Genomic DNA, 57,671 nt, shown 5'->3' on the forward strand with positions numbered 1-57,671 from the left:
TTAGCTCATAAAATAAAACGTTGGCTCATGTACTTCTATTATAGAAGCCATGATAAATATTGTTTGTTGACGCTTGTTTGTTTAGTTTTCAAAGAACAATTTTTTTCAAAACCGTGTCGCCCGAAGCGACTTTATTAATATAACATGTTGTCGTTATCCTGTCAACACCATTCGATCATTTATTTTAAATATCAACAATTAATTTAAAATAATATCACCAGTTGTTAACGGAGATTTTAATATACCATGAGCATAAAATGATTGCAATATAATTTCGCAAGAAATTCACAGTAATTTTCTTTTTTTCAGGAATACTTTTAAAAATACACTCATAGATTATGGACAAGCTACTATATTTGAAAGGGTGTGACCAATCATCGAAACAATTGCACTTTATCTTTCCTTCTTAATGGCCGTTTTATTATTTGTTTTTTCTTATATAGAAGGAATAAAAATAATGAACTCCGAAGGGAAAGTGTCCGGCGGTACTTTTATTTTTACGGTTACGTCTGCTTTTCTATTTTCAGGATTCACTTATACTTTTATGTGAAGCATCCCCTAGTTTAGGGGATGCTTTCTTTAATGAGATTTTAAATTTGTTTTTAGCTTCTTTAGTGAAACTTTCCGTTCGTCATAAATAAAAAGACTTATCCCTAAAAGAACAACTAGACCACCAATTACCTGTGATGGATTTATTGTTTCCCCAATTACATTGTAAGCAAGAACAGTTGCTCCAACAGGTTCAAACAATATTGCCACAGATATCATCGATGTACTAACCCATTTCACAGCCCAGTTTAATAGCGTATGCCCAAGTAGAGTAGGGATAATTGCTAGGAGAAGGAAAAACAACCAATCATTTTTGGGATAAGGGAAAAGATGTTCCCCTGTAACCATTACGTAAAGAAAAAGAACGAATGTACTCATCACATATACAATAAAAGTATATGTGATTAAGGAAACCCTCTTACGGACAGTTTGACCAAACAAAAGATAAAAGGTAATCAAAGCACAGGCTGCCAAAGCAAGAATATCACCGAAAAGCGCTGAGCCGCTAATTTTAAAATCCCCCCAACTAATAATGACGCTCCCAATAACCGCTATCAGACCAGCAAAGATGGCTTTTAACGACAATCGTTCTTTGAAAAAGAAATACGTGCCTACAAATGCAAATATAGGCTGCAAAGTAACCAGCACAGTTGAACTCGCAACAGAAGTGTAGTTAAGGGACTCAAACCAGAGAATAAAGTGGAAGGCTAAAAAAAATCCTGCAACTGCAGAAAGACCCCAATCGCGTTTGCTAATTAGCTTTAGTTCTGCTCTGTATTTAAAAATAAAGATCGGGAGCATCAATAATACAGAGAAAAACAAACGGTAGAATGCGATGACTCCAGCAGGAGCAGATGATATTTTTACAAAAATAGCCGAAGTGGACACAGCTATTATCCCTATCGCTAATACAAGGTAGGGATTAAACCTTGATTTCTCCATTCATGACTCTCTCCTTAAAATGATTATAATAAAAAGTCTAAACGTATTTACATAAGAAACAAGTCTTTTATCCCTTGCATTAGTTTAAGAACTGCTCTTCATGGTAAAACAGCAGTTCCCTATTGGAGGAAATTAACCCGTAAACCTTGAATATGTCAGTATAAGAATAGAACCACATCAAATCTCTTATCCGTATCTCCAAGTTGGGATAAAATATCAGTACCATAAATATGATTAGGTTAGGAGGGAGCATATGATCATCACAAGTTTAATTGATTCCGAAACTTTGATAAGACTTGGTATATCCGCTTTTCTTGGACTTGTCATCGGTCTTGAACGTGAATTAAAAAGAAAGCCTGTAGGCTTGAAGACTAGCTTAGTCATCTGTATTGTAAGCTGTCTCCTTACCATCGTCTCGATTGAATCAGCTTATATGTTTCCTGGAGATGATGATGTAAATATTACAATGGACCCTCTCCGTTTAGCGGCGCAAATTGTTTCTGGTATTGGTTTTCTTGGCGCTGGGGTTATTTTAAGAAGAGGGAACGACACGATATCCGGTTTAACAACAGCAGCAATGATTTGGGGAGCAGCTGGAATTGGAATTGCTGTCGGAGCTGGATTTTATGTTGAGGCAATTACAGGGGTTGTGTTATTGATATTTAGTGTCGAGTTCATGCCATTCCTAATGGGACTAATCGGACCAAGACAATTAAGGGAAAAAGAGCTTGCATTGGAATTCCATATGCACAACAAAAAGGGGATTTCTGATGTACTAGATAAATTAAAAGCGGGGAAAATGTCCATCAAGAAAGTGCGGATTAAGGATCTCGAAGAGGGAGGTCAACTCGTACAACTCGTGATTACCGTTAACTTCCGGAGGAGGACGACTGATATCTACGCAGACATCTCCTCCATTAATGAAATTAAACGGGTAAAACTCGAAGAATTATAGTAGAATTTTTTGAAAATAGCTCTTGCAAGTCTACGCATAAGCCGATATAATCTTTCTTGTACAGACATGTACGGGGGATTAGCTCAGCTGGGAGAGCGCTTGCATGGCATGCAAGAGGTCAGGGGTTCGAGCCCCCTATTCTCCATCACAGGAACCTTGCTACTATAGCAAGGTTTTTTCTTTTAATCAGGTATAAATCAGCTAATTAATCATAGAAAAAAAACTCCTGAGACTATCAGGAGTTTTTCTATTGGCTTACTTCAACTTTTCTAATTCTTCTTTGATCTCTTCTGCCGTCTTATCAATCTGTTCGCCCCAGAAATCATTGATGGTATTGAACACAAGTGCACCATCTCCATCAATTAAAGCATAGCCTCGGTATGCTGTATCGCCGTTTTTCATATCCATATGTTCAATGAAATCTAAATTCTCATCAGATACAAATGGTAGGCTCTCACCATAGTACTGTTCTAGCTGAGTATAAAGCTCTAACTGATTTTCTGGTTTATCTTTGCTAATAATAAACTTCTGAACGTCGACACCTTCAAGTTTATCTAAATTTTCATGCAACTGAACTAGTTGCTGTTGACAGATACCTCAGGTATAAGAAGTTATAAAGAAGAAAACGACTGGTTCGCCTGTTGGAAACGTGACTTCCTCATTATCTTGATTTAATAAGGTAACCGGTTCATCCAACCCAGACTGTCCACATGCAGATAGGACTAGTACAGTGATTAATAATAGAGCAATGAATTTTATCTTCATATGGACTCCTTTTTATGCAAGTTTTTAAATCTTTTCTTGTATTAGTTTATTACTTACTGCTTAGGAGCGTCAAGTAAATCATTCAATCAAATAAGCTTAGTATCATTCTGGTAAGAGTACAAAGAATAATCCTAAAAATACCCAGTAAAAATGACCGTATTCAACATGGTTGTTGAATTCTGCTCCAGACACGAGGTTTTCGCAACCAGTCTAGAAGCCTCCGCATCGCTTTGCCGTATGGGCTATCCCTTTGACTGCCCTCCTGCAGAAGTTTTCATGGCCAACTTACATTTCACAGTGTCGACAGATCCATTAAACACTTCCTGAAAAAAATAAAAAACAGACCCAAAATGGGTCTGTTTGTGATTGGCAAATTAGTTTTTGCGAACGTTAGCAGCTTGTGGTCCACGAGCTCCTTGCTCAACGTCAAATGTTACATCTTGGCCTTCTTCAAGAGTTTTGAAGCCTTCGCCTTGGATAGCTGAGAAATGAACGAATACGTCATCTCCACCTTCGCGCTCGATGAATCCGAAACCTTTTTCTGCATTAAACCATTTTACTTTACCGTTTTCCATTTTTGTTGCCTCCTAGTGTGTAACCCACACATTTTATTACTATTCTTGCTCATTGTGTATCCAGGCGAAAACCAATATTTGTTCTTCCCTTATATACCGAACAAAAATAATTCTTTTACAATATAACAGATATTGAAAGAATTAGCAAGTCTAGCCCAGAATTGGTTTTCTACCCAGCATGGTACGACATGCAGTCGAAATCCTTTATACTCCTTAGCATTATTGTTAAAATTAAGGTAAATATTTTTGGAAATTCACATAGAAAAAAAACCGAATTTCCATTCAAGTAAGTAGCCGGCTATTTACAAATCGCTAAGGATACCTTTATTATGTCTTCTTTCCGCTATTACTACTCTTTAAAATTTTTACCACCAAATCCATTCCCTTCATTTTAAATCACCTTTTTGTGGCGATATTGTTAGTAAGGAACTTTTATACTTGGAAAGTGAGGAGTGCAATTGAGATTTTTCATCCTATTGCTTATTGGGATCCTGTTTTACAATTTTTGGCCAAATATTGAAGAAAAACTAGGTATTGATTTAGTTGACACTTTAAAAACTGAGTTTAATGCTGTAAAAGACAATACAGATTTATCTACACTACCAGAAAGCTTGGAGGATGACATTAACTCATTGTTCAAAGGTTCATTTATTGAAGAAGATAACCAGGAACAAAGTGTTGAAGCCCCAATTTTAGAAACCCCAGCAAAACAAACATTTTCGATCGCTAATATTGAATTGGGTGAAACGAAGTCAAAAGTTGAAGAGGAGCATGGAGCTCCTATTCGCTCTTCAGTCAATGAATATGGGACTGATTGGTATGCCTATCATCACAATTACCACAACTTTATAATGGTATCTTACAATGAAAAAAATGAGGTCGCAGGAATTTATACCAACCAAGACTTAATCTCTTCTACTACAAGTATCGCACATGGAACCCCAAAAGAGATTGTACTTCAGCAACTTGGCAATCCAGTTGATAAAATTCAAAAAGGTATGGTCTTTTATCAACTTCCTGAAGAAAGAGACTATGACTTATTTCAAATCGACAACAGTTATGTAACCATCTTTTATGATAAGCATAAGACTAACACAGTTACCGCCATACAAATTATTAGCGAGCGTTTGGAAAAACAAAGAAATGATTTCTACTCTGTGGCCAGCGAGGAATTAAAAGCGGGGTTTGAGTATCAAATGTTCGATTTAACCAATGCGACAAGAGTTGAATTTGGTCTTTCCGCTCTCGAGTGGGATGACCAGGTAAGAGAAACTGCAAGAAAGCATAGTTCCGATATGGCCAGCAATAATTATTTTAGTCATACCAATCTTGCTGGGGAATCTCCTTTTGATCGGATGATGAATGATGATATCCATTTTTCCGTAGCTGGTGAAAACCTTGCCTACGGTCAAACAAGCAGCGTTTTTGCTCATGAGGGTTTAATGAATTCTCTAGGTCATCGCGAAAATATCCTAAAATCAGACTTTAAACAACTAGGTGTAGGTGTTGCATTCAACTCAGAGTCACACCCTTATTACACACAGAAGTATTACACAAAAAGATAAACCAAAAACAGGGGACCACGAATTCGTGATCCCCCTGTTTTTTATTATTCGATTTATCCCTTTTCTTATAACTAAAAATAGTCGAAGTCGGTATGTAGCCCTTCTACTGAAGTATCCTGACATGCATCCCTACAAATGCCTGTAAAGAATCCCATCTTGGATGAAATCATCTGAAAGCTTGTAAGAGTAGAATGTAAATACTTGTTCCAGCAGTAAAATGAAAATGCTGCCAACGTCTACAAAAGCTTGTGTAAACCTCTCACTCTACCTTAAATATTAATAAGGTCCTCTAATAGAGCTTTTAACCTCATCGTGGTAAAACTTTTCAATTGCTTCTAGTTCTTCTTTTGTAAATGGTTTTTCATTTAAGGCTTGTAGGTTTTGCATAACCTGCTTTTCATTTTTAAATCCAGGGATGATGCAAGATATTTCTTCTTGGTCTAGTATCCATCTTAAAGCTGCAGTTGCCATTGAGGTTCTACCTTCTGCAATCCACTTCAGCTGCTCAGACAATTCTACGCCTTTTGCAAAACCAAGTCCCGCAAAAGTTTCTCCGACATTAAATGCTTCGCCATTTTCATTGAAAGAACGATGATCATCTTGTTCAAAAACATGATCCTTTGTAAATTTACCAGTGAGTAAACCACTCGCTAAAGGAAGTCTTACAAGAATCCCTACATTCTGCTGCTTTGCTTTTGGTAATAGTTCTTCCAATGGCTTTTGACGGAACATATTGAAAATAACTTGTAGTGCACTAACATTAGGATTTTGTAGACATAATAACCCTTCTTCAACCGTTTCAACACTTACTCCATAATGCCGGATTTTCCCTTCTTGTTTTAACTTATCAAGAACCTCAAACACAGCACCATCTTGTAGTATTTCTAGTGGTGGACAATGGATTTGATAAAGGTCAATTGCTTCACGATTTAAACGCTTTAAGCTAGATTCACAATAGTTACGAACAGTTTCCTCTGAATAATTCTCTTTAGAGAAAATATCCCCTGCACGACAGAACTTAGTAGCAACCGCGATTTCGTCTTCTTTGCCTTTTGTTGCCTTGGCAAGCAACTCTTCACTGTGACCGTCTCCATATACATCAGCAGTGTCAAAAAAGTTGACTCCTTCGCCAATCGCACGGTCTAACGACTTCAATGCTTCCTCATCATTCGTCTTTCCCCATGCACCACCAATTGCCCAAGTGCCAAAACTTACTTCACTTACCTTTATACCGGTTTTGCCTAAGTCACGATAATTCACCTTTATATCCCCCCAACTTTATCTCTTTCAAACTTACTTTCTGAACTCCTGAAGTTGTTCATTCAGAGATTTTGTTTGCTGATAAACTTGTTTATAAACACCAAATAACTTTTGATATCTTTCAACGTTTTCAGGTATTGGCTGGTAGGTTTTTATCGTTTCTACAAACTTCTCTGCACATTCTTGTAGGGATGAGAACCAGCCACAACCATAAGCTGCCAACATAGCCGCACCCATACCAGGTCCCTGTTCACTTGCAAGCTTCACGATATTTGCATTGAAGATATCCGCTTGCATTTGTAACCATGTTTCGTTCTTAGCGCCTCCACCAATTGAAACAACGGTATCAATGTTTTTGCCATTTTCTCTAAATATTTCAATTGTCTCATTTAACGAGAACGTGATTCCTTCTAAAACCGCACGGACAAAATCTTGTCTTTTATGTGCCGCGTCCATCCCGATAAAGCTTCCGCGGATAATAGAATCTGCATACGGAGTTCTTTCACCTGCTAAATAAGGTGTGTAAACTAAACCATTTGCTCCAAGTGGTACTTGATCAACACCTTGCAGGAACGACTCAAATGCTTCTTCTTTCGCAAAAGTATCTTTGAACCAGCTTAAGCTGTAGCCTGCTGCTAGCGTTACACCCATTGTATAGAAGGCGTTTTCTTCACCATGGTTAAAGTAATGTACTTTCCCTTCGAAATCTAAATCATTCTTTTCTTCATAAGATAGGACAACTCCTGATGTTCCAACACTGCACAATGTTCTTCCTTCAGAAAGAATGCCAGAACCAATTGCTCCACATGCATTGTCTGCACCACCAGCAAAAACTTTGGTATCTTCTGACAAACCAGTTTGTTGAGCGAAATCTGCTGTGATGTTTCCAACAAACCCGTGGGATTCAACAAGCGGAGGGCATAGTTCTGGTTTGATATCAAATAAGTCGCAGATTTCTGCGCTCCATGTTTTTTCTGCTACATTTAGTAACAAAGTACCAGCAGCATCAGAATACTCACTGTGAATTTTTCCAGTCAGACGGTATCTTAAATAATCTTTCGGTAGCATAAACACACTAGCTTTCGCAAAGATTTCAGGTTCATTTTGTTTTACCCAGAGAATCTTAGGCAGCGTGAATCCTTCTAGTGCTGGATTTTTTGTAATCGAAAGAAGCTTTTCTTTTCCAACTGTATCGTAAATTTGCTGGCATTGTTCTGTTGTTCTTGTATCATTCCATAGAATTGAATTCCGAAGCACTTGATTATTTTCATCAAGTAAAACAAGACCGTGCATCTGTCCGGAGAAACTAATTCCCTCGATATCCTCAACATTGCCATCAAATTGCTGGATTAGTTCTTTAAGGCCTTCAGTTGTTTTTTCAACCCATTCTTCTGGCTTTTGTTCGCTATATCCTGATTTTTCTTGAATAAGTGGATATGATTTTGATACTTCTTTCGCTACTTCCCCATTACTATTTACAAGCAAAAGCTTAACTGCACTTGTCCCAAGGTCTACCCCAATAACATGTTTCATTTATATCACCCTTATAAATTAGATTGGTCTGAGATTGAAAAAAATGTGCTGAATAGAATACCCAGCACATTTTATTATTGTTTTATTGAAAGTGATTTATTATACAGTTACACCAGCCATAGTTTCTACAAGATACTGGTTGATTACAGCTTTCAAGCGCTCTGTACGTCCAGATTTGTTCTTGATTTCAGTAAGTTCTAATGCATACTTCTCAAGAGATTGTAGGCTAGCTTTTCCTTCAACGATTTCAAGACCAATTCCTTGTGTATAGCTGCTATAGCTATCATCAATGAAGTTATCTAATACTTTATCTTCAATTAGTTTGTTTGCAACTTTTAAACCAATTGCGAATGCATCCATTCCAGCGATATGTGCATGGAATAAATCTTCAGCATCAAATGAAGTTCTTCTTACCTTAGAGTCGAAGTTTAATCCACCTTTTCCAAGGCCATCGTTTTTAAGGATTTCATACATTGCTAATGTAGTAGAATACAAGTCTGTTGGGAATTCGTCTGTATCCCAGCCAAGTAGTGTGTTTCCTTGGTTTGCGTCAACAGATCCAAGCATTCCATTTTCACGTGCAACACGTAGCTCATGCTCAAATGTGTGACCTGCAAGAGTTGCATGGTTCGCTTCGATATTGAATTTGAAATGATCTGCTAAATCATATTTTTGTAGGAATGCTAAGCTTGTAGCTACATCCGTATCATATTGATGTGTAGTTGGCTCTTTTGGTTTTGGCTCGATTAAGAATTGAGCATCGAATCCGATTTCTTTCGCATAATCAATTGCCATATGGTAGAAACGAGCTAGGTTATCAAGCTCAAGCTTCATGTTTGTATTTAGTAGAGTTTCGTAACCTTCACGGCCACCCCAGAATACATAGTTTTCTGCTCCAAGTTCTTTACCAACTTCTAGACCTTTCTTTACACTTGCTGCAGCATAAGCATAAACATCAGCATTTCTAGATGTAGCAGCACCGTGTAGGTATCTAGGGTTTGTGAACGCATTTACTGTGTTCCAAAGTAATTTTGTATTGCTTGTCTTCATATAGTCCTTGATCATTGCAACAATTACATCAAGGTTTTGATTTGTTTCTTTTAAAGTGCTTCCTTCAGGAGCAATGTCCACATCATGGAAAGCAAAGAATGGTGCATTTAGTTTATCAAACATTTCAAATGCAGCTTCAACACGTGCTTTTGAACGATCTAGTCCATCAAAGCGATCCCATCCACGTACCATTGTGCTTGCACCAAATGGATCTGTACCATCTGCATTAAATGTATGCCAGTAAGCAACAGAGAAACGAAGTAGTTCTTCCATTGTTTTTCCGTTAACTAGTTCTTTAGGGTTATAGTACCTGAACGCAAAAGGGTTCGTTGATTTTTGTCCTTCAAATTCAATCTTTTTAATATCTGGAAAATAAGCCATGAGTTATTTCCTCCTAATAATAAAATCTTTGGTGATACCGCTTCCAAGTAGACTATAATGAAGTATATAATTTGCTTCGTTCACCTGTTGTTCGGTATCTTATGAAATGATTATATCACCATAAACTTTGTTTGTCTATTGAATAAACAAAGTTTATAATAAAATTATATTAAGATATTCTTTTTTGCTTTTATTAAATACGTAATTAAAGGAGATAAATATAAATATGCAAATCACATGGAACCAACAATTAGTAAAAAAGGAAAACAAAGCAATCGTTTTGAATCTGATTATGCAAAACTCCCCAATCTCACGAGCAGATGCTGCTCAAATGTCTGGACTAAATAAAGGAACGGTCTCCTCCCTAGTTTCTGAACTATTAGAAGAACAGTTAATTTATGAATCTGGACCTGGAGAATCTAGTGGTGGAAGACGTCCCGTTCTTCTTTTATTTAACCAAAAGGCAGGATATTCAATTGGGATCGACTTGGGTGTAAACTACATCTTTGGAGTATTAACAGACCTTCAAGGAGAAATTGTAGTCGAAAAAAGTGTCGTAAATAACCACCCGGAATATTCCAATACACTCGAGCAAGTGAACAAAGTCATTAACGCATTAATCAAAGCAGCGCCTCCTTCCCCTTATGGAGTAGTTGGGATTGGAATTGGAGCTCCAGGTGTTGTGAATAAAGAAGGTGTTATCTTACTTGCTCCGAACCTTGGCTGGAAAAACGTTTCATTAAAAAAAGATATAGAAAGTACATTTAATATACCTGTTATTGTAGAAAACGAAGCCAATGCTGGTGCGTACGGAGAAAAGCGCTATGGAGTTGGCAAGGAATTTGATAATTTAATTTATGTAAGTGTAGGCATAGGAATTGGTTCCGGAATCATTTTAAATGGGGAACTATATAAAGGAATTAATGGCTACTCAGGAGAGGTCGGCCATATGTCTATTGATGTGAATGGACCAAGATGTCGCTGTGGAAATTTCGGGTGCTGGGAGCTTTACGCTTCAGAAAAGGCACTATTAAATAAAGCAAAAGAAATAGGTTTAGACCTAAAGGAAAATCACACACTGTCAGACATCATTGATCTAGCAAGAAATGAAAATCCTGCTGCCCTTGCATTATTGAAAGAGATTGGCAAAAAGCTTGGACAAGGAATGATCAACATCATCCATACCTTCAACCCACAGCAAATCATCATTGGGAACAAACTGGCTGCGGTACAGACATGGATTGCCCCTTATGTTCAAGAAGTGATTGATGAATATACCCTTCCATATCATCAAATGGATATTCAGGTTAACTTCTCTGACCTAAGTCTCCCCGCCTCTGCCCTAGGGGTTGCAGCTTTTACAACCGAGAACTTTTTAAAGTCGCAATTACAAGTACAATAAAACGCATGAAAAAAGACTGCTCTATTCGGCAGTCTTTTTTCGTGGGTTCATGGACATTTTCGTTATGATCATGATCACCTTTTTCCTTGAGAGAACTTCTCATGGACATTTTGTTATGAACTTAATCACCTTCGTCTTTGAGAGCATCACTCATGGACATTTTCGTTTTGAACTTAACACTTTTGTCCTTGAGAGCACTCCTCATGGACATTTCAACATGAACTTAATCACTTTTGTCCTTGAGAGTACTCCTCATGGACATTTCAACATGAACTTAACCACTTTTGTCCTTGAGAGCACTCCTCATGGACATTTTCGTTTTGAACTTAACACTTTTGTCCTTGAGAGCACTCCTCATGGACATTTCAACATGAACTTAATCACTTTTGTCCTTGAGTGTACTCCTCATGGACATTTCAACATAAACTTAATCACTTTTGTCCTTGAGAGCACTCCTCATGGACATTTCAACATGAACTTAACCACCTTTGTCTTTGAGAGCACTCCTCATGGACATTTCTTAAAAAAATTAATCACTTTTGTACTTGAGAACATACTTAGCCTGAAAAATCACCCATTTGATACTTCCAATTGTGAACCCTTTGGTTCGACAAAGGTTTTGGACAACCAAACTTTTGACCGCCAACGCCGAAGCATCAACAAACCTCTGAGCCACTCATCTGAAATAAAAGCAATCCAAACCCCAATCAGTCCTAGACCAAAATGAATGCCCAAAAGGTATGACAACCCAACAGCTACCCCCCACATCGAGAAGATCCCAACGATAACCGGATATTTAACGTCACCAGCAGCCCTTAATGAACTGATGACCACTAAGTTAAAGGAACGACCAGGCTCTAGGATAATCGTTAACAAGATAAGGATACTTCCTAATTGGATGATTTCCTCATTTGCGGTGAATATCGATAACAACTCTTTTGAGAAAATAGAGGCGAGTATAGCCATTAGGATGCTAATCCCAATTGCCATTTTAAGACTTTTCAAGCACCGAGAGTAGGCCTCTTCGAATTTCTTCGCGCCTACTAAATGTCCAATTAAAATTTGAGTACCTTGAGCAATGGCAATGCCAAAAACAAAAATGAACATCATAATATTTTGTGTGTAAATTTTTGAAGTGATTGCCTCCGTACCTAACATCGCAATAAAGGCAGTTATGACAATTTGTGAACTGTTGTAGGATAATTGTTCCCCTGCGGAAGGAAGACCAATTCTTAATAAATTTTGAATATGTTCTTTCGGAAATTTCCATATATACGAAAAAGGGAATGGGCCGCCTACACGCTTAAATAACAGGATAATCGCAGCAAGTGCAGCAACCGCTCTGCTGATTACAGTTGAAATTGCAACCCCTTCTACTCCTAAAACAGGAAAACCGAATGGGCCAAAGATAAACAAATAGTTCCCAATTACATTTATAATATTAGCTCCAATTGTAATGTACATTGCATCCCGCGTATATCCGTAGCTACGAATGACCGCACCCACTGTCATAAAGAGGGCCTGAAAGAACATGAACCCACCAACAAGTTTTAAATACGTTCCAGCCTCTCCTAGAAGTTCCTCAGGTAGATCCATTAAAAGCAGTAACGGTTTACTTAAGAAAATAACAAGCACACTTAACAATAAACCGAATACCAAATTGGCACCTAAGGAAACCATCGCTACTTCTTTTGCTTCCTTTTCTTTTTTTGCTCCTAAATTTTGTGCAATTAAGATAGAGGTCCCAACTGCAACAAAACCAAACATCACAATAACCAATGACAATATTTGGTTCGAAACCCCAACCGCTGCTACAGAGTCATCAGAGTACTGTGACAACATCAACGTATCGGCATTCCCCATTAACATATGGAGCAATAATTCAATAAAAATAGGCCATGTTAACGCAAATAACGTTAACTTTTTCTTCGTATCACTTTCCATGAATATCTCCTTATTCATACCCGTTAATGAAACGTCTGGGTAAATTGAAAAGAGAGGGAATTCAACAATTGAATTCACCTCTGTCTATAGTACGCTAACATGAAACCTCATCAACTGGCATCCAAATCTTATAGTTGCCACTTAATGCTAGAAAGCTAAACATATGCAGGCAGTTGTTTAATAACGTCTGACACCTGAGCGCACGGATGTGTTCCAGAACAACCCAACCATCTTTTTTGCATCTGCCCCATTAGCAGCTAACGCAGCCATCCCATTTGTCGCAATGAGTCCTACCGGATGAAGTAATTTTTCTTCAAACAGTTCTCCTGCAACAGTATATTTACGATAATCCTCTAGGTCTTTTATCAGCAAAGAAAGCTTGAATTTTATTCGCCTCTTCTACTTCCCATTCACTCCGCGAAACCACTCATAGTCAAGACCCACGTTGGCAGCAACGCGGTAAGAATCACTAAGAAATAACCATAACCTTTTTTGAAAAGAGAGCATGTAAACTATCATCTTCGTAAAAAAATTTAGGATTGTTAACAACAATTCTATAAAAAAAGTCTTTTATTAAAAAATTGCCTAAAAGACTTTTATTTGAAGTTCAAAAAGTCTTTTAGGCGTATTGGGTTACTCTTTTATTAATTCTTTGAACAAGGATACTACGTTAGAGACAGTAAAACCATACTCTTCCATTAGCTTTTCACCTGGTGCAGACGCCCCAAAATGATTGATACCTAGGACTCTTCCTTCATCGCCAGTGTATCTTTCCCATCCAAATGGAACTGCCATTTCAATTGCAAGGCGCTTTTTCACACTCTTAGGAAGAACTGATTCTTTATATTCAGCAGTTTGAGCTTCAAAACGATCCCATGAAGGCATGCTGACAACAGAAACATGAATGTTCTCTGCGGCAAGTGCTGCTTGTGCCTCTACAGCTAGACTTACCTCAGACCCAGTCGCAAGAAGCAGTCCATCAGGATTTTGTGTTTGTGCTCCAGAAACGACGTAAGCACCTTTTTGGACACCCTCATATGCATTTTGATCTGTTCCAGGCAGTGTAGGTAAGTTTTGTCTTGTAAGTACAAGAACCGTTGGTGTATCCGTTGATTCAAGGGCTGTTCTCCAAGCAGCAGAAGTTTCATTCGCATCAGCTGGGCGAAGAACCGTTAAATCTGGCATTGTCCGTAATGCTGGCAATTGCTCAACCGGCTCATGTGTAGGTCCATCTTCTCCTACCGCGATACTATCATGTGTAAAAACATACGTTACCGGAAGCTTCATTAACGCAGCAAGACGAATAGCTGGACGTAGATAATCAGAGAACACAAAGAATGTTCCTCCAAAGACCTTCACCCCACCATGCAATGCCATCCCGTTCAACGCAGCACCCATGGCAAACTCACGAACACCAAACCAGATATTATGACCAGAATAGTCAGTTGCTGAATAGTCACCGGAATTTTTAATCATTGTCTTATTGGATCCTGCAAGGTCTGCAGAGCCACCAATAAATTGTGGTACAGCGTTAGCCATTGCGTTAAGTACTTCACTTGATGACGCACGTGAAGCAAGGCTCTTTCCTTCTTCATATACTGGTAATTCCGCTTCCCAACCCTCAGGAAGTTTTCCTTGAATCGCTAATTCTAATTGCTCTCCAAGCTCAGGATATTGTTTTTTGTATGAAGCAAAGAGTTCATTCCAAACAGTTTCCTTCTCTTGTCCTTTGTCTTTAACAACACTGCGGAAATGGGTATAAACTTCTTCAGGAACATAAAATGCTTCTTCGGTTTCCCAACCATAAGATGCTTTTGTCAGCTTTGCTTCCTCAGCACCTAGTGGAGCTCCATGAACACTAGAAGTTCCTGCTAAATTAGGAGAACCAAACCCAATCGTCGTTTTAACTTCAATGATAGTAGGTCGTTCAAGATCAGCTCTACCAGCTTCAATTGCCTTGCTAATTTCTTCAAGATTATTTCCGTCCTCTACACGAAGGTACTGCCAGCCATAAGCCTTAAAACGATCTTCGACTGATTCAGAGAAAGACTTATTTAAATCACCGTCAAGAGAGATATCATTGGAATCATAAAGGACAACTAATCGCCCAAGCTTTAAGTGACCTGCAAGAGAAGCTGCTTCAGAAGCAACACCTTCCATTAAATCTCCGTCCCCACAAATACTGTATGTATAGTGGTCCACAACTTTATAGTTATCTCGGTTATATTTTTCTGCTAAATGACGCTCTGCCATTGCCATTCCCACTGCCATGGCAATTCCTTGGCCTAGAGGTCCTGTTGTTGCATCTACACCTGCAGTATGTCCAAACTCAGGATGCCCTGGAGTTTTACTTCCCCATTGACGGAAATTTTTTAAATCTTCTAGTTGAAGATCGTAGCCACTAAGATGGAGCAAACTATACAACAGCATAGATCCATGACCCGCAGATAAGACAAAGCGATCACGGTTGAACCACTTTGGGTTCGCCGGGTTATGGTCCATGAATTTCGACCAAAGGGTATAGGCCATCGGTGCAGCTCCCATTGGCATTCCTGGATGACCAGAGTTTGACTTTTCAATTGCATCAATTGATAATGTTCTAATTGTATTTATAGCCAACTGTTCTACATCTGTTTTCTGTAGTAATGTCAAGGCTATCACACTCCTTTATGGTTATAGTTAAGCCTTTACTATTTTTCTTTGCTGTGGGTACATTTGTTGAACTTCAATCAAAAATGTACTTTAACACAGCTTTTTTCCTATAGGTTTAGGCTTCGCCCTCTTTATCTTTAACTCTATAAAAATAGGACTTAATAAACAATATTATACCCACCCCAACTTAGTTTGTCCATTGAATAAACAAAGTAAAATGAAATTAAAAAAGCTTATGTATTAAGGTAGCAATACATAAGCTTTAAAATGATTATGATACTTGAGAAGCTTTCTTATCCGCTTTTTCCGACACGTCATTCGATAAGAACCAACCAGCAATGGCAATTCCAACTAAGACAACATAGAAAGTTACTTTCCAACCTGTGGAATGAGAAAACTCTTCACTTAATACTCCAAGTGCTGGATGTGAAAGGGTTAATACCGCTAGTTTGACCCCTACCCAACCAACAATGAAAAAGGCAGCCATCTCCAAACCTGGTCGTTTTTCTAGTAATTTCACAAAAAGACCTGCGGCAAAACGCATGATGATAACCCCGATCATTCCTCCAGTGAAGATTACGAGAAACTTTCCTCCATCCATGCCGCCAATTTGAGGGAGTGGAGTATTCGGAAGTGTCATGGCTAATGCAACAGCTGCTAAGATAGAATCTACGGCAAAAGCAATATCTGCTACCTCCACTTTAAACACGGTCATCCAAAAACCGCTTTTTCGTTTTTCGGGTTTTCCTTCATCTTTATCAGTTTCTGAATCATCCTCTGCTTTCCCTTTGACCCACTTCCTGAAGATGTGGTTGAATGCCATAAATAATAGATAAAGGGCTCCAATGGCCTGAACCTGCCAAATATCTACTAAATAGGAAATGATGAAAAGTGATACAAAACGGAAAACAAAGGCTCCTGCCAAGCCGTAAAACAACGCCTTCTTTCTTTTTTCTTCTGGTAAATGTCTTACCATAATCGCTAGCACCAAGGCATTATCTGCCGCTAAGAGTCCTTCCATTAAAACAAGGACAAGGAGTACCCAGCCATACTCGAGCAATAAAGCCATTTCCATAAATAGAATCCTCCTAAGTATACGTCTGTTATTTAAAGGCAACAAAAAGCCTCTACCGCATTGGTAAAGGCAAAATAAATAGAAAAGACCCTTACCGTTGAAGTAAAGGTCTTGCTAACAACAGAATTGTTGCCAATAAAGCCGGAGAACAAGGTTCTCGTCATGACGACTTTTATTGTACAGCTACTCCCCTTTAAATAGGAAAATATACAATTAATTACTATTTAAGATTATGCTAGATTAAGTGAATTGTCAACAACCCTAACGATAGTCTAGCGAAACCTTCGCGCTCTTTTAAGGTACCAACTTATGCAAACAATCCCGATAATAAAAAATGAAAGATAAAATACATCTTTGTAAATCTCAATATAACCAAGAATGACTTCCCAAGACTCACCTAGAAATGCTCCTAAGCACACTAGAATGGTATTCCACACAAGTGTTCCTAAGGTTGAAAAAATAAGAAAGGTGGAAAAATTCATTTTCGCCATCCCGGCTGGTATGGAAATTAGACTTCGGACAACAGGGATTAGTCGACAAAAGAACACGGTCCAACTCCCATACCTCAAGAACCATCCTTCTGCTGTGCGGATATCCTTTTTTGAAACCCTAAGAATATGCCCCCACCGCCCAACAAAGCTTTCCAATACACTTACATTGACTAGCCTGCCGACCCAATATAAAATAACTGCTCCTAGTACTGAACCTGCAGTCGAAGCGACAATAACACCTGGGACCGTCAACATCGTCCTCGTTGTCATAAAACCCCCAAACGGCAAGACGATTTCTGAAGGAATGGGTGGAAAGAGGTTTTCCAAGGCAATAACCGTCATAATTCCGATATAACCAAATTCCTCCATAAACGTGAATATCCAGTCTTTCATCTGCACCCTCCGTTTCTACAAAAGAACATGTCCATTGACATTGTATGCCTACGAACAAGTTCTTATTGATATTTTTTCATTTAAACCCATAAAATCCGCTAGATAGAGAACACCAAGAAATACGATGACAAACGGAATTCAGAGATTCTTCGTATTCACAGCTTTCTTCCCTCTTTCAAGAATCATTTCGAATAAATCCTAATCCATGGTAATATCCCCAATGATATCATAGCCCCATGACCTTACAAACAATTGAATCTTACTAAAATTCATGGACACTAATAGCTCAATTCCTCTGCTGTAAAACTTACCTCCCGATGTTATGCCTCCTCTTAAACTTGTTATTCAAACAACTATAGAATTGAAGGAAAATCTAAATTAGGAATAAACAAAACCTTATATTGCCACCGTATCGAAAAACTACCACCGAATAGCAATTATTGCAGAGGAATCTGTTGAAGGATTTATTCTAACTTGTTATAGTTTGAATATTAAGTAAATTTTAGTTATAACACAGGCTGCAGATTCAACACAATCTAATAGAACACTAGATATTAGGAGGAACAACTAATGACAGAGGGTTTCCGTTTTTCACATCGCTTAAAGGTAAGGTACTCAGAAATTGATGGTCAAAAAATTGTGTTTAATGCCCATTATTTAACCTATCTCGATGTTGCTGTTACAGAATATTTTCAAGAGGGCTTGGAAATGGATGTGATGCAATTAGCAGAACAGGGGACATTTGACTTTGTCGTTGCGAAAACGACATTAGAGTATAAGGACTCAGCTCGACTGAATGATTGGCTAACCATCTGGTGCCGCACGTCGAAAATTGGCAACAGCAGTATGACAATGGAATTTCATATTATTAGAGGTGGCGAGACTACTCCTTTGCTTGAAGCAGAAATTATTTATGTAAGCTATAATCCTTTAACTCATGTAAAACAAGCTGTCCCCGGGTTTGTCCGCGAACGAATTGAACAATTCGAAGGAAAAGAACTAACTAAATAACAGTTTATACAATTTTTAAAAAGGATTGCCCCTCCTCTCTGCCTGAACTACTAGCTAGAGAGGGTACAATCCTTCTGACTGAGGGCTTTAATTAAAATATCGCCCTCTTCTTTGTATTTTTTATGCTAAATTCTTTTCAAGTGTACGTCGGACGGAACCAGTACCTGCAACAACAAGCCTCCAATTTGGTGTAATTTTATCATCATTGAAAGTGGGAAGGTAATCTTGCTTTCGTCTTCGAGATAAGATACAAAACCTTCTTCCACATTTCCCCTTTTCGCCCATTCCTTAGCCATCGTCAACACCGCACGCTTCAGAATATCATCGTTGTGGGAGCAGTTATCCATACACACAAACGCCAGTGGATATTGACCTTTTTTATATCGACGGTAAGCCAGAGTCGTAACAATGCTCAAAGCATGGATTGGGTAATCCACTCACTTTCGAAATCTCTATCAATTATTCCAAGGTATTCTCCAGATGGAATCGTTAATGAATAGCCTTTCTATTTGATAGTGAAACTAGCCATTTGTAGGCTTGGATTTTCAAAAACTTCAAACCTCAACTTCTTTCCTTTTTGCATTTTTCAATAAAAAAACACCGCTACTCGATTTAATTGAGTAGCGGTGTTTTCGAACTTACATGGATTTCCCACCAGGGTGATTAATTGTAAGTTGTGCAGCACGTTTTTTATTTGTCGCGATAATGTAAATGGCAATCATCGCAATGAAGGCAACAATAAAGGTACCTAGATTGAAGATTCCTTTATCTGCATACCAGACAATTGAGTAGCCAAGTCCTCCGAGTAGGAGGGCATAATAAACGAATGGGAACAGGGTTTTACGAATAACGTCTCCTTCTTTCCCCATTAAACCTACCACGGCTGATGCAGCGACAACATTATGAACACAAATCATATTACCAGCCGCTCCCCCAACTGCCTGTAAGGCAACGATCCAGGTTGGGTCAACCCCAATTTGGGTACCTACATCGTATTGGAATAACGAAAACATCATATTACTAACTGTATTACTACCGGCAATGAATGCACCAATTCCACCAATAAAGGTTGCAAAAATTGGCCAGTATTCACCAGCTAGTGCTACAACACCGTTAGCAAGTTCAATCGGCATACGCTCATATCCAGCAGCCCCGCCACCGGAATTCAAAAATACTTGAACCATTGGAACAGTGAAAACTAGTGCCGTTGAAGCCGCAATTGTCGTCTTCGCTGATTGTGTGAATGCCGATTTGTATGCGCCTCCATTCATTCCGTGAATGAAGAAGGTAATCAAGGAAACTAGGATAAAAATCGTTCCTGGTGAATAGAGCGGTTGAAAGCTTGCTGTAATCCCCGAACCAAATATATCCTCTGCCGCTAGTGTCCAAGATTGTAGCCACTCTAGAAATGGTAGCGATTTCAATCTTGAAAGCACTAAAAAGAGACCAACTAAAATGTATGGAGACCAAGCACGAACCATACTCATACTTCCACTCTTATGAGCAACATCTCGAATTTCAATTTTCCCTGTCCAAGTTGGATCCCACTTCGACTTCTCTTCAAAATCCCAAACTTCTTCCTTTGGAGGCATAAGGAATCCCTTTTTGGCCGCAAATACCACAATGGCCAATCCTACTAATCCACCAATCATAGATGGGAACTCTGGTCCGAGGAAATTTGCTACAAGCACATATGGAATTGTCATTGCGAATGAAGCAAATAGCGCAAACTTCCAAATCTTAAGACCTTCTGTAAATGATTTGTTTTTCCCGAAGTAACGAGTCATTAAAGCAACAAGGAACAATGGAATGAGAGCACCAGCCACCATATGCAAGAGAGCAACTTTCCCTGCAATAACGGTGACGAGTTGATAAAAGTCATTTGTGATACTTGGATCTGCAGCTAAACCATTTCCTACCCCAACTACCATTGGAGTACCAACGGCGCCAAAGGAAACCGGTGTACTTTGTATAACCATCCCGGCAACAACGGCGGCCATTGCTGGAAAGCCTAGTCCAACCATAAGTGGAACAGCTACTGCTGCTGGTGTACCGAAACCTGCTGAACCTTCAATAAATGATCCAAATAACCAGGCAACAATTATAACCTGAATCCGACGGTCTTCTGTAATATCCGTAAAACCTTGACGGATCGTTTTTAATCCGCCGCTTTCCTGTAGAGTATTTAATAATAAAATAGCACCAAAGATGATGTACAAGAGTGTTCCTGCCACAACTAACCCATTAATTGATGCCGCTGCGACGTTTGCACCAGGAACCTTCCAAATAAATAACGCCAAACCAATGGCCACGAGATATGAGATTGGCATGGCCTTGCTTGCAGGCATTCTCATACCAACTAGGAAAATTCCTACAGCTAAAATAGGTAAAAGTGATAAAAATGCTAATAAACCAGTACTCAAATTATTCCCCCCTTTATTTGTTTGCGCTTACAATTGTCGTTAACTCTTCTATTCCAGAATAATGTTATATAACTAGAATAGATTTGTTGTATAACACAACCCTAACCCAATTATACTAAAAATTCTGTTTGTTTCAATAATTTTTGCAATATTCATTGAAATAAAAAAATAAAAAACACGATTCCCTATTTAATGGAAATCGCGTTTCATTACACTTAAAATAAATTTAACCTGCTTGTATTTCTCCTAATGGCAAAAAACCCTTTAAGATACATGACTTTTTGTTGTCACAAAGGAGTTACGTAAAATCCCTATTTCTTTAATTTCACACTCAATACTATCACCAGCATTTACCATCTCGGCACCTAGCGGACTTCCAGTTAAGATAACATCACCAGGCTTTAAGGTCATCACATTGGTTAAATATGAAACCATTTTACGAAGAGAGATAATCATTAACTCAGTTGGACTATTTTGTTTTTCAACACCGTTAAGCTTAGCCTCTACCCTGACTGTATCGGGATCAAGTTCAGTTTCAATTACAGGTCCAAGCGGAGTGAAGGTATCGAACGACTTTCCGATTGTCCAGTGCCCATCTTCACGGAAAAATTGTGGAGCTGTTACATCATTGCCTACAGTGTACCCAAATACATAGTCTAAAACATCTTCTTCAGCAACATTTCTTGCTTCTTTTCCAATGACAACAGCCAATTCAGATTCAAATTTCACTTGCTCGATTCCTTCTGGAATAACAATCTCATCCTCAGGACCAATGACAGATGAAGTTGGCTTGAAGAAAAATACCGGAATCGCTGGAAGGTCACTTGGCAAATCCTCCGTTTTCGCAACATAATTTGCTCCAATTCCAATCACTTGATTTGGCTCAAGCGGGGCAAGTAACTTTACTTCTCCAAGAGAGAAAACATTCCCTGTATAAGTCCAGCTAGTAAAGATATCTCCTTTTATCTCTCTAATGGTTTCACCCTCTAGGACACCTGCTAATGAGTCTTGTCCGACCATGAATCTAGTAAATTTCATTTTAAAACCTCCAAATGATGTTTTCTAGTAATTTTAATCTGTGGCTGACGATTGAAATATGTAACAAAATAATCTCTACAGGGCATCAAAATGCCCTGTAGAGGAAAAGGTTATTTTTAATGTTGTGTCGCAAATTTCGCTTTTGCTTCCTGACGACGACTATGAAGAATTGGCTCGGTATATCCATTTGGCTGTTCTAGTCCTTTAAAGACCAAATCACAAGCAGCTTGGAATGCAACAGAGTTGTCATAATCAACCGACATTGGACGATACGCTGGATCTCCTGCATTCTGTTCATCCACGACTTTTGCCATGCGCTTCAGTGTTTCCATCGCTTGTTCTTTTGAACAAATACCATGGCGCAGCCAGTTGGCCATATGCTGACTAGAAATTCTTAATGTTGCACGGTCTTCCATTAAACCAACATTGTTAATATCTGGAACCTTCGAACACCCAACACCGAGTTCAACCCAGCGAACAACGTAACCAAGGATTCCTTGGGCATTGTTATCTAGCTCTTCTTGGACTTCCTCCGGTGTCCAATTTGGACTTTCAGCAACTGGGATTTGAAGAATATCATCGCGTAGATCTTTGACTTCCTTCTTCAATTCTTCCTGAACTTCCTTCACATTTACCTGATGGTAGTGAAGGGCATGTAGAGTAGCCCCAGTAGGAGATGGAACCCAAGCTGTATTCGCTCCCGCTTTTGGATGGCCGACCTTCTGCTGAATCATCGCCGCCATCATATCAGGCATTGCCCACATTCCTTTTCCAATTTGAGCTTTGCCTTGGAAACCAACGGATAATCCAGTAAACACATTGGAATTTTCATATCCTTGTAGCCAAGTAGAAGATTTCATATCACCCTTGCGAATCATTGGTCCCGCTTCCATTGAAGTGTGCATCTCATCTCCAGTACGGTCAAGGAATCCAGTATTAATGAAGACAACACGATCTTTAACTTCTTTAATACAATTCTTTAAGTTAAGTGAGGTGCGGCGTTCCTCATCCATTACCCCAATCTTTAAGGTATTTCGTTCTACTCCAATTAAATCCTCAATGCGATCAAACAACTCGTTTGCGAAGGCTACTTCTCTAGAGCCATGCATTTTTGGTTTAACGATATAAATAGAGCCCTTCAATGAGTTTTGGTGTGCTCCATTGCCCAAAATCGTATGTTTCCCAATTAAACTAGTGAACACGCCATCCAGTATTCCCTCAGGAATCTCTTGCCCGTTTTCATCTAGCACGACATTTGTTGTCATCAAATGACCTACATTGCGGATGAACAACATGGAGCGACCTCTTAGGGTAAGCTCTTCCCCGTTAGTAGCTGTATAGGTACGGTCAGGGTTCATAGCACGCGTTAACTCTTTCCCATCTTTGCGGAATGTCGAGGTTAAATCACCTTTCATTAACCCCAACCAGTTGCGATAGATAAGTGTCTTATCATCGGCATCAACTGCTGCAACAGAATCTTCACAGTCAATAATCGTTGTGACTGCCGACTCTAATAGGATATCTTTTACCCCTGCTTTATCTGATTTACCAACAGAGTGTGTTCGGTCAATTTGGATTTCAAAGTGAAGTCCATTGTTTTTAATTAAAATTGCCGTTGGCTCTTCTTGGCTACCTTGATAGCCTGCAAATTTATCAGCATCCACAAGTCCCGTTTTTTCACCATTTTCAAGTTTAACCTTAAGCTCGCCATTTTCAACGGCATATTGGACAACATCACCATGTGATGCACCCGTCAATGGGGTTGTCTGATCTAGGAAGTTCTTACCAAACTGGATAACCTTATTCCCACGAACAGGATTATATCCGATTCCTTTTTCTGCACCATTTTCCTCACTGATTGCGTCTGTACCGTATAAAGCATCGTAGAGACTTCCCCAGCGAGCGTTTGCGGCATTTAATGCGTAACGTGCATTGTCTCCAGGAACAACCAATTGAGGTCCTGCTTGAATCGCTACCTCATCATCGACATTGGTTGTTTGAATCTGGTAATCTTCTACTATAGGCTCTAAATAGCCAATTTCTGTTAAGAAAGATTTATAGCTTTCAAAATCAAAATCTTGACCATTCTCTTGATGCCATGCATCGATTTTTGCTTGAAGCTCATCACGAACGGCGAGAAGCTCCTTATTTTTCGGGGCAAGATCATGAACTAACTGACCAAACCCTTGCCAAAATGAACTTCCTTCAACCTGACTACTAGGGAGTACTTCGGAATTAATAAAATCATATAGTTTTTTTGCAACTTGAATACTACCAACTTTTACATACTCTGTCATTTGTCTGTTCCTCCATTTCATAGCCTCATAGGGACATAATAGCACTATTAATACTGCAGCTTCAAATTAATTTTCATAATATTTTAAAAACTACTTTGTTGATTTCCGCTATAGGCACTTTACTTTTTATGCCGTCCAAAAACCCATAAAGCAAACCTTATGAAGTTACTGACGCTTTCATTTCTTTTTTCACTTCAACACAACGACCTGGAGATGGGAACAGTTTTCCGGCATTTAATAGATTCTTAGGATTGAATACCTCTCTTACATCTGTTTGAGCCGCAATCTCTTCTTCCGTAAAAACAAAACGCATCTCTTCTCGTTTTTCTATTCCTACACCATGTTCACCCGTAATGGTTCCACCTACGTCTGCACAAACCTTTAAGCAGGCACTTCCTGCCTCTAACGCTTTTTCAATTTCACCAGGTACGCGTGCATCAAACAAAACGAGTGGATGCAGGTTTCCATCTCCTGCATGGAAAATGTTCGCTATCCGTAGACCAGACTCATTACTGATTTGATTAATCCTGTCTAGTACAACAGGGAGTTTACTACGTGGAATCACTCCATCTTGAACAAGATAGTCTGGTGAAATAGCCCCCATCGCTCCAAATCCAGTTTTTCGATTTGCCCACCAACGACCTCTTTCAGCCTCATCCTGGGCAACCTTTACTTCACGAACATTACGATTTCGGCATACCTTAAGAATTTCGTCAATCTGCTCATCAATTCCTGCAGATATTCCATCCACTTCAATTAATAATACCGCATCTATATCCTTTGGGTGTCCTACAGGGAAAGCTGCTGCCTCTACTCCCTCTATCGCTGTTTTATCCATCATTTCGAGTGCAGCTGGCACAATTCCAGAAGAGATAATATCGGAAACTGCCTGGCTTCCATCTGATACTTTATCGAAGTAAGCAAGAACAGTTTGCTTAGCTTCTGGGTTCTTTAAAATCCGAACAACGATTTTGGTCACAATCCCGAGTGTTCCTTCTGAACCTGTAATAAGACCTAATAGGTCATAGCCTGGTTCATCGGCCACTCCATCCTTCCCAATTTCAATGATATCTCCATTTGGCATAACGACTTCTAATCCAAGAATATGGTTTGTTGTTACTCCATATTTAAGGCAGTGTGCTCCCCCTGCATTTTCAGCCACATTCCCACCAATCGTACAGCAATATTGGCTTGAAGGATCCGGGGCATAGTAATAACCTTTATCGGAAATGGAGTTTGTCAACTTTAGGTTCACAAACCCTGGTTCAACTACAGCTCGTCGATTTTCCATATCTACGCTTAGAAGGCGTTTCATTCTTACCATCGAGATAATAACTTCTTCATTTAAGGGTATCGCTCCACCACTTAAGCCTGTTCCTGCTCCACGTGCTAAGAATGGTAAATCATGTTCATGGCAGTATTTCACAAGAGCGGCTACTTCCTGGGTATCTTTAGGAAAGACAACGGCTTTAGGCAAATGTTTGTGTATTGTAAAACCATCACAATCATAAGCGAGTAAATCCTCTTTTTGATAGAGGATTGAACGTCCTCCTCCAACAATCGCAGCAAGTTGTTGAATATGTTTATCCTTTGACTTTATTGCCTTCACTGCTGCCATTATAGATCCCCCTTTCCGTCCTCTTTTTGATAAGCCCAATCAAGTAATTGGACGGTATGGACAATCTGCTGATTTCTACCGTATTTTTGAACACCTATAGCCATTTGCAGCATACATCCTGGATTTCCCATGGAAATCATCTCAACATCATCAGGAACATTGGCCATTTTATTTTCTAAAACAGCTCCAGCCATCTCTGGATTGGTAATATTATAGATTCCGGCACTACCGCAACAGCGATCTGAATTTGGCATATGAACCATTTCCACTCCAGGAATATCTAAGAGAATATCTCGTGGCTCTTGACGAATGCCTTGACCGTGAGCAAGGTGACAAGCATCATGGTAAGTGATACGCTTGTTAATTTCTGCCTTCGGCTTTTCATAGCCAGTATCGTGCAAATGCTTTGAAATGTCTTCAACCTTTTTGGAAAATTCCTCAGCCTTTTCATGCCATTCTGGCTCATCCGGGAATAACTCAGGATATTCTTTAAGCATGCATCCACATCCAGCAGCGTTCACAATGACTTTGTCCGCATCCTTGAAGGCTTCAATATTCTGTTTCGCAAGCTTCCTTCCTGTATCACGATCACCAGCATGCACATGAAGGGCACCACAGCAACCTTGATTTTTTGGAATCGTCACTTCATTCCCATTACGCGTAAGTACATTGATTGTTGCCTCGTTAATATCACTAAACATTACATCCATAATACATCCTGTTAAAAAGGCAACTTCCTGCTTTGTTTCACCCTTTGCTGGAATCACTGTTTGATTTTTATATTTTTCTCGAACAGGTTGCTTTATTTCAGGCATAATGGATTCCATTTCAACAAGATGATCTGGCATGATTTTAATCAACCCAGTTTTTCTAACAGCTGTTTGCATTCCACTCTTCTGATAGAACTTTAACAAGCCTCCTAATTTGTTTAGGCGCGTTTGCTTTGGAAAGATTCCTTTTAAGAAAAGTTTGCTTACCGCTCCTTGCCAGCCAGTCAGAGGAATGGCTTGTCGAACTTGACCACGAGCCTCCTCAATCAGCCCACCTACATCTACATCCGCTGGACACGCCGTTGTACATGCACGACAATCCAAGCAAGCAAATACAGGTTCAGAGAAAAATTGGTTTAGTTCGAGTTTACCTTCCGCCACAGATTTTATTAGGTGGACACGACCTCTTGGAGAGTGTTGTTCTTGACCTGTAATTTCATAGGTTGGACAGGACTCAAGGCACATTCCACAGTGAACACAATCTGCCCATTTGTTTTCATCTGGATGATCCTTTGGTAGATAATTGCTTAAACTTTGTGTGGCACAAGCTGGATCTTGATTTAAGTCCATTTCTCTTAAACTCAAATTATATCCCCCCAATAAATCGTTTTGGATTCATGATTCTACTTGGGTCCATCTTTGCTTTTATTCCTTCAAGAAGCCTGAAGTAGGATGGCCTTTCGCCCCAAACATCTACCTTCCCATTCAATGACTCTGGCAAATACTGGACAATCCCATAACCACCCAATTCCGCTGCAAACACTCGCAATCGGGAGATAGATTGAGCTACATCCTCGCTAGCTCCATGAAGAATTACTTGGCAAATCCCTGTTCCAAGTCCACCATGTGCTTCAGCCTTAACTGAATACTGATCTGATAACAGCTGACACTCTCTAGCAATCTCAAGAACACTTAAGTTGACAACCCCAATTTTCATTAAAGCTACCGTCCCAGCATTGTTTTCATTTGAAGTATCAGGATCGCAGCCACTTGGAGCAGCTGTATAGAGCCTTTGCCAAAAACTAGCAGCTTGGTCTTTACGAAGAATTGTGAGCTCCGCATTTTTCGGTCGTAACTTTTGGATGAACTCCTCCTGATAAGTAACCGAAGTTTCTACGTCTTCTAAACTTATCGCTAGTGTATAAGCATTTTGCTCGACAAGCTTCTCAGCCATTGCAGGGTTTAACAACTCTAGCGCTACTGGCTCCATCATTGAATCGAGAAGTTCTACCGCAAACCTACGGACTTCGTCAAGGTTTCCATTTGAAAATGATAGCAAAATTAGGCTTTCACATTTTTGTAGTGGTCTCAGTTTTAGTGTAATTTCTGATAAAACCCCTAGCGTCCCCATCGACCCGATAAAAAGCTTATTCATATCATAGCCAGCGACGTTTTTTACCACTCTGCCACCAGATCTAATCACTTTTCCATTAGGATAAACAGTTCTTAAGCCAATAACAGAATCCCTTGCTGTACCGTAGCCTAGGCGTTTTGGTCCACTGTCATTCGCTGCAATCACCCCTCCAATAGTTGCATCCCTTGGCCAGGAAGGATCCAGTGCAACCTTTTGTTTGTGCTGTGCCAAATATTCTTGTAATTCCTCATACCGGGTACCTGCCTTAACCGTAACCGTCATATCCCCAACCGTATGCTCAACAATTCCGGTATATTCAGATAGTGATAGATTAATATCTACCCTTTCATTTGAAGTGCCTACTTTGCTTTTCGTTCCTCCACCTATGATGCAGATGGTCTTTTTTTGTTCCTGACAATACTTTACGATTTCAGCGATTTGTTCTTCTGTATGCGGAAACAGGGTAACTTGATTTTCCTCTGTCGTTATTTTAACTTCTGGTAAAACCGCTTTCAATTCAGTAAGAAGCTCTGCAGTAACCAAATGAACACCCCCTATGTTCTATGCGTTTTCTAGGACACTACTTTGTAAAAGTGCTTCAACAAAGGCTAAATGGTCCATCGTCTCCTGATAGGCAGCCTTTGGATTTTGATCTTTGATCGCCTGTAGAATGCGAGCATGCTGTTGGTCAATCCTATTAACCAGCTTGATATCTTTCTCAATATGCTTATAAAACTCAATCATAACTTTCTTCATCGCCGAAGAAATGAATTCGACTAGTTGAAGCAAAATTTCATTCCCTGAACTTTTGGCTATCGCCATATGGAAGCGATAATCTGACCCCCATCCAGATTCAGACTGGTTAGAAAGAATGTCTTCCATTTCAATAATCATTTCATCTGTGCGGTTTAAAGAAGCCATTTCCGCCATGCCCGTTTCAAGCATTTTCCTCACCTGGAACAGTTCCTGGATATCCTTTAAACTCGGGAGTAAGACTTGGCTCTTAAAAAGACTTGAAGAGTCAAAGCCTCGGATATAGGTTCCTTCCCCTTGCTTCACCTCAACGGTCCCTTTCCCCTTTAAAGTTGTGATGGCGTCCCGAACAGCCGAGCGCCCAACACCAAATAACTCACAAAGTTCCCGAACCGATGGTAATTTTTCGCCAATCGTGAAATCTCCTGATTCAATCATTTTCTCAATTCGCTCTACCACATGATCAGAAACCTTTTTATTCTGTATTTTCTCTACGTTCAAATGATTTCCACCCACCTTTCAGATATCACATATCTGATAAGTTCTATCTACCCACTATTAAACCACTCCATTTATAGAATTTCAATGAATTTTTTAAATTTAACAAAGAATCTAAATAATTTACTTTTTTAGAAATAACTCGTGTTTTTACAGAGAGAGATAAGCAAAAAATTAGGAAGAAAAATTTTAATTTTGCTACAATAGTAATGATAATAAAATAGGAGGTAGATGGTATGTTTGATATCGCTATTATTGGAGCTGGGCCAGCCGGAGCAAGCGCTGCTATTTTCACAGCAAAGGCAGGTAAGAAAACCTTACTAATTGACAGCGACAAGAGTATGACCAAAAGAGCATGGGTTGAAAACCACTATGGAGTTCAGGAAGTTACTGGACCAGATTTAGTACAGACTGGTAAGCAACAAGCAACCAAACTTGGGGCAGAACTAGTTCAACAGGAAGTAACCAATATTACGAAAGGTGACGAAGGATTTATCCTTGAAGCAGATGGTCAAGAATTTCAAGCAAAACATGTTATCCTGGCTTCAGGTGTATCCGTGGCATTAGCCGAAAAAATTGGTGTGAATACAAAAGAAGGAACAGAACCACGCATTAAGACCGTTCTTGATGTTAGTGCTGATGGAAAAACAAATGTAGAAGGTATCTGGGCAGCAGGTACATGTGCTGGTGTGAGTGTACATACCATTATCACAGCTGGTGATGGCGCTAAAGTAGCCATTAATTTGTTGAGTGAACTAAATGGAGAACGTTACGTCGATCATGACGTTTTAAAATAAGAAAAGCGCAAGCGTCCTACTCAGTGGCTTAATTTCTGAACGACATCTTTTTAATGAAAAACAGCGTAGGAGAAAATCTCCTACGCTGTTTTTCATTCTATATTATTTTGCAAAGCGATGATTCCCAATTGTAACTGTTACTTGACGGGAGAATATCCAATCGCTTTTTGCTGTTTTTGGATTATAGAAGAACAATGACCCACTACCTTGCCCACGGAACGCTAGTGCTTCATTGACTGCTCTCTTTGCTTCAGCATCTGCCGCTTTATTTATTTCACCATTTTGTACTGGAGTAAAAGCATAATAACCATTCGCCTTTTCATGAACTACACCGCTAACTGTATTCGGGAAGTCTTTGCTAGCCACCCTATTCAAAATAACAGTTGCAACTGCTACTTTCCCTGCGTAAGGCTCACCTTTAGCTTCAGCATGAACAAGACGGGCCATTAAATCGATATCTGCTGCTGAGACACCTGTCGTGCTTGGAATGGTAAACTTTTGTCCAGGATAGATTGTATTTGATGAAAGTTTATTGGTTGTTTTTAACTGATTTAAAGTAACACCATATTTTGATGCAATCTTCCATAAGGTTTCCCCTGATTTTACCGTATGTTGTGTTGCTGCATCGGCATTAGGAATAAACGCTGTAAATGCAAGGGATGCTGTCAATGTAAATGCTAGAGTAATTTTTTTTAAGTGTTTCATTTCGTTACCTCCTAGTAATCTCGCTGTCTCTACTAGTAGGCTATCAGTTGTAACATAATGAATCATTAACCAAAAAGTGGTATCTATTAATAGTTTGCTAGAATCCTTATGGAGTCTAGCTTTTACCAGTGGACGGAAAAATATTCCTCTCTCGACCTTTTCCCAAAAATAGGATTAGCAGTATCTTACTGGATGTATTTTTACAGACTGACACAGGTTTGTAATGCTTATTTCTGCTTCCTACCATTTCCTGTACCAACAAAAGGATGATTATGCTATAATATTTTCATAAAATCGTGCGGGTGTAGTTTAATGGTAGAATTCCAGCTTCCCAAGCTGACGGCGGGGGTTCGATTCCCCTCACCCGCTCCATATGGAGATGTACCCAAGTGGTTATAAGGGGGCGCACTCGAAATGCGCTAGGACGGGCAACCGTTGCGTGAGTTCGAATCTCATCATCTCCTTTTACTATCAAAAAAGGACAGCCGAAGCTGTCCTTTTTTCGTATTCATATGAAGAAACTATGTTTTGCCTTGTCGACTCTATTATCTACCAAGAAACGAATTCAGCATCCACACATGTTTCTCGAGACTTGAATGGATGGATAATAATAAATCCCCTGTTGTTTCATCTCCTACTGATCCTGCAATCTCCATCCCGTTTTTTAACTCCGTTATCAGGACTGTGAAATCTTCAACAATAGTTGCAACCATATCTGTTGCAGACTCGCCACCAGTAGCTTCTTTAACAGAAGAGATTTCCAAGCATTCGCGCATAGTCGCTACAGGTTTATCTCCAAGTGCTAATAAACGTTCTGCAAGTTCATCAATATGTAGTGCGGTTTCATTATATAGCTCTTCAAATTTGGCGTGAAGGGTAAAAAACTCTGGTCCTGTTACATACCAATGATAGTTATGTAATTTGATGTAAAGTACGCTCCAGTTAGCAATCTGCTGATTAACTGCCAATGTTAATTCTGTCTTCAAGCGAATTCCTCCAATAATTATATTTTCATAATTATTATAGTCTATTTAACTAATATTTCCGTTAATTGTTGCAATTGTTCACAATAAATTCAAACCTCTTTTCTTTTTTTTCAAAACAAACTAAAAAATGGATTTTTTCTAATTGACAAGACATGCTAACCAAAGCTATAATTTATCTCGAATTAAGTTATTTTTAAATCAAGATATAGTAATGGAGGAGAAACAAATGACAAAGGCAAAATGGATCGTAGACCCTACGCATAGTAGTGTAGATTTTTCAATTAGACATATGATGTTTACTAACGTAAAAGGGAGTTTCCAAACATATGATGCAACCATTATAGCGGATCCTAGTGATTTGACTTCGGCTGAAATTGCATTTTCAGTTGACCTAGCAAGCGTAGATACAAAGAACGCTGACCGTGACAACCACCTCCGTTCAGCAGATTTCTTTGATGTGGAGAACAAACCTAAAATGACTTTTACAGCAACCAACATCGAGAAGAAAGATGACGGAGAGTATTCTGTAACTGGAGATCTTAGTCTAAATGGTGTGACAAAATCAGAAACATTCCTTGTTGCGTTTGAAGGCCAAGGAAAAGATCCATGGGGCAACGAAAAAGCAGGCTTCAGTGCCGAGGGTACACTGAACCGCTCAGACTATGGGCTAACTTGGAATGCTGCACTAGAAACTGGTGGAGTACTTGTTGGAGATAAGGTAAAGGTATCCTTACAAATTCAAGCAGCTAAAGCGGAATAATATCAATAAAAACATAAGATTTCTGAATGGCGGTTAGATGATTAAATCAAAAACTTATAGTAAATGGATAAACAACAGGCTGATACTCACGCCTGTTGTTTTTATTTTCTCAATTACGATTAGGTTTTCCAGTTAATTCTCAATTACTCCAAGACTGTAATCCATTATATTAGAATATAAACCTTGGTTTTTCTCAATAATTCTCACCTCGTAAAGAAAAAAAATTTATGATATTTGTCCCAAAAGGGGAATAAACTATTGATGAGGTAGATCATTCCCTTTTGATAGCAGTCATGTTTGCTCTCTTATTTTTAGGGTAGATACATTTACTAGTTAAGATAATTAGTAGTTTAATTGTTGACTTAAATACAAGCCCCATATTATAATAATTTTAAATTAAGATTGATTTTTATATTAATCTTAATTTATTTTATATATAACTAATGAAATCAAACATAAAGGGAGGACGTAATAATATGAGTAAAAAGCTTACGACAAGCTGGGGTTCCCCAGTAGGTGACAATCAAAATTCCATGACAGCCGGATCACGTGGACCAACTTTAATCCAGGATGTTCATTTATTAGAAAAACTAGCACATTTTAACCGAGAACGTGTTCCTGAACGTGTTGTTCATGCCAAAGGTGCCGGTGCACATGGCTATTTCGAGGTAACGAACGATGTAAGTAAATACACGAAAGCGGACTTCTTATCTGAAGTAGGTAAGCGTACTCCTATGTTTATTCGTTTCTCAACGGTTGCCGGTGAGCTAGGTTCAGCAGATACAGTTCGTGATCCACGCGGATTTGCCGTTAAATTTTATACTGAAGAAGGAAACTACGATATCGTAGGAAATAACACACCTGTGTTCTTTATCCGCGATGCGATTAAGTTCCCTGATTTTATTCATACACAAAAGAGACACCCACAAACACATTTAAAAAACCCTAATGCGGTTTGGGATTTCTGGTCATTATCTCCTGAATCCCTTCATCAAGTAACGATTCTAATGTCAGACCGTGGTATCCCTGCAACACTTCGTCACACGAATGGATACGGAAGCCATACATTCAAATGGGTAAACCAAGATGGCGACGCTGTTTGGGTGAAGTACCACTTTAAAACGGACCAAGGTGTCAAAAACCTTGATGTAAACCTAGCAGCTAAACTTGCTGGAGAAAACCCAGATTACCATACTGAAGATTTATTTAATGCGATTGATAAAGGGGATTTCCCTTCTTGGACTCTTTATGTTCAAATCATGCCAATTGAAGATGCAGATACGTATAAATGGGATCCATTCGATGTTACAAAGGTTTGGTCTCAAAAGGATTATCCGCTAATTGAAGTTGGTAAAATGACTTTAAACAAAAACCCTGAAAACTATTTTGCTGAAGTAGAGCAGGCTACTTTCTCTCCTGGAAACTTTGTACCAGGTATTGAAGCATCCCCAGATAAAATGCTACAAGGACGTCTATTTGCTTATGCTGATGCACATCGATACCGTGTTGGTGCTAACCATAACGCACTTCCAATCAACCGTCCTAAAGCAGAAGTAAACAACTATCAGCGCGATGGATTTATGCGTCCTGACAACAATGGTGGAAGCAGCGTCTATTATGAACCAAATAGCTTTAGTGGACCAAAAGAGTCTGCAGAAGACCGTACCTCCGCTTTCCCAGTTTCTGGCGTAGCTGAAAGTGTTAGCTATGATCATAACGACCATTATACGCAAGCTGGAGACCTTTACCGCCTAATGAGCGAAGAGGAAAGAGCACGCCTTGTCGAGAACATTGTCGGTGCGATGAAGCCTGTTGAAAGCGATGAGATTAAGCTTCGTCAAATCCAACATTTCTATAAAGCAGATCCAGAGTATGGAACTCGTGTAGCAAAAGGTCTTGGCCTCCAAGTTCCTGTTCAAGCGTAAATCATATAAAACAAACAAAAAAGTCGAATGTATCTGTTGATACATTCGAATTTTTTTAAATATAGAAATCTATAAAACATGAGGTTATGAGTAGAATACACAGATTTTTTCTCGATTAATCTCCTCAATCTTAAAATCAATATCATACACTTCATTTAGAACAGTCGGGGTAATAATCTCATCTGTAGTTCCCTCTTTAATTACTTTTCCATCCTTCATCGCGACAATATAATCAGAATAACAAGAAGCAAAATTGATATCATGTATGACAATCACAACAGTTTTCCCAAGCTCATCGGCGAGCCTTCTTAACGTTTTCATAATTTGCACAGAATGCTTCATATCAAGATTGTTTAATGGCTCATCGAGGAGAACATATTCTGTATCCTGAGCAATAACCATCGCAATATAAGCACGTTGTTTTTGCCCACCACTTAGTTGATCTAGATACTTATGTTGGATATCTTCTAATTCCATGTAACGAATGGCTTCATTTACGAGACGGCGGTCTTCTTTCGTCAATCTTCCTTGGGAATATGGGAACCGTCCAAAGGACACGAGCTCTTTTACCGTAAGGCGTACATTAATATGGTTTGATTGCTTTAGAATGGAAATCTTCTTAGCTAAGTCATTGTTCTTACAACGTGTAAGGTCCATGCCATCAATATAGATTTCCCCTTCATCCTTAGCGATCAAGCGACTAATCATTGAAAGCAGTGTACTTTTACCTGCTCCATTCGGTCCGATAAAAGAGGTAATTTTTCCTTTGGCAATTTTAACTGAGACGTCTGTGATTACATTCTTTTTGTTGTATCCTTTAGAAACGTGTTTAACATCTACCATGATTTACTCTCCTTTAACAACAGATATATGAAATACACTCCACCAACGAAGTTGACAATAACACTTAGTGTGGTATCGAACGTAAAGACTCGTTCAACAATCAATTGACCGCCTACTAAAGCAATAATTGAAATAAAAACGGAACCAATAATTAAGTAGCTATGTCTGTACGTATTCAGAAACTGGTGAGCAACATTTGCGACCAATAAGCCGAGAAATGTTATGGGTCCGACAAGAGCGGTTGAAATCGATACAAGGATCGCAATGACGACTAGTAATCTTTTAACGACGTAATCGTAGTCGACCCCAAGGTTTACAGCCTGATCCTTCCCTAATGACAAAACATCTAAGTATTTAATCAGTTTCACGGAGTAAAGTGAAACCAATATCACCGCAATAGTGGCAATCAATAACAAGTCTGTCTTCACATTGTTAAAACTAGCAAACATCCTATCTTGAACAACCATAAATTCATTCGGGTCAATTAAAACCTGCATAAATTCTGTTATACTCCCAAAGAAGGTCCCAAAAATAATTCCAACCAACAAGAGGAAGTAAATGTTTTGACCATCTCCCCGGAACAATAATTTGTACAGTAGTCCGGCAAAAATGACCATTAGCCCAACTGAGATTAAGAAATTCACATTCTCATTTGTAACAAGTGTGTTCATTGAACCTAATACAAAGATTAGAAAAGTTTGAATCAATAAATACAATGAATCAAGACCAATAATACTTGGTGTTAATATACGGTTATTCGTTATCGTTTGAAACACTAGTGTTGAAAAGGCGATAACGCCCCCAGTTAATATAATTGCATAGACCTTTTTCAATCTTCTAGGCAGGGCATAATCCCAATTGTTTCCTAAATCAATAAATATAAATGCTACAGCTAGCGCTATAGCCACAACGGCTAATCCGATCAATTTACTCTTATTACTCATATGCCTTTCTCCTCATAATCATGTAAAGAAAAATTCCGCTCCCTATTACCCCGACAGTTAGACCGATAGGTACCTCGTATGGATAGATAACAACTCGACCTAATATATCACAGGCTAATACGAAAACTGCCCCTAATAGTGCCGTATGAGAAAGGCTTTTTTGTAAATGATCTCCCCGGTACATCGTTACGATGTTGGGAATAATCAATCCTAAAAACGGAATCATTCCTACCGTCAGCACAACAATTGCCGTAATCAAGGCAACAATCATTAGACCGATGTTCATGATTTGTTTATGATTTAATCCAAGATTGACTGCGAACTCTTCTCCCATACCTGCAATGGTGAACTTATTGGCATACAGGTAAGCGATAACGATTAGAGGAATACTAATGTATAAAAGCTCGTAACGTCCTTGTATCATCATCGAAAAATTCCCTTGCAACCAAGAAGACATATTTTGAATTAAATCCTCCTTGTAAGCAAAGAAGGTCGTAATAGAACCTACAATACTACCAAACATCATACCAACAAGAGGGATGAAAATGGCATCCTTATATTTGATTTTATCTAGTAGTTTCATGAAGATAAAACTTCCTAAAAGAGCAAAGAAGAATGCAACCAACACTCTTACAAACTGCCCCGCTCCTGAAAACAGCATCATGGAAACTAAAATACCAAATCGTGCTGAATCTTCAGTTCCTGCCGTAGTTGGGGAGACAAATTTATTTCTTGTGAGCTGTTGCATAATCAACCCACAAATACTCATCCCAACACCTGCTAAAATAATCGATAATAATCGCGGGACCCTACTTACTAATAATACATGTATTTGCTCTTCCGTTAGTTGGAACAAATCCAGTGGCGATATATTTTGCACTCCGATAAACAGTGAAGTGATCGCTAATACAATAAAGCTAATGACTAAGTATATAAGTTTCATAATAGATCCCTAACTCTTTCTATGAATTGCGCCATTTGATTTTGAAAAATGTCTATCCTTAAATAAACATTCTGTTGGACTAATAATTGCTTATAATTAAATGATAATGATTTTCAATGTCGAATGCAATGACTATTTTATGACAACGTTAAACTTTCTTACTATTAGACAGTATAAACAAGGAATAAAGTATAAAAAAAACTGCCTATGTTAGACATAGGCAGCTTTATTAATTCTATTTAGTCTCTGGTACAGAACCTTTATTTGAATAGTTATAGTTAGAACGCTCTACTGGCGTGAAATCACCTGGTGTATAGAAACGTAATAAATCACCATTTACCACTTTATCAGAAAGCTCTAATTGCTGTCTGACGATTTGATTCATTTGTTTAAATTCCTCAGTTTCTTCAAGCAATTCACCCGTTTTAGGATCATAGTACTTTTCGTTAACCGCAGTAACAGTTGGGCTAACAAAATCTCCGTTACGGAAAGCTACAAGCTCACGGTGGTCCTTAGAAAGTAAGTCAGTACCTAAGTGCACAAACTCTTCTCCTTCAACACCAAGAAGATGAAGCAGTGTCGGCAATAAGTCAATTTGTCCACCATATGTGTGATTCACCCCACCTTTTAATCCAGGCGAATGAATAATCAATGGAACTTCTTGCAACTCCGCACTAACCTCTGGTGTTACTTCTTTCCCTATTACGGTTTCCATCGCTTTATTATGGTTTTTAGAAATTCCGTAATGGTCCCCATAAATAACGATAACAGAATTATCATAAATCCCTGATTCTTTCAGGTCATTGAAAAACTGCTCTAATGCCTCGTCTGAGTATCGAGCCGTTTGGAAGTAATTATCAACCGTCTTACTACCTGTATCATGCTTTTCAATCGTTGTTTTCTCTTGATCCATAGTGAACGGATAATGGTGCGTTAACATAATAAATTTTGAATAAAAAGGTTCTGGTAATGATTGAAGCAATGGAATAGATTCTTCGAAGAACGGTTTATCCATTAATCCATAATTGGTTACATTTTCTGGACTCATATCATAGTAGCTAGAGTCAAAGAACTTATCCATGCCAAAAGATTTATAGATTTCATCACGGTTCCAGAAAGACCTAGTGTTACCATGGAAAACAGCGGAAGTGTATCCTTTCTGTTGAGAAAGAATAGCCGGTGCTGCTTGATAGGTATTCATTCCTTTCATCGAAAAGGCCGCTCCTTGTGGCAAACCAAACAAAGAGTTTTCAATCATGAATTCAGCATCAGCTGTTTTCCCTTGTTCTGTTTGGTGATAGAAATTATCAAAATAAAGTGTATTGCTATCACGAGTTAATGAATTAAGGAAAGGCATTACCTCTTCCCCATGCAATTCATAATCAACTAAGAAGTTTTGAACAGATTCTAGGTGAATGTAAATCACATTGCGTCCTTCTAACGCTCCAAAATACTCTGGGTTAGGCTCAGCAAACTGAGACTGAGTGTAGTTAATCACTTCAGTAATATCATTACTATCAGCCATAACACGCTGCGCAGATGCCTTCGTACTTTGAACTGCATCGTAAACCGTGTAATTGTACATTCCTAAATATTTAACAATATAGTTTCTGTCGAATGTTCTAGTTAATAGTTGTGGGCGGTCTGCTTCCGCCATTCCAAGATTGGCACTGAAAATAGCAAGTCCTAATAATAAGACTGCCGCAATCTTCCGTCCGCTTATCTTAGAGGTATCAAACTTAATAAGATTAAAGCGTTTAGACGCTAGGACAGCCAGCACGATAAAATCAATAAAGAAAAGAAGATCATATGGCTTAACTAGAGTATATAGACTTGAGCTTACGTCCCCAAAGTTCTGCGTTTGAAACAGTGTCGGTAGAGTAATAAAGTCATTAAAGAAACGATAATACAGTACATTTGCATATAATAAAAAACTAAGGACAAAATAATTAATAAGGAGCCAGCGATATTTTTTCTTATCCTTCTTAAACATAGCAAGTCCAAGGAATAAGACTGCAGAAGCAAGTGGACTTAAGAATAATAGAAAGGACTGAATGGAATTTTCGACTCCTAAACTGAACTGTGTTACTTGAACAACATATGTTTTAATCCAGAGAAGGAATACGGCTAAAAAGAAAAACCCCATATAATTATTAAGAGTCTGTTTTCCAAAATTAATGATGCTTTTCATTTTTTCACCTGCTTTTTAATTTAGAGTTTAAACGAAACTTTTCTACTATATTTATATTATACTTTACGGTTCTTCATAGAGGAAACTCTTGCTACAAAGAGATAATATACTCTCTTTTCCCTAAAATGTAAAGTGGAAAATGTACTCCTATTTTTTTCCACTCCCTATAAATCCGCTTTCTTTATAGGACCTTTGTCATGTTTTTAAACTTTGAGGAAGATTCACGGAAAAAGCCTTTTTCGTCTCGAACACTGTATAAACCACTTACATATAGTAAATATAATAAGGTATAACTGTGAGGTGATGAAAATGGGGCTTTTGAATGCCTATCAGGAGTGGAAAAACTCTAGATACGAAAAACATGTTTCTAATATGAAAGAACAAGATAAATGCCCAGACTGTTTTGGCAGAGGCTATCACATATTCCCTGCAACTGAATTTGTCTATAATGTAACCCCATATGACTGCCAAGGATGCGATGGCACAGGTAGTTTTCAACAATGGACAAACCTCAGGTGAGACAACTTGATTTTATGAGTGAAGTGTCCTAAATATGAATCATTTCTAAGACCTGTACTCTTTATGTACTGGTCTTTCATTTGTATAATAGACACTATTATGTCCAAAGGAGGAACAAAATGAAAAAGAGCAGTCAGATTTTCAATGGGTTTATCGGTACATACACAAAGGGAAATAGCAAAGGAATTTACTCCTTTCAATTAGATTCCCAGACAAAGGAAATTTCAACTATACAGCTAGCTGCTGAATTAGAGAATCCAACCTATATAACCATTACGGAGGACCAACAATTTCTATACTCTGTTGTAAAAGAAGGGGAATCCGGCGGAGTTGCAGCTTTTCGTCTAGGAGAAGAGGCCGCACAACTACAAGAATTAAATCGAACCTTAGAAATCGGGGCATCCCCTTGCCATGTCTATACAGGCCCCAATCAATCTGTTCTAGCGTCAAACTATCATAAAGGGACGGTCACGTACTATAAATCAAAAGAGGATGGTTCGATTACCGCTCCTCTATCTGTTGCAAAACATGAGGGTTCTGGTCCAGATCCTCGCCAAGAAAAAGCCCATACCCATTATTCCGGCTTTACCCCGGATGGAAAATATATTGTTGTCGCTGAGCTCGGAATTGACCAGATTATTACGTATCAACTAGTTAATGACCAACTAGTTGAGGTTACAAGATTGGCAACGAAGCCCGGCAGTGGCCCTAGACATCTTACATTCCATCCAAAAGAGCCCTATGCCTATGTTATGACTGAATTTAGCTCCGAAGTCATTGTTTTAAAATATAATCATACCGATGGAAGCTTTGAACAACAGCAGGTCATTTCTGCTCTTCCGAATACGTTTACGGAAAACAACCAAGGAAGTGCTATTCATCTCACATCTAATGGTAAATTTGTTTATGTAGCCAATCGTGGGCATGATAGTATTGCTGTATTTGAAGTGAACCAGGAAAGCTTTCAGCTAAGTTTAATTGAACATATTTCTACTGAAGGGAATTGGCCGCGTGATTTTATGTTGGACCCCACAGAGAACTTTCTTGTCGTTGCGAATCAGAATTCTAGCAATCTTGTCCTCTTTTCCAGAGACCAAACTACTGGCAAGCTGAGACTTCTGCAAAAAGATATAACTGTCCCGGATCCAGTATGTGTAAAGTTCTTAAACCATTCATTTAAATCATGATATTCAAATGTAAAGGCTGAGGATCATTCTCCTCAGCCCTTTAGCCTTACAATAAAGTGAAATTGACAATTACTTTTCATAACTTTATTACAAAAGTTTGAATAACCAGAAAACGACCTTCCTTTTCCTTTTTAATTTGATATCTTAAAAGTGTAATAATTATTCATTCTAAAAAGGAGTGATTTTGATGATTGTCAATGCATTAAGAAAGAATAAGATTGTTGCTGGGATTCTTGCAATCGTTCGTATCTACCTAGGCTATGCATGGTTTACAGCAGGTTATCATAAAATTATTGATGGGTTCGACGCTTCAGGATTCTTACAAAACGCAGCCGCCAACCCAGTAATGGGCCCTGATGGCACACCAGTCTACGCTTGGTATACCACTTTTCTTGAAGCCTTTGCCATCCCAAATGCAGACCTCTTTAACTTCTTGATTCCGTGGGGAGAAGCTGCCGTTGGTCTTGGTCTTATGCTTGGTTGCTTAACAACCACCGCCGCTTTCTTTGCTTTAGTTATGAACTTCGCCTTCTTCTTTGCTGGTACCGTCTCTCACAATCCAACCGACATCCTAATGGGCTTCTTCATTGCCGTCGCCGGCTACAATGCAGGACACTATGGCCTAGACCGCTGGGTCATTCCATTCATCCGCAAAACTGTTTTGAAACAAACTTCTACTGCCGCTACTAATGAAACCCTATAATGAAGAAAGACCCTTTTGGGGTCTTTTTTTGCTTAATATCGCAGGTTTGCCTTAGATTAAGGAACTGTAACATAAATTTCATACTTTTTTGTCAATCACACTTTGTATTTTTATAAAATTGAGTTGAACCCTTTACAATAAAAAAGGATGTGGACCATGTCTTATAAATGTCGTACGGAATCTAAAGAACTACAAGCACTAAAACTCTTAAACACACGAATGGATCTATCTGCCAAAGATAAGCAGCACTATTTAAATCTTAAGAAAGGCTTTGAGGGTGAAAGAAGGTTCGATAGACAAACAGAAACTCTTCAGTGCGAATGCTTAATATTAAATGATTTACTTCTTAAAGTTAGTAATACCGTGTTCCAAATTGACTCATTACTTATTTGTTCCGAGACAATTTATCTCTATGAAGTGAAAAATTACGATGGGGACTATGTATACGAATTAGATAGATTTTATACTAGAAATAAAACGGAGATTATAAACCCTCTGCACCAATTAAAGCGAAGTGAATCGCTCCTACGCCAGCTACTAGATAAACTTGGATATAACATACCGATTAACTCATCCGTCGTTTTTATTAACCCCGAATTCACCTTATATCAAGCCCCAATCACAATACCATTTATCTTCCCAACTCAAATTAATCGCCATATAGAAAAACTTAATATGATATCTTCAAAAATAAATGCTAAACACAAAATGTTAGCTGACAAATTAGTTTCGTTACATCTTGAAGATGCACCTTATTATCAGTTACCTTCATATAATTACGAAAGAATGCGAAAAGGAATAAGTTGTGTGAAATGTAGTTCTTTAACAACTTTTGTCGAAGGAATGAAATGTTTTTGCAAGGAGTGTGGAGAAGAGGAGCTAGTTTCCGATTCCGTAATGAGAAGTGTTAGAGAACTCCATCTGCTCTTTTCGAACCAAAAGATTTCTACCAATAAGGTTTATGATTGGTGCAAAGTGATTACGTCAAAAAAAAGAATTTCAAGAATCCTTGAAAAGAATTTAAAGGTGAGAAACGTTAGACGCTGGTCCTATTATGAATAGATCTTTTGATTTTGAAGATACCTTTTAGTTTTAACTGAGATGTTGTCCTTGAGCGATTCACTCAAGGACTATTTCTTGTTATGGGATTAGTTTTATCCTTGGGTGGGATTCTCATAGACATTTTCCTGCTTTCCTACTGGATTTTGTCCTTGAGCACGCTTCTCATGGACATTTTCCTGCTTTCCTACTGGATTTTGTCCTTGAGCAGGCTCCTCATAGACATTTTCCTGCTTTCCTACTGGATTTTGTCCTTGAGCAGGCTTCCTCATAGACATTTTCCTGCTTTCCTACTGGATTTTGTCCTTGAGCAGGCTCCTCATAGACATTTTCCTGCTTTCCTACTGAATTTTTGTCCTTGAGCAGGCTCCTCATAGACATTTCTTTGCTTTCCTACTGGATTTTGTCCTTGAGCAGGCTCCTCATAGACATTTCTTTGCTTTCCTACTGGATTTTGTCCTTGAGCACGCTTCTCATGAACATTTTCCTGCTTTCCTACTGGATTTTGTCCTTGAGCACGCTTCTCATGGACATTTTCCTGCTTTTCTACTGGATTTTGTCCTTGAGCACGCTTCTCATGAACATTTTCTTGCTATCCTACTGGATTTTGTCCTTGAGCACGCTTCTCATAGTCATTTTCCTGCCTTCCTACTGGATTTTGTCCTTGAGCATGCTCCTCATAGACATTTTCCTGCTTTCCTACTGGATTTTGTCCTTGAGCACGCTTCTCATGGACATTTTCCTGCTTTTCTACTGGATTTTGTCCTTGAGCATGCTTCTCATAGACATTTTCCTGCTTTCCTACTGAATTTTTGTCCTTGAGCAGGCTCCTCATAGACATTTCTTTGCTTTCCTACCGGATTTTGTCCTTGAGCACGCTTCTCATAGACATTTCTTTGCTTTCCTACTGGATTTTGTCCTTGAGCACGCTTCTCATGGACATTTTCTTGCTTTTCCTACTTGATTTTGTCCTTGAGCACATCTCTCATAGACATTTTCTTGCTTCTTACTGAATTCTGTCCTTGAGCACGCTTCTCATGGACATTTTCTTGCTTTTCCTACTTGATTTTGTCCTTGAGCAGGCTCCACATCGATATTATTAATTAGCTAGTGGAATTTTAATGATAAATTTTGTTCCCTGCCCTTTTTGACTAATAACGGTAATATCTCCTTCGTGTAGCTCAACGAGGCGCTTTACGATGGATAATCCTAGGCCAAACGCTCCGTACGGATTGCTTGTTCGAGATAAATCTGCTTTATAAAACCTGCGCCAAATTTTTTCAATCTCACCCGGGTCTATTCCGGTTCCGGTATCTTCAATCTCAATTACCGTTGCCTTCTCAACTATCTTGCCTCTCAGGGTAATTGTTCCATTGCTTGTAAATTGAATACTATTTTTAGTAATATTGATCAGAATTTGCAATATCCTGTCATAGTCTGCGAATACCGTTGCCCCGTCTTCTACTTCTATTTGAATGTCATTGCCCTTTTCATTTGCCTGAAGGTACAGTTGTTCTTTGATGATTTCTAAAAGTTCATCTAACTCAATTTCCTCTTTAGAAAGCTTTACTTGATTGGATCTAATTTTTTCATAATCTAGATTTTCATTTACTAGCCGAATCAGTCGCTTCGTTTCCTTGCTAACAAGATTGATTCCCTTTTCTTTGTCAGCTTCTGGAATCATATTATTTCTTAACCCTTCAATCACTCCACTAATCGTTGTCAGTGGCGTACGCATTTCATGGGAAACGTCAGCCATGAATTGGCGCCTTCGGTTTTCTAAGCTTTCGATTTCCTCCATTGAGCTATTCAGTTTATCGACCATTTGGTTAAAATCCTTAGCCAATTCCCCAATTTCATCAAAGTTTGATGAAGGCACGCTTACATGATAATTCCCTGCAGATACCATTGAGGTCGCCGCTTGAATTTTTTTTATTCTCTTTACATGTAACTGAGATAAAAGCCAACTAAGTAGAATAGAGACTCCTAGTGCAAAGAGCGCAGCATAAAGAAGGTATTGATTAATTTCACTGATCATTTCCTGGGTTCCTTGTATCGGGGAAGTGAGAAGAACTCCACCAATAAAACGCCCACCGATGATATAAGGAACGGCCACAAAGGAAACATCCTGGTCAAACCTCTTTAAATCGTACTTACTAACAATCGTTTCTCCCGACTGCAATCTTCGCCATTCTTTTTCGGTTAAGACCAGTGGCGGTCCTTGCCACTTAATCGGATTCAGCAATTGAATATTTTCATCAAAAACACTGAATTGAATGTCTCTCCCAAATAATACATTGGCATATTGATTGATGACCTGCTCTGGACGGTTATTGCCTTGCTGCAAATCTAGCAGAATGTTTTCCCCATAATTAATCAGTTCATCGGTCTTATCCTTGTAAACAAGGGTTTCAATGTATTGCGAAAATAAAAGACTTAAAACGATAAATGCTACTAGAAGCACACCAATATGACTAAAAATCTGCTGATACAAGTATTTAATCTTCACTCTGGTCCACCGACTCATCAAATTTGTAACCTACTCCCCAAACCGTATGTACGAATGGCTGTGAGTCTGTCCCTAGCTTTTTCCTTAACCGTTTTACATGGACATCCACTGTCCGTTCATCTCCATAAAAATGGTAGCCCCAGACTCTTTCTAGCAGTTGTTCCCTTGTAAACACTTGGCGGGGGTGTTGAGCAAAATAGGCCAAAAGATCAAATTCCTTTGGAGTCAGGTTTAGAATTAAGACACCCTCCTTAAACACTTCCCTTGAATCCTTATCTATTTTAAGATGCTTTGTTTGGACGATGCTTTTTGCTTCCTGTTCTCCATTGTTCCGCTGATATCTCCGTGCCACCGCTTTAATTCTTGCCATTAGCGCGAGCGGACTAAACGGCTTCGTGACATAATCATCCGCACCCATTTCTAACCCTAGGACCTGATCTGATTCACTATCTTTCGCCGTTAACATAATAATCGGGATTTCGCTATTTTCCATTCTGATTTTTCGACAAAGACTTACACCGTCCATTCCTGGAAGCATCCAGTCGACAATAAGAAGATCCCATTCGCCCGTTTTGAACTCGTGATAGCCTTTTAGTCCATCATGAACAAATTTCCCGTCCATTCCTTCCTTAAGGAAGAACATTTCAATCATTTCACAAACACTTTCGTTATCTTCAATAACAAGAATTTTCATTGTATCCCCTCACCTTAATGTTCCTTACCCTTAAATTAAGCTTTCATCATTTAATAATCAACTCTGTCCCAACCAATTTACAAATTAATTAAAAAAAAAACCACATCAACACTGAATGTGGTTTTAACCGTTAACTTAGTTGCTTGTTACGAAATAATAAGTAGATATACAAAAGAATTGAAATTACTATTGAAATTGCTGACGTAACGTAGATACTTGCGTATCCCCATAGATGCCCAATCTGACCAAACATAATAGCCCCTATCCCAACCCCGAGGTCAAAGAAAGAAAAAAAGGTGGCATTGGCCATTCCTTTACGATTTGGCTTCGCCTTTTCAACTGCCCATGCCTGTAAGGCTGGCTGAACTGATCCAAACCCGAGACCATAAATGCCTGCAGCAAGAAACAGAATGAAACTGTTTGGGAGCCATGCAAGCAGAATCATCGCGACAAGAATGAATGCAGCTCCAGGAATAAACACTGCTTGATGCCCTTTACGGTCATAGAGCTGTCCAGCAAACGTTCTAGAAATCATAAGAAACAGAGCGTAAATGAGGAAATACCATTCGATCCCTGCTATTCCTTTTTGCGCAGAATATAATGGAAGAAAAGTCGCAATCCCCCCAAATGTAACTGTGATAAAAAATAATAACATCGATGGTTGGAGTGCACTTTTTTCATAGAAATCCCATTTTGCAGTCACTGCAGGTGTACTGCTCTTTTCTACTCCCTTATAATGAATTCTCGTGGCCATAAAAAAAGCTAACAAGCCTAACCCTGCACAAACAAAAAATAATGATTTAAAGGAAATGATTCCTGCTAAGGCTAAGCCTAGTGATGGTCCAAGCGCCAGGGCGATATTTCCTGAAAGTCCGTAATAACCTAACCCTTCCCCTCTTCTAGTCGCTGGTACGATATCAGTTGCAATCGTACCAGAAGCAGTTGTAGAGAATCCCCATCCTACTCCTTGAATAATTCTTAAGAAAAACAATAAAAACATCCCGGTTGCAAAACCAAATGACCCTACTGAGACTACAAAGACTGCGAGTCCAATCAAATATACAAAGCGGCGCCCCTTTGACTCGAGAGCGTGTCCTGCATAAGGGCGAAGAAGCAAGGCGGAAAAAGTGAAAATCCCTACCACCAAGCCAATTAATTGATCGTTTCCACCTAAATATTCTACAAACAGAGGAATGGTTGGTAACGTCATTTGAAACCCAAGGAAAATAAAGAAATTGGCAAAGCATATTAATATAAAATCCTTCGTCCATATTCTTTCCTTTACACCTGCACGTTGCCCTACAAGTTGTTTCTCCATTTTATTCCTTCTCTCTACCTTAAAAATAGCTTCGCTTTTAACCTAAATTGCTACCAAATACATTAATCAGCAATTGGGTTACTGAACGTTTTAAAAAGAGTGTACCGCTCTTTAATAAATCACTAGTTTAAAAATAGTTAAACATAAACCAATAAAGAATCCACATACAGCGCCATTGACACGAATCCATTGGATATCCTTGCCGATATTATTCTCCATCATATCAATTAAGGTATCCGTATCTAACTTATCAAGGTTTTCTTTGACAAGCATTCCAATTTTGGAATGATTATTTTCAATAGCAGCGGCTACCTGGTTATGTAACCATCTTTCAATAGCGGACATTTTTTCACTATCGTCCTTAATAGCGTTAAGATAACGGAGGACGACTGGGTTAACATAATCATCAACAAAGTTTTCTTGAGCAACAAACAAGAGAATTCGATCCTTTGCCATATCTAAAAGACTGTTAATTTGTCCTCCCAGTTCTAGCTCACTGACCAACTTATTTTTCCATTCATTGATTTCTTCCATTAACTTTTCCCGGTTCTCGATACCAACTAATTCCTTCCTTATCCACTCGAGGATTAAAGTCCGGTATCGATTATCTGGATTGCTAACATTTTTAATCCTATTCAGGACAAATGTTTGCATCATCTGTCCAATTCGCTCTTCATTCATCATTTGATTAAAAGATTGAATAGCAAACTTTAAAAGTCCGTCTGCTTCAGTTGTTTCGATCAGCTGCTTCCCTACCTTACCCATCGTAAGTTTTGCTTCATTTGTCGCCGCCCACTTCCCCGTTTCCTCGAGAATATAATTGAAAGCTGCTTCATCATATTTCCGGTCCACGATTCCATCTGCAACAGATTTGAGGAGCCTTGATGCGTCTACCTCCAGTAAGTACCCTTTTATTTCCTTTTCAAGTAGTGGTGCTAACTTTTTAAAGTCTATTCTTGTAAGGGAATCCTGAATGAGCGAGTGGACAACTTTCTTTGTATACTCATTCTGTATTTCCCTATGTACCACCATTAAAATCTTATCCGTGAAGTTAATCTTTCCGATTTTCTCCATAATGCTTGTCACTGTAAGCCAGTCTTTTTCAAGCATACGGACTAATGCCTGGGTTAGCCTTTCTCGGTTTTTGGGGAGCAAGGCTGTATGTGGAATTGGAATGCCTAACGGATGTCGGAACAAAGCAGTGACTGCAAACCAGTCCGCTAAACCACCAACAAGACCAGCCTCAAAAGCTCCTTGTAATAATTTCCCCGTTAATGTGTCCTGAAAGGGGATCGTCAATAAAAAACCCAAACCCATTACAGCCAGTGAAACACCAGCTAAATACCTTGATTTTTTTTCTTTTTTATCCATACTTCTCCCTCGAGCAATTATTTTTGTCTTCCTATATTATTGTATAAAATTCCAACATTTTCAAACGAACGATTTACACCTTATATTATAAACATAATCGATGTAGGGATAAAAAAAGAACGTCGGAATGAAATCCGAGCGTTCCTCCTTATCTACGGAACCTGTTTTTAGAAGTAAAGCTATTTTTTCCATACGTAAAATATGCTATTTAAGTAACAACATGGATCAACCAATTATACTTTGTAGAGAAAGACTAATTGATTAAATAAACAACAATAAACTGATAGCCATAACAGCCATGCCACCTATGAGACCATAAATAGACATATGGGCTTCATCGTATTTTTTCGCAGCAGGAAGTAGTTCATCCAAGGAAATAAACACCATGATTCCAGCTACAGCTGCAAAAATGACCCCGAACATAATATCGTTTAAAAAAGGCATTAAGAATAGGAATGCGACAATTGCCCCAACCGGCTCAGATAGACCAGATAAAAAAGATAGTTTAAAGGCTTTTTTCTTATCTCCTGTTGCAAAATAGACAGGGACAGATACAGCAATTCCCTCAGGAATATTGTGGATGGCAATAGCAACTGCAATGGCAACACCTAGAGCTGGGTCTTGGAGGGCAGATGTAAACGTAGCAATTCCTTCAGGAAAGTTATGAATCCCTATTGCCAATGCTGTAAAAAGGCCCATTTTCAGTAAAGCAGGGTCTTGACTGACGTTTTGATTATTCATATCCTCCACTTTCTTGAGTTCATGTGGATTGGATTGTTTTGGGATGAACTTGTCAATTAAGGCGATTAGAACCATTCCGCCAAAGAAGCCTCCCACAGTAATCCAATTGCCTAGTCGATCCCCTAGTGACCCAGTTAGTGCATCCTGTGCTTTTACAAAAATCTCAATCATTGATACATAGATCATTACACCGGCTGAGAATCCCAGAGCCAGTGATAAAAACCTTGTATTGGTTCGAGATGTAAAAAATGCTAGAATACTGCCAATCCCGGTAGCGAGCCCAGCCATTAATGTCAAACCAAAAGCAAATAATATATTTTCAGGCATATAATATCCCCCATTCTTATTATGCTTCACTGCTTATATTTTCAGTCTATGCACAATTCTAAGAAAGTTTCCTTTAGGAAACATTTTAACCACAGGCAAACTAACGGTCAAGAAGAAAAGCTTGAAGGGGATTATGTATCCGATAGTCAGATACGCGGTTTTTGGGGTCCCCTTTATCCACAAAGGGTCACACGCTTCCTACTTCACGTTAGATAATCAGCTTAACTCCATAAAAAAACCCTTCTTCTAGTTAAGCTAGAACAAGGGCTCCGTAAATGAGTGCTCCACTAATTACATATGCAGGGTGAACCTTTAATTTTTCCATTAAAAGATAAGAAATGCCTCCAATCAGGATGGTTTGAAAGGCACCGACATCCTCATAGGAGGATAGAAAAAAATCATAGGTCATCACACCTAGCAGTACTGCTATAACTGGTCTAACGACAATGGTCAGCCTTTTTACTCTTGGTGATTCTTTATACTTCATTAACAAACTAAGCAAGCCAAGCATTAACATTAAGGACGGTGCCACGGTAGCGAATACTCCAACAGCTGCCCCTAGAACACCGCCTTGTGTATAACCAATATACCCAGCCATTTTTGTCGCTACTGGACCCGGGAGTGCGTTCCCAATAGCGAGTACTTCACTGAATTCATTCACTGTCATCCAGCCGTACTCATCAACAACTTCATTTTCAATAAGAGGAATCGACGCAGGCCCCCCTCCATAGCCAAGGATTCCTGGGACGAAAAAGGCCCAAAAGATTTTTAGATAAATCATAAATTCTTCTGCTCCTTTTTCTTTTCTCCTTCATTGGAATTCTTTTTAAGCAAAGAGCCTGCCAATAATACAAAGATCAAAATAGCAGGATGGAGATGCAGCACTTCTAATAGGATAAAACTCCCCAAGATAAGAACCGCTGACCAGCGCCATCCAAGTACGGATTTTCCAGACTTTTTAACAAATCCCCAAGTAAGAACAGCGAGCATAACTGCAACAACAGGTACAACAGCCTCGGCCATTCCTTTCACCCAAGGTTCATCCTTATATGTTTGTAAATTTGTTAAGAGAATGATCAAGAGAATAATTGTCGGCACAACCGAAGCAATCAAAGCATTGAACATGCCAAGAACGCCACCAACCCTATACCCAATGTATCCTGCCATCTTCGTGGCTACGGGTCCTGGAAGTGCATTCCCTAACGCTAAGATGTCACTAAATTCGTCGCTATTCATCCATTTGTATTTTTGAACGACTTCTTTATGTACAAGAGGGATTGACGAAGGACCACCACCATATCCAAGTAAACCTACTCGTAAAAATGCAAGGAAAATTTCTTTTTGTCTCATATTATCCCCTTCAAACATTTTTAAAAAAAACTGTATAGGCCTATAATTTAGGGCTGATTTCTTAAAACTCTATCAAAATGAATGTCCGTCAATGTATAATTTAGCTTAAACACATAAAAATGCTACCCAAGAGAAGAGCCTATTCTAGAGTATTTTTTCCATCATCCTTTAAAACCTCGCTTCATCTTTCTTCCATAGCCAAAAGGCTACAGAGTAATCATTACTCGGCAGCCTTTATGTAAGATTCGCAAAGTTTTCTAGATCACTGTTTTCCCCAATTACAAGTAAAATATCATCTGCTTCCAAGTTCTCTTCCGGATCTGGAGCAATATTGATTTGATTTTTTTCCTTAATAGCCACGACGGTTACATTGTGTTTAGCCCTTAGATTTAGCTCACGCAAGTTTTTGCCCATCATACTTTTAGGTACATGAATTTCTTCAATACTGAATCTTTCTGAGAGCTCAATAAAATTAAGAACATTAGGAGCTGCCGTTAAGTAGTGGGCAACTCTTTCACCCATATCTTTTTCCGGAAAAATGACTTTATCTGCTCCAATTTTAGATAATACCTGACCGTGGTTTTTGGTTAAGGCTTTTGCAACGACGTGTTTGACGCCCATTTCTTTTAGTAAAAGCACAGCCAGGATACTTGCTTGTATATCATCCCCAATAGCCACAATCACAGTATCAAAGTTTCTTATTCCTACATCTCTCATCGTTTCTTCTTCTGTCGCATCTCCAATCACCGCGTAAGAAACAGAATCCTTGTGATCATTGATATTTTCCTCATTTTTATCAATTGCGAGCACCTCATTGCCTTCTTTATATAAAGTGGTTGCAACGCTTGAGCCAAATCGTCCCATCCCAATAACTGCATACTGCTTTTTCATACTAGGCATTCCTCCTATCCAATCGTAATCTTTCCTAGTGGTAAACGGTTATGACACTGATACTCCCTTTATCCTTAATCATTGTAACAGAGAGACTGAATATGAGAAGTTTAATTGCCTCTGGCCTAATCGTTTTGTCCTAAAAAAATCTCCTATTATAGATTTACGTCTGCCTTGCCTTTAATTTGAGCAAATACGCCCTCAATTAATACTAGGAATGTCGTCTTGCATTTGATTTTAGGATATCTGAATCCTTTAGGGTAAGTAACCGCCGCGGCCGGACTCATAAAACAGAGACATCCCATAAATAAATTTCCGACAAAAAGCAGCTCCTATTTACATGTATAAGAGCTGCTTCGTTTTAAGGGTGCTTATGTTTTAAAATAGGTTAGGTATGGGAGTACTATTGCAAAGGATGCAAGCAGAAACACAGCTGTAGCTCCGATTTTATTCTTATTTTTCCATAACGATAGCGCAAAACCCATTGTATAAAGAAAAACCACCAAAACGATAAACCATAAGAATGTGTTCATAATATATTCGTCAATCCCTTATCCCTTTATAGCTAGGAGTCTTTGGCTGTCTACCAAATTTCCCGAAACGCAGGTCCACATCAACCTTTACTTTCATATCAGGATAGGTTTTCATCCAATCAAAATTCATATACTCCTTTAACGTTTTAAATTCTTTTCTTGCGTGTAATGACCAACCAAACGGCTCTGCTTTAAATTCCTCTTGACTTATCCGGACAACCTCCATTATCTTACTTTCCATTTCTTTCTCAAATTCACTTCGTAATCTTTCTACTTTCTTTTTATTTTCAACTGGATTTTCCATACCTGGATCCGTTAGGACATCGATAGTCAAAGGAAGCTTTACATTGATTCGCGGAGGCTTCGCTTTCAAATCCATCTTAACAACCGATTTCTTCTGCTGATTGATTCTTACTGCCAATTGATAGTCTTCACTAAAAGGGTCTTGAAAAGTCGTCAAAACATCACGAACGGGAATTGCATCATGTAATAGCATGACAATCCTAGTTTCAACCCCTGTCATTGTTCCAATCATTTCACCTTCTAGAAAAACAGCAGAACCAAGAAACTGAGCATTATTTGCATCACCCTTAACCTTCAAGTCACCTGCAACAGCATCACTTTCATTTATACGGTAATTATCCTTATTGCTAGGTATTTTGGTGGTGGCAAAGGCACTTAGAAAGAGATTCGAATCTTCCTCGGTCACTCTAAAAAAATGATGTAGTTCCGAATCGGGGATTATCCCTATCTCAACTCCTCGTTCTATCATAAACTCATAAAATTTATGAGGGCGTTTCAGAAATTTAGGATTGTTTCTTCCAAAGAATTCTTTAACCTTCTCCTTTGTAACAACTAAATGGATATCTCGTTTAATTTCTCTATCCTTTTCAGCAGTATAAAGGAAACGAACGAATTCTTTTTCCCGAGCAAACTCTTCAGAAACTAAAATAACACTTAATAAGTCATAAGATATTTCCCTTGCAATAGCTACATTTGCGTTATTCCTCATTGAAACAAAGTCCGATGCCCGCATTGTTATTGTCATAAAAGAGGGTTCATCAGTTGCACTGGCTGTCTGTGAAGAGCCTACCTCAGGATTTGCTATTAAATAGGTCACATTTACCTTCCCTTTTTCTTCTGCTTTATCAAGTCCAATCCCAATAACAAATACCTGTCGATCTAATCCTTTTTGATCCCAACAACCTGCTAAATTCACCAAGAGAAGAAGTACCAAACAGATATTACATATCTTTTTTAACTTCATTTTTAAAATCCCCCCTTACCTTTGCGATTAGCCACATTAAGGAAGGTAAGATAAAGAAAATTGGGCTAAGTATCATTAACAGCTGCTCTCTCAAAAAAGGGACAGTAAAGGTTGCGTTTTTAGGAGTTATCCCAAGAAATATAACAAGAATCACCATCACCGGAACTAGGAACTCATATTCCTTTATTCTAAAAATCCCACCAAATAAGATAAGAACCATGTATAAATAAAACGCAAATCGAATAAATGCTGAAATCAACCAAAAAGGCAAAAACATACTCTCGACATTGTTTAGAAATCCAATTGAGATATAAAGAATTAATTCATGAAACGGGTAGCTTATCACTTCTATCGAAGTAAAATCAAAAAGCATGACATAGATGATGAGCGCCAAGGTTATCTCTATTAAGACGATAACAAATGCAATGAAGGTTCCCTTTTTAAATTCTTTAAAGGTACTAACAAATGGGGCAATGATGCCAATAAAGTAAAAATCAGCAAAAATTGATATTTTACTGGCAGCTGTTTTAACAATTTCAGAAGTCCCTGGTCCCCATATTGGAAAAAGAAACTTTGCATTCCCTTTTGTAAAAGCAATGATAAGCGCAAATGCCAAGGTTGTTTTTAAGTAAAAAAGAGTAATCCAAGCAGCTGAACCAATATGTTCAATCCCTCTTTTTGCTCCATAACCACACACAATCATCAAAATAACATAAATCGCAATTGAAGGGGTCTTTGTGAAATAAATGGTACTGATAATATTCACATATGTAGCAGAATCAAGAACTAGTGCTGCGAAACCAAAGATAAGCATCCCAAATGACAGGATGTTACCCATAACCTTACCAAACAGATGGAGGTTAAGGTCATGTAAATTTTTATCTCTATGGACTGAAAATACTTTTATTAAAAAGAACAATGGAATCAAAGTAAGTATCCCAGTTAACAACATGGATATCCAGGCTGCATTTTTTGCACTACTAAAAAAAAGCGTTGGAGTATCATCTGATAGTTTCGTCCCCACTGCTAATAAGATAATGGCCACGTATTCTCTAATTCCAATTTTCCCTTCTGTTTGTTTCATCTTACAGCCCCATTACTTTTTTTCTTCATATCCGTTGGCTTTAAATATCCAGGCCGAAATTTTTCATGTGTGATGACTCTTCTAAATATTGTATCCCCCGAGGATAAATAGTTTGGTGTCATAGGTGCTAAATACGGGACACCGAATGATTTTAAGGACACTAAATAAAAAATACCTACAGCAAATAAGGAAGTCATCCCTACAATCCCAAATAAACCAGCAGAGAGAATAAATAAAAACCGGATAATCCTGAGTGCATAGTTCAAGCTGATATCACTAATCGTAAAAGAGGTTAATCCACTAAGGGCAACAACAATAATCACGATTGGACTAATAATATTGGCTTCTACTGCAGCCTGTCCTAGGATTAGTGCCCCGACAATTCCGATTGTCGGCCCCATCGGGTTAGGAACTCTTAACCCCGCCTCCCTAATGAGCTCGAACGCAGCCTCCATTAGAAGAATTTCAAAAAAAATAGGAAACGGAACCTTTTCCCTCGACCCGGCAATCGCTAACAATAAATCCGCCGGAATCATTTCTGCATGAAAAGAGGTTACGGCAATGTAGATTGCGGATGTGAAAATCGTGATAAACATCGCTATAACTCTAATAAATCTGACAAAATTCCCAAAGAAAAACCTGAGATAATGTTCCTCAGGAGTATGAAAAAATGACCAAAAAGTAGCTGGAAGAATCAAAGCATCTGGGGAATTATCCATTAACAAAATAATATGGCCATCCTCTAAAAAGGAGGCTGCGCGATCCGGCCTCTCAGAGTATAGGATACTCGGAAAGAGAGATAATCTTCTCTCTTCGATATATTGCTCTAAGAGGGAAAGATTCTGGATTGCGTCCACATCAAGATTCTGCAGTCTATTTTTTATATTTCCGACTAGTTTATCGTCAGCAACATTACGAATATAAAGCATAAACACTTCATTCCTTGATCGCTCCGAAATGGTGACGGACTCCGCGATTAGGCTTTCATTTTTAATCCGTTTCCGAATTAAGGATAAATTAACAATCACTTTTTCAGTCAGAGCTTCTTTTGACCCTTTTACTAGTACTTCATTTTCTGCTCTTTCTACTGATCTCCCTTGAAAATTTGCACATTCAAATGCGTAGGCTTTTGTTTCGTAATCTGCAAAAATGACAGCATTCCCAGTATTGATATTCGTGACAACCTCTTTAATCTCTGAAATTGCAGTGACATTTTGTGTTGAAAGGATTTTGTCAATTTCTGCATCCATGTCAGTTTCTTGTAATAATGGCTTTATCGCACTATCTTCAACGGTTCTAACATCAGTAATTGAACTTATAAAAAAAATAGCAATTCTCTTACCATTACCACCAATCCTAAATTCTCTAACCTTTACATCTTTATTATCAGGGATTTGATAAATCTTTTTGATTCGTTCAATATTTACATCGATTTGACGGGATACAGACTGGTCCTTCTGATTCGATTGATCTTCCAGGGTATCCTTTAGATTGATTCGATTTAGCTTCTGCTTTCGCCCTGTCAGTTTCTTCAGAAGTTTAAACATTCTCCGCCCTCCCATTCTTACCTGTAAACCTAAAAATTGGTACTGTATTTAGATATTTACCAAATCATCCTATTTTATGAATGTTAATTAAGAAGGTTGGACCAATTGGCTAAACAGGTTGAAAGTTTGAATGCAAAAAAAGGAAGACGTTTCCGCCTTCCCACCTAAGAATAGATACAAACTACCTCCAGTTTTTACTAAAGAGCGTTTTAAAGCCAATATAGAGAAGTGCAAATGCGAAAATAACAATAACAAGGACTGCCACTATCTCAAAAAACGGAGCAAGACTTGGTAATATCCATAGAGCTTTAACCTTTAAAAGGGCAAATCCTACAAGAATGCACAAGAAAAATAGAATTGCAGTATAATACATCATTCATCCCTCCTTTAGTTTTTATCATATGCATCGACCATCAGAATGGGGTGGGTACTTGCACATGGCTTATAATCCAGACTATGCTGTTTTTCCTTTCCTCTTTTTGGAAATAATGTTTTGGAGAGCCTTATTCAAAGGAGGGACAACCATGTCGCAACATCTTTATATCCGCTTTATTAGATTACCGCTTCTTTTAAGGATCCTACTTATTACTGCGATTTTGATTTGTCTTTTTGGGGTTTTTATCCACTTTATAGAGCCGAATAATTTCCCAACTATATTTGACGGGATATGGTGGGCGGTCATTACTGCTTCTACGGTTGGCTATGGGGACTATATCCCTCTCAGTTTATTGGGACGGCTGACTGCTATGCTGTTGTTATTAGTGGGTGCTGGATTTTTATCCTCCTACTTTGCCACACTGTCAAGTATTGCCGTGACGAAACAAGATGAATATCAAAAAGGGGAGGCTCATTATAAAGGGGAAGACCATTTAATCATTATTGGGTGGAATGAGCGTTCAAAGGAAATTATCCGTTCATTCTCAGAAACCAAACAACACATTACGTTAATTGATGAAACGTTAACAAGTAATCCTTTGCCTTTTCACCATTTGCATTTTATTAAAGGAAAGGCTTTGCGAGATGAGGTTTTGATTCGGTCCAATATTACCCATGCTCAAAAGGTAATTATAACCGCGGACCAAAACCTAGATGAGCTTCAAGCTGATATGAACACTGTTTTAACCCTTTTAGCCATTAAAGGTCTGAATCCAAACGTATTATGCATTGTTGAGATTTTGACAGA

General features: G+C 38.6%; 51 protein-coding genes and 3 tRNA genes (1 of these 54 running past the window's edge). 14 read left to right on the forward strand and 40 right to left on the reverse strand.

All coding sequences use genetic code 11. The annotated features are described in order from the left end of the window. Positions 1–579: 579 nt before the first annotated feature. Positions 580–1,491, reverse strand: coding sequence for a DMT family transporter (locus H0185_RS08615; RefSeq protein WP_221873100.1), 912 nt, complete (start codon positions 1,489–1,491; stop codon positions 580–582). A 253-nt stretch (positions 1,492–1,744) separates the two neighbouring features. Between H0185_RS08615 and H0185_RS08620 the strand changes: the two genes are divergently transcribed. Beyond that, complete coding sequence (locus H0185_RS08620) at positions 1,745–2,446, forward strand: MgtC/SapB family protein (protein ID WP_246629104.1); 702 nt, start codon at positions 1,745–1,747, stop codon at positions 2,444–2,446. Positions 2,447–2,518: 72 nt separating this feature from the next. Next, a tRNA-Ala gene (locus H0185_RS08625) sits at positions 2,519–2,591 on the forward strand. A gap of 110 nt (positions 2,592–2,701) precedes the next feature. Here the strand turns inward: H0185_RS08625 and H0185_RS08630 are convergent. From H0185_RS08630 to H0185_RS08640, 3 genes are all read right to left on the reverse strand, one after another. After that, a complete protein-coding gene (locus H0185_RS08630) occupies positions 2,702–3,040 on the reverse strand; it encodes a redoxin family protein (protein ID WP_221873367.1) in 339 nt (112 codons plus the stop codon). 3 nt (positions 3,041–3,043) lie between these two features. Continuing rightward, on the reverse strand, positions 3,044–3,211 hold the full coding sequence (locus H0185_RS08635; protein WP_221873101.1) for a lipoprotein: 168 nt from the start codon (positions 3,209–3,211) through the stop codon (positions 3,044–3,046). 374 nt (positions 3,212–3,585) lie between these two features. Continuing rightward, positions 3,586–3,786: a cold-shock protein gene (locus H0185_RS08640; protein ID WP_090742793.1), complete on the reverse strand. Its 201-nt coding sequence runs from the start codon at positions 3,784–3,786 to the stop codon at positions 3,586–3,588. 452 nt (positions 3,787–4,238) lie between these two features. Between H0185_RS08640 and H0185_RS08645 the strand changes: the two genes are divergently transcribed. Beyond that, the gene (locus H0185_RS08645) at positions 4,239–5,351 is read left to right on the forward strand and encodes a CAP domain-containing protein (protein WP_343223110.1); all 1,113 of its coding nucleotides are present in this window, start codon (positions 4,239–4,241) and stop codon (positions 5,349–5,351) included. A 276-nt stretch (positions 5,352–5,627) separates the two neighbouring features. Here the strand turns inward: H0185_RS08645 and H0185_RS08650 are convergent, their stop codons facing one another. The 3 genes from H0185_RS08650 to xylA form a co-directional block, all read right to left on the reverse strand. Next, a complete protein-coding gene (locus H0185_RS08650; protein WP_221873103.1) occupies positions 5,628–6,611 on the reverse strand; it encodes an aldo/keto reductase in 984 nt (327 codons plus the stop codon). Between the two features lie 33 nt (positions 6,612–6,644). Continuing rightward, positions 6,645–8,144 (reverse strand): xylulokinase, encoded by a 1,500-nt coding sequence (xylB, locus tag H0185_RS08655; RefSeq protein ID WP_221873104.1) that lies wholly within the window; start codon positions 8,142–8,144, stop codon positions 6,645–6,647. Positions 8,145–8,243: 99 nt separating this feature from the next. Next, positions 8,244–9,575 carry a xylose isomerase gene (gene xylA, locus H0185_RS08660; RefSeq protein ID WP_221873105.1) on the reverse strand — a complete coding sequence of 444 codons (1,332 nt, stop codon included), beginning with the start codon at positions 9,573–9,575 and terminating at the stop codon, positions 8,244–8,246. A 226-nt stretch (positions 9,576–9,801) separates the two neighbouring features. Between xylA and H0185_RS08665 the strand changes: the two genes are divergently transcribed. Then, positions 9,802–10,977 (forward strand): ROK family transcriptional regulator, encoded by a 1,176-nt coding sequence (locus H0185_RS08665; protein WP_221873106.1) that lies wholly within the window; start codon positions 9,802–9,804, stop codon positions 10,975–10,977. Positions 10,978–11,547: 570 nt separating this feature from the next. On the opposite strand, the gene H0185_RS08670 is transcribed toward H0185_RS08665, so the two are convergent. The 5 genes from H0185_RS08670 to H0185_RS08690 form a co-directional block, all read right to left on the reverse strand. Then, positions 11,548–12,921: an MATE family efflux transporter gene (locus H0185_RS08670; protein WP_221873107.1), complete on the reverse strand. Its 1,374-nt coding sequence runs from the start codon at positions 12,919–12,921 to the stop codon at positions 11,548–11,550. Positions 12,922–13,098: 177 nt separating this feature from the next. Then, positions 13,099–13,293, reverse strand: a complete 195-nt coding sequence (locus H0185_RS24570; protein ID WP_425515819.1) for a hypothetical protein — start codon at positions 13,291–13,293, stop codon at positions 13,099–13,101. Between the two features lie 261 nt (positions 13,294–13,554). Continuing rightward, positions 13,555–15,573: a transketolase gene (gene tkt, locus H0185_RS08680; RefSeq protein ID WP_221873108.1), complete on the reverse strand. Its 2,019-nt coding sequence runs from the start codon at positions 15,571–15,573 to the stop codon at positions 13,555–13,557. Positions 15,574–15,844: 271 nt separating this feature from the next. Further along, on the reverse strand, positions 15,845–16,648 hold the full coding sequence (locus H0185_RS08685; protein WP_221873109.1) for a TerC family protein: 804 nt from the start codon (positions 16,646–16,648) through the stop codon (positions 15,845–15,847). Positions 16,649–16,920: 272 nt separating this feature from the next. After that, positions 16,921–17,532, reverse strand: a complete 612-nt coding sequence (locus H0185_RS08690; RefSeq protein WP_221873110.1) for a DedA family protein — start codon at positions 17,530–17,532, stop codon at positions 16,921–16,923. 570 nt (positions 17,533–18,102) lie between these two features. Between H0185_RS08690 and H0185_RS08695 the strand changes: the two genes are divergently transcribed. Then, positions 18,103–18,543, forward strand: a complete 441-nt coding sequence (locus H0185_RS08695) for an acyl-CoA thioesterase (RefSeq protein ID WP_221873111.1) — start codon at positions 18,103–18,105, stop codon at positions 18,541–18,543. 125 nt (positions 18,544–18,668) lie between these two features. On the opposite strand, the gene H0185_RS08700 is transcribed toward H0185_RS08695, so the two are convergent. The 8 genes from H0185_RS08700 to H0185_RS08735 all read right to left on the reverse strand — a co-directional run bounded on the left by H0185_RS08700 (position 18,669) and on the right by H0185_RS08735 (position 29,297). Next, entirely contained in the window at positions 18,669–18,980 is a 312-nt protein-coding gene (locus tag H0185_RS08700) for a hypothetical protein (RefSeq protein WP_221873112.1), read from the reverse strand. 201 nt (positions 18,981–19,181) lie between these two features. Beyond that, positions 19,182–20,966 carry an L-lactate permease gene (locus tag H0185_RS08705; RefSeq protein WP_221873113.1) on the reverse strand — a complete coding sequence of 595 codons (1,785 nt, stop codon included), beginning with the start codon at positions 20,964–20,966 and terminating at the stop codon, positions 19,182–19,184. Between the two features lie 264 nt (positions 20,967–21,230). Then, a complete protein-coding gene (locus tag H0185_RS08710) occupies positions 21,231–22,004 on the reverse strand; it encodes a fumarylacetoacetate hydrolase family protein (protein WP_221873114.1) in 774 nt (257 codons plus the stop codon). Between the two features lie 116 nt (positions 22,005–22,120). Beyond that, the gene (locus H0185_RS08715; RefSeq protein WP_221873115.1) at positions 22,121–24,301 is read right to left on the reverse strand and encodes a malate synthase G; all 2,181 of its coding nucleotides are present in this window, start codon (positions 24,299–24,301) and stop codon (positions 22,121–22,123) included. 157 nt (positions 24,302–24,458) lie between these two features. Beyond that, positions 24,459–25,919, reverse strand: coding sequence for an FAD-linked oxidase C-terminal domain-containing protein (locus H0185_RS08720; protein WP_221873116.1), 1,461 nt, complete (start codon positions 25,917–25,919; stop codon positions 24,459–24,461). Further along, on the reverse strand, positions 25,919–27,274 hold the full coding sequence (locus H0185_RS08725; RefSeq protein ID WP_221873117.1) for a (Fe-S)-binding protein: 1,356 nt from the start codon (positions 27,272–27,274) through the stop codon (positions 25,919–25,921). The genes H0185_RS08720 and H0185_RS08725 overlap by 1 nt, the downstream gene beginning before the upstream one ends. A gap of 1 nt (position 27,275) precedes the next feature. Further along, positions 27,276–28,586 (reverse strand): FAD-binding oxidoreductase, encoded by a 1,311-nt coding sequence (locus H0185_RS08730; protein WP_221873118.1) that lies wholly within the window; start codon positions 28,584–28,586, stop codon positions 27,276–27,278. 18 nt (positions 28,587–28,604) lie between these two features. Beyond that, positions 28,605–29,297, reverse strand: coding sequence for a FadR/GntR family transcriptional regulator (locus H0185_RS08735; protein WP_221873119.1), 693 nt, complete (start codon positions 29,295–29,297; stop codon positions 28,605–28,607). A gap of 233 nt (positions 29,298–29,530) precedes the next feature. Here H0185_RS08735 and H0185_RS08740 point away from each other — a divergent pair, with 233 nt between their 5' ends. Continuing rightward, positions 29,531–30,091, forward strand: coding sequence for an FAD-dependent oxidoreductase (locus H0185_RS08740; RefSeq protein WP_221873120.1), 561 nt, complete (start codon positions 29,531–29,533; stop codon positions 30,089–30,091). 102 nt (positions 30,092–30,193) lie between these two features. Here the strand turns inward: H0185_RS08740 and H0185_RS08745 are convergent, their stop codons facing one another. After that, positions 30,194–30,796: a cell wall hydrolase gene (locus H0185_RS08745; protein ID WP_221873121.1), complete on the reverse strand. Its 603-nt coding sequence runs from the start codon at positions 30,794–30,796 to the stop codon at positions 30,194–30,196. Positions 30,797–31,094: 298 nt separating this feature from the next. Between H0185_RS08745 and H0185_RS08750 the strand changes: the two genes are divergently transcribed. Both H0185_RS08750 and H0185_RS08755 read left to right on the forward strand, forming a co-directional pair. Further along, positions 31,095–31,168 (forward strand) — tRNA-Gly (locus tag H0185_RS08750). A gap of 3 nt (positions 31,169–31,171) precedes the next feature. Then, a tRNA-Ser gene (locus H0185_RS08755) sits at positions 31,172–31,260 on the forward strand. 81 nt (positions 31,261–31,341) lie between these two features. On the opposite strand, the gene H0185_RS08760 is transcribed toward H0185_RS08755, so the two are convergent. Beyond that, positions 31,342–31,782 (reverse strand): Dps family protein, encoded by a 441-nt coding sequence (locus H0185_RS08760; protein WP_221873122.1) that lies wholly within the window; start codon positions 31,780–31,782, stop codon positions 31,342–31,344. A gap of 226 nt (positions 31,783–32,008) precedes the next feature. Here H0185_RS08760 and H0185_RS08765 point away from each other — a divergent pair, with 226 nt between their 5' ends. Next, positions 32,009–32,542 (forward strand): YceI family protein, encoded by a 534-nt coding sequence (locus H0185_RS08765; RefSeq protein ID WP_221873123.1) that lies wholly within the window; start codon positions 32,009–32,011, stop codon positions 32,540–32,542. A 476-nt stretch (positions 32,543–33,018) separates the two neighbouring features. Continuing rightward, on the forward strand, positions 33,019–34,467 hold the full coding sequence (gene katA / locus H0185_RS08770) for a catalase KatA (protein ID WP_221873124.1): 1,449 nt from the start codon (positions 33,019–33,021) through the stop codon (positions 34,465–34,467). An 84-nt stretch (positions 34,468–34,551) separates the two neighbouring features. On the opposite strand, the gene H0185_RS08775 is transcribed toward katA, so the two are convergent. The 4 genes from H0185_RS08775 to ltaS all read right to left on the reverse strand — a co-directional run bounded on the left by H0185_RS08775 (position 34,552) and on the right by ltaS (position 39,388). Continuing rightward, positions 34,552–35,310: an iron ABC transporter ATP-binding protein gene (locus H0185_RS08775; RefSeq protein WP_221873125.1), complete on the reverse strand. Its 759-nt coding sequence runs from the start codon at positions 35,308–35,310 to the stop codon at positions 34,552–34,554. Further along, on the reverse strand, positions 35,304–36,254 hold the full coding sequence (locus tag H0185_RS08780; protein WP_221873126.1) for an iron chelate uptake ABC transporter family permease subunit: 951 nt from the start codon (positions 36,252–36,254) through the stop codon (positions 35,304–35,306). Before H0185_RS08780 ends, H0185_RS08775 begins: the two co-directional genes overlap by 7 nt. Then, on the reverse strand, positions 36,247–37,197 hold the full coding sequence (locus H0185_RS08785) for an ABC transporter permease (RefSeq protein ID WP_221873127.1): 951 nt from the start codon (positions 37,195–37,197) through the stop codon (positions 36,247–36,249). The genes H0185_RS08780 and H0185_RS08785 overlap by 8 nt, the downstream gene beginning before the upstream one ends. Positions 37,198–37,432: 235 nt before the next feature. Then, a complete protein-coding gene (ltaS, locus tag H0185_RS08790; RefSeq protein WP_221873128.1) occupies positions 37,433–39,388 on the reverse strand; it encodes a lipoteichoic acid synthase in 1,956 nt (651 codons plus the stop codon). A 638-nt stretch (positions 39,389–40,026) separates the two neighbouring features. Between ltaS and H0185_RS08795 the strand changes: the two genes are divergently transcribed. From H0185_RS08795 to H0185_RS08805, 3 genes are all read left to right on the forward strand, one after another. Then, positions 40,027–41,094 (forward strand): lactonase family protein, encoded by a 1,068-nt coding sequence (locus H0185_RS08795; protein WP_221873129.1) that lies wholly within the window; start codon positions 40,027–40,029, stop codon positions 41,092–41,094. Positions 41,095–41,281: 187 nt separating this feature from the next. Beyond that, positions 41,282–41,797: a DoxX family protein gene (locus H0185_RS08800; protein ID WP_221873130.1), complete on the forward strand. Its 516-nt coding sequence runs from the start codon at positions 41,282–41,284 to the stop codon at positions 41,795–41,797. 156 nt (positions 41,798–41,953) lie between these two features. Then, complete coding sequence (locus H0185_RS08805) at positions 41,954–42,859, forward strand: nuclease-related domain-containing protein (RefSeq protein WP_221873131.1); 906 nt, start codon at positions 41,954–41,956, stop codon at positions 42,857–42,859. A 92-nt stretch (positions 42,860–42,951) separates the two neighbouring features. Here the strand turns inward: H0185_RS08805 and H0185_RS08810 are convergent, their stop codons facing one another. The 14 genes from H0185_RS08810 to H0185_RS08875 all read right to left on the reverse strand — a co-directional run bounded on the left by H0185_RS08810 (position 42,952) and on the right by H0185_RS08875 (position 56,864). Beyond that, positions 42,952–43,134, reverse strand: a complete 183-nt coding sequence (locus tag H0185_RS08810; protein WP_221873132.1) for a hypothetical protein — start codon at positions 43,132–43,134, stop codon at positions 42,952–42,954. Between the two features lie 314 nt (positions 43,135–43,448). Beyond that, positions 43,449–43,697: a hypothetical protein gene (locus tag H0185_RS08815; RefSeq protein WP_221873133.1), complete on the reverse strand. Its 249-nt coding sequence runs from the start codon at positions 43,695–43,697 to the stop codon at positions 43,449–43,451. A gap of 258 nt (positions 43,698–43,955) precedes the next feature. Continuing rightward, positions 43,956–45,365: an ATP-binding protein gene (locus H0185_RS08820; protein ID WP_343223112.1), complete on the reverse strand. Its 1,410-nt coding sequence runs from the start codon at positions 45,363–45,365 to the stop codon at positions 43,956–43,958. Next, entirely contained in the window at positions 45,355–46,059 is a 705-nt protein-coding gene (locus tag H0185_RS08825; RefSeq protein ID WP_221873134.1) for a response regulator transcription factor, read from the reverse strand. Before H0185_RS08825 ends, H0185_RS08820 begins: the two co-directional genes overlap by 11 nt. Before the next feature lie 130 nt (positions 46,060–46,189). Continuing rightward, positions 46,190–47,377 (reverse strand): MFS transporter, encoded by a 1,188-nt coding sequence (locus H0185_RS08830; RefSeq protein WP_221873135.1) that lies wholly within the window; start codon positions 47,375–47,377, stop codon positions 46,190–46,192. A 111-nt stretch (positions 47,378–47,488) separates the two neighbouring features. Further along, the gene (locus H0185_RS08835) at positions 47,489–48,748 is read right to left on the reverse strand and encodes a DUF445 domain-containing protein (RefSeq protein WP_221873136.1); all 1,260 of its coding nucleotides are present in this window, start codon (positions 48,746–48,748) and stop codon (positions 47,489–47,491) included. Positions 48,749–49,009: 261 nt separating this feature from the next. Next, positions 49,010–49,816 (reverse strand): zinc transporter ZupT, encoded by an 807-nt coding sequence (zupT, locus tag H0185_RS08840; protein ID WP_221873137.1) that lies wholly within the window; start codon positions 49,814–49,816, stop codon positions 49,010–49,012. A gap of 250 nt (positions 49,817–50,066) precedes the next feature. After that, positions 50,067–50,597, reverse strand: a complete 531-nt coding sequence (locus tag H0185_RS08845) for a chromate transporter (protein ID WP_221873138.1) — start codon at positions 50,595–50,597, stop codon at positions 50,067–50,069. Next, complete coding sequence (locus H0185_RS08850) at positions 50,594–51,166, reverse strand: chromate transporter (RefSeq protein WP_221873139.1); 573 nt, start codon at positions 51,164–51,166, stop codon at positions 50,594–50,596. The genes H0185_RS08845 and H0185_RS08850 overlap by 4 nt, the downstream gene beginning before the upstream one ends. Positions 51,167–51,400: 234 nt before the next feature. After that, positions 51,401–52,057: a potassium channel family protein gene (locus tag H0185_RS08855; protein ID WP_221873140.1), complete on the reverse strand. Its 657-nt coding sequence runs from the start codon at positions 52,055–52,057 to the stop codon at positions 51,401–51,403. Between the two features lie 543 nt (positions 52,058–52,600). After that, positions 52,601–53,857, reverse strand: coding sequence for a Ger(x)C family spore germination protein (locus H0185_RS08860; protein WP_221873141.1), 1,257 nt, complete (start codon positions 53,855–53,857; stop codon positions 52,601–52,603). After that, on the reverse strand, positions 53,835–54,941 hold the full coding sequence (locus H0185_RS08865) for a GerAB/ArcD/ProY family transporter (RefSeq protein WP_221873142.1): 1,107 nt from the start codon (positions 54,939–54,941) through the stop codon (positions 53,835–53,837). The genes H0185_RS08860 and H0185_RS08865 overlap by 23 nt, the downstream gene beginning before the upstream one ends. Continuing rightward, positions 54,938–56,488: a spore germination protein gene (locus H0185_RS08870; protein ID WP_221873143.1), complete on the reverse strand. Its 1,551-nt coding sequence runs from the start codon at positions 56,486–56,488 to the stop codon at positions 54,938–54,940. The genes H0185_RS08865 and H0185_RS08870 overlap by 4 nt, the downstream gene beginning before the upstream one ends. A gap of 181 nt (positions 56,489–56,669) precedes the next feature. Further along, a complete protein-coding gene (locus H0185_RS08875; protein WP_221873144.1) occupies positions 56,670–56,864 on the reverse strand; it encodes a hypothetical protein in 195 nt (64 codons plus the stop codon). A 112-nt stretch (positions 56,865–56,976) separates the two neighbouring features. Between H0185_RS08875 and H0185_RS08880 the strand changes: the two genes are divergently transcribed. After that, on the forward strand, positions 56,977–57,671 hold the 5' portion of the coding sequence (locus H0185_RS08880) for a potassium channel family protein (RefSeq protein WP_343223122.1). The gene runs 331 nt beyond the window's last position; only the first 695 of its 1,026 coding nucleotides appear in the window; the start codon lies at positions 56,977–56,979; its stop codon lies beyond the right edge, outside the window.

Origin of the sequence: Mesobacillus maritimus (genome assembly GCF_019749255.1) — a bacterium.
In the GTDB taxonomy this organism is placed as follows: domain Bacteria; phylum Bacillota; class Bacilli; order Bacillales; family Cytobacillaceae; genus Mesobacillus_B; species Mesobacillus_B maritimus_A.

What these genes read in the sequence shown, in the direction of transcription:
- H0185_RS08740 (WP_221873120.1), top strand. Translation starts at nt 29,531, where the DNA reads ATGTTTGATATCGCTATTATTGGAGCTGGGCCAGCCGGAGCAAGCGCT.
- H0185_RS08800 (WP_221873130.1), top strand. Translation starts at nt 41,282, where the DNA reads ATGATTGTCAATGCATTAAGAAAGAATAAGATTGTTGCTGGGATTCTT.
- H0185_RS08860 (WP_221873141.1), bottom strand. Translation starts at nt 53,857, where the DNA reads ATGAAGTTAAAAAAGATATGTAATATCTGTTTGGTACTTCTTCTCTTG.
- H0185_RS08670 (WP_221873107.1), bottom strand. Translation starts at nt 12,921, where the DNA reads ATGGAAAGTGATACGAAGAAAAAGTTAACGTTATTTGCGTTAACATGG.
- H0185_RS08850 (WP_221873139.1), bottom strand. Translation starts at nt 51,166, where the DNA reads ATGAGACAAAAAGAAATTTTCCTTGCATTTTTACGAGTAGGTTTACTT.
- katA (WP_221873124.1), top strand. Translation starts at nt 33,019, where the DNA reads ATGAGTAAAAAGCTTACGACAAGCTGGGGTTCCCCAGTAGGTGACAAT.
- H0185_RS08690 (WP_221873110.1), bottom strand. Translation starts at nt 17,532, where the DNA reads ATGAAAGACTGGATATTCACGTTTATGGAGGAATTTGGTTATATCGGA.
- H0185_RS08875 (WP_221873144.1), bottom strand. Translation starts at nt 56,864, where the DNA reads ATGATGTATTATACTGCAATTCTATTTTTCTTGTGCATTCTTGTAGGA.
- H0185_RS08835 (WP_221873136.1), bottom strand. Translation starts at nt 48,748, where the DNA reads ATGGATAAAAAAGAAAAAAAATCAAGGTATTTAGCTGGTGTTTCACTG.
- H0185_RS08830 (WP_221873135.1), bottom strand. Translation starts at nt 47,377, where the DNA reads ATGGAGAAACAACTTGTAGGGCAACGTGCAGGTGTAAAGGAAAGAATA.
- H0185_RS08805 (WP_221873131.1), top strand. Translation starts at nt 41,954, where the DNA reads ATGTCTTATAAATGTCGTACGGAATCTAAAGAACTACAAGCACTAAAA.
- H0185_RS08640 (WP_090742793.1), bottom strand. Translation starts at nt 3,786, where the DNA reads ATGGAAAACGGTAAAGTAAAATGGTTTAATGCAGAAAAAGGTTTCGGA.
- H0185_RS08685 (WP_221873109.1), bottom strand. Translation starts at nt 16,648, where the DNA reads ATGGAAATGGCTTTATTGCTCGAGTATGGCTGGGTACTCCTTGTCCTT.
- H0185_RS08825 (WP_221873134.1), bottom strand. Translation starts at nt 46,059, where the DNA reads ATGAAAATTCTTGTTATTGAAGATAACGAAAGTGTTTGTGAAATGATT.
- H0185_RS08710 (WP_221873114.1), bottom strand. Translation starts at nt 22,004, where the DNA reads ATGAAATTTACTAGATTCATGGTCGGACAAGACTCATTAGCAGGTGTC.
- H0185_RS08780 (WP_221873126.1), bottom strand. Translation starts at nt 36,254, where the DNA reads ATGAGTAATAAGAGTAAATTGATCGGATTAGCCGTTGTGGCTATAGCG.
- H0185_RS08785 (WP_221873127.1), bottom strand. Translation starts at nt 37,197, where the DNA reads ATGAAACTTATATACTTAGTCATTAGCTTTATTGTATTAGCGATCACT.
- zupT (WP_221873137.1), bottom strand. Translation starts at nt 49,816, where the DNA reads ATGCCTGAAAATATATTATTTGCTTTTGGTTTGACATTAATGGCTGGG.
- H0185_RS08745 (WP_221873121.1), bottom strand. Translation starts at nt 30,796, where the DNA reads ATGAAACACTTAAAAAAAATTACTCTAGCATTTACATTGACAGCATCC.
- H0185_RS08635 (WP_221873101.1), bottom strand. Translation starts at nt 3,211, where the DNA reads ATGAAGATAAAATTCATTGCTCTATTATTAATCACTGTACTAGTCCTA.
- ltaS (WP_221873128.1), bottom strand. Translation starts at nt 39,388, where the DNA reads ATGAAAAGCATCATTAATTTTGGAAAACAGACTCTTAATAATTATATG.
- H0185_RS08695 (WP_221873111.1), top strand. Translation starts at nt 18,103, where the DNA reads ATGACAGAGGGTTTCCGTTTTTCACATCGCTTAAAGGTAAGGTACTCA.
- H0185_RS08715 (WP_221873115.1), bottom strand. Translation starts at nt 24,301, where the DNA reads ATGACAGAGTATGTAAAAGTTGGTAGTATTCAAGTTGCAAAAAAACTA.
- H0185_RS08870 (WP_221873143.1), bottom strand. Translation starts at nt 56,488, where the DNA reads ATGTTTAAACTTCTGAAGAAACTGACAGGGCGAAAGCAGAAGCTAAAT.
- H0185_RS08765 (WP_221873123.1), top strand. Translation starts at nt 32,009, where the DNA reads ATGACAAAGGCAAAATGGATCGTAGACCCTACGCATAGTAGTGTAGAT.
- H0185_RS08795 (WP_221873129.1), top strand. Translation starts at nt 40,027, where the DNA reads ATGAAAAAGAGCAGTCAGATTTTCAATGGGTTTATCGGTACATACACA.
- H0185_RS08615 (WP_221873100.1), bottom strand. Translation starts at nt 1,491, where the DNA reads ATGGAGAAATCAAGGTTTAATCCCTACCTTGTATTAGCGATAGGGATA.
- H0185_RS08845 (WP_221873138.1), bottom strand. Translation starts at nt 50,597, where the DNA reads ATGATTTATCTAAAAATCTTTTGGGCCTTTTTCGTCCCAGGAATCCTT.
- xylA (WP_221873105.1), bottom strand. Translation starts at nt 9,575, where the DNA reads ATGGCTTATTTTCCAGATATTAAAAAGATTGAATTTGAAGGACAAAAA.
- H0185_RS08865 (WP_221873142.1), bottom strand. Translation starts at nt 54,941, where the DNA reads ATGAAACAAACAGAAGGGAAAATTGGAATTAGAGAATACGTGGCCATT.
- H0185_RS08665 (WP_221873106.1), top strand. Translation starts at nt 9,802, where the DNA reads ATGCAAATCACATGGAACCAACAATTAGTAAAAAAGGAAAACAAAGCA.
- H0185_RS08855 (WP_221873140.1), bottom strand. Translation starts at nt 52,057, where the DNA reads ATGAAAAAGCAGTATGCAGTTATTGGGATGGGACGATTTGGCTCAAGC.
- H0185_RS08815 (WP_221873133.1), bottom strand. Translation starts at nt 43,697, where the DNA reads ATGTCTATGAGGAGCCTGCTCAAGGACAAAAATTCAGTAGGAAAGCAG.
- xylB (WP_221873104.1), bottom strand. Translation starts at nt 8,144, where the DNA reads ATGAAACATGTTATTGGGGTAGACCTTGGGACAAGTGCAGTTAAGCTT.
- H0185_RS08775 (WP_221873125.1), bottom strand. Translation starts at nt 35,310, where the DNA reads ATGGTAGATGTTAAACACGTTTCTAAAGGATACAACAAAAAGAATGTA.
- H0185_RS08620 (WP_246629104.1), top strand. Translation starts at nt 1,745, where the DNA reads ATGATCATCACAAGTTTAATTGATTCCGAAACTTTGATAAGACTTGGT.
- H0185_RS08720 (WP_221873116.1), bottom strand. Translation starts at nt 25,919, where the DNA reads ATGGCAGCAGTGAAGGCAATAAAGTCAAAGGATAAACATATTCAACAA.
- H0185_RS08810 (WP_221873132.1), bottom strand. Translation starts at nt 43,134, where the DNA reads ATGTCTATGAGGAAGCCTGCTCAAGGACAAAATCCAGTAGGAAAGCAG.